Below are 56,102 nucleotides of genomic sequence, written 5' to 3' on the forward strand. Positions count from 1 at the left end.
GCTGTGCGCTGGATCACGCGGAGCAGATGCGCGGCGGCCTGCGCAGGGCAGGGCTGGCGGCGGGTAGGCAGCAGCCGGCGGAAGCGGTGGAGCCTGCGCGGCAGATCAGGCGCGGTGGTCGGAGCGGCTAACAAAACATGGACGGGGCTCGCTGACGGCGAGCACAGTGGTTTTTTAGCTGTCTCTTAGTGGATGCAGTCAGAAGCCCAGGTCAAATACTGAGTCGGTCGAGGGCGCGGTGCCCTCACCGCTCGCGGGACACGCCGCAAGTACGTCCGTGTAGGCTCGGTGGCGGCATCCATGCCGCCACACGGTCCCGCAATCGGCGAGGGCACCGCACCANCGTTGTTGAAAGCCACGCCCACCGACCATCTCCACTGGTCCTTGCCCGCCCACCGTCGCGGGACCTTACGCGGCATGGATGCCGCGTAAGAGCCTACACGGACGTACTTGCGGCGTGTCCCGCGATGGTGAGCGGGCAAGGGCCCCGCAGCCAAGCCACAGAGTGAGCCACTTTTAGCCGTTCAAAAGAGAGTGCAGGGACGTACTTGCGACGTGTCCCGCGATGGTGAGCGGGCAAGGGCCCTGCAGCCAAGCCACAGAGTGAGCCACTTTTAGCCGTTCAAAAGAGAGTGCAGGGACGTACTTGCGACGTGTCCCGCGACGGTGGGCGGGCAAGCGCTCTGCAGCAAAGCCACAGAGTGAGCCACGTTTAGCCGTTCAGCCGCATCATCGAATTGGCCGATTGCGCGTTGTCGTCGCCGTTCTTGATGATCTTCACCTGCATTTCGAACTGACGTTGCAGCTGGATCATTTCCACCAGCGCGCCGGCGGCGTCCACGTTGCTGCCTTCCAGCATGCCGCTGTTGATGGTCTTGCCGGTGGCAATCTGGAACGCCTGCGCCGGGTCGGTGCTGGTGTTGCGCATCAGCCCGTCCGGGCGCCGCGTCAAACGGTCGGCGGGGGCATCGACCACCTTCATCTTGCCGACGATGGCCATGGTCTGCGGGCCTTCGCCCTGCGGAATGATCGAGATGCTGCCGTCGCTGCCGATTTCCATCGCCTGGTGCGGCGGAATCGTCATCGGGGCACCACCCTCATCCAGCACCGCATGGCCATTGGCAGTGACCAGCTGGCCATTGGCGGTAAGCGCCAACTCGCCGTTGCGGGTGTAGGCCTCGCTGCCGTCGGGCGACTGCACCGACAGCCAACGGTCCTGTTGCAGCGACACATCCAGCGGATTGCCGGTGACCTGTTGGTGGCCCTGGCTGCGATCGAAACCCTGGTCTACATGCAGCGCATCGATCCGCGACGGGTAGCCCTTGCCCTGGATCTTGAACGCCTCGGTGTTGGCCAACGCGGCCTTGAACCCTACCGTATCGACGTTGGCGAGATTGTGCGACACGGTGCCCTGCGCCTGCAGGGAGGCGCGGGCGCCGGTCATCGCAACGTAGAGAGCTTTGTCCATGGGGCACCGGGAATCGTGAATCGAGAATGGGGAATTGCAAAAGCGGAGTTGCAGGAAGCTGGGAGAGAAGGGGCAAGGCCGGCATCCGATACACGCAATGCCAGCTCTTACGATTCCCTATTCCCAACTCCCGATTCCCCGCCGTTAACGGATATTGATGATCGTCTGGGTGACCTGATCCTGGGTCGAGATCATCTGCGAGTTGGCCTGAAAGTTGCGCTGGGCCACGATCATGTTCACCAGCTGCTCGGTCAGATCCACCGTGGAGGCTTCCAGCGAGCCGGATTCGATCTGGCCCAGGTCCGAAGTGTCCGGTGCGCCGATGCGGGCGGCGCCGGAGGTGTAGCTTTCGGCCCACATGTTGTTGCCCTGCGACTGCAGGCCCTGCGGGTTGACGAAGCTGCTCAGCGCGACCTGGCCCAGCGCCTTGTCGGCACCGTTGGAGTAGCGCGCGAACACCACGCCGCTGGTATCGATGCTGATTTCGTTAAGCTTGCCGCTGGCGTAACCGTCCTGGCGGGTGTCGCGCAGTGCGAACGCCTCGCCGTACTGGGTGGAGCCAGTGACGTTGAGCTGCATGTTCAGCACGCCGGCGCCGGTGCTCGGGGTGAACGGGTCCATCGCGATGATGCCGTTGGCCGGGTTGGTCAACGCACCGGTGTCGGAGAACTGCAGCGCGGTCGGGGCACCGACCGCGGCGCCGTCCACGTAGTTGTGCACCTGCCATTCGTTCGGGTTGGCCGTCTTGACGAAGTAGGAGGTCTGCACATGGCTGACGCCCAGCGAATCGTAAACGTTGATGCCGCCGGTGGAATGGCTATAGGTCTTGTCGTCGGCCGGGTTGAACGGGGTGACCGTCGGTGCGGTGGCATTACCGGGCAGGGTGAAGGCCAGGTTGACCGTGGAGGTCGACTTGGGCGGGCTGTCGGTGGTCAGCAACTGCAGGTCCGACAAACGGCCCACGTCGAAGCCATTGCCGCTGGGATTGGGCGCGAACACCTGCAGGCGTGCGCCCTGTGGGTTGATCACATACCCGTTGGCATCGGTCTGGAAGTTGCCGGCGCGGGTGTACATCTTGGCGCCATTGGAAGACACGGCAAAGAAGCCTTCGCCGGAGATCGCCAGGTCCAGGCTGCGCCCGGTCGGGTCGATATTGCCCTGCGAAAACTGCTGCGCCACATTGCTGACGCGCACGCCCGAACCCACCGCATTGCGCGACAGACCATAGCTGGTGCTCTGGAACATGTCGGCAAACTCGGCGCGCGATTCCTTGAAACCAGTCGTGTTGACGTTGGCGATGTTGTTGGAAGTCACGTTCAGATCGGCATTGGCTGCGTTGATGCCGGACAACGAGGTATTGAAAGCCATGGATGAGGTCCTTTAAGTGTCGGTTGCCGGCTCAGCTGACGCGGAGCACGTTGGCGAGCGGGGAAGTGCCTAGCCCGGTCAGGTTGAGATACAGGCCGTCGGAGCCGATCGTGACGCTATCCACCGGTGCGTCCACGTAGGTGGCCAATTTGCTTTTGGCACCGGCGGTGTCGGTCTGGGTGGCGGTGACGCCGTACTTGCCGGCGACCATGCGGTTGCCGTTGGCATCGGTGCCGTCCCAGGCGAACGACACCTCACCGGCGGCACTGGACGGCACGCTGAGCTGTTTGACGAAGGTGCCGTTGGCGTCGGTGATTTCGAAGTTGACCGTGCCGGCCGCCGTTGCGGCGACCACGCCTTTGGCCGAATTGGTGGTGTCGATGGCGACCTGCGCAGAGGGCACCAGCACGTTGTGCCCGACCAGCGCGGCGCCCTTCAGCACCTGATCGCTGTTCATCGAGTCGGAGAAGTTGCCGACCTTGGTATTGAGGTCGCCAATGCCCTGCACGGTGGAGAACTGCGCCAACTGGCCCAGAAAGGCGCTGTTTTCCATCGGTTTGAGCGGGTCCTGGTGCTGCAGCTGCTCGGTCATCAACTTGAGGAAGTCCGCCTGGCCGAGCGATTCCTCCTTTTTCTTCGTCGAGGCGGCGCTGCTGGTGCTCAGCCCAAGGCTGGCGTAAAGGTCACTGCCGATTGTGCTCATTTGAAAGGGTCCGTAGGGTAAAGGTCAGCTAGAAAGGGTCAGCGACCCATCGTGATCGTCGCGAGCGCCAGTTCCTTGGCGGTATTGAGCATTTCCACGCCGGCCTGGTAGTTGCGCGAGGCCGAGATCATGTTGACCATCTGCGCCACCGGATCCACGTCGGGCGAGAACACGTAGCCGTCGGCATCGGCCAGCGGATGACCGGGCTCGTAGCGACGGATCGGCGGTGCGTTGGTGGTGGTGATCTCCTTGACGTTCACCGAAGTCAGGCTGGGATCCTGGCGGTTCTGCCGGGCCTGGAAGATCGGCTCGATCGGCTTGTAGGTCGCTTCGGCCGAGCCTGCGACAGAGTCCGCATTGGCCAAGTTGGAGGCGATCGTGCTCAGGCGCACCGACTGCGCATGCAGCGCAGAGCCGGCCACATCGAAGATGGGAAGATTGCTCATGACTTATTGGCCCGTGATCGCGGTGAGCATCGAGCGCACCTTGGATTCGAGGAAGCTCAGCGAGGCGCGGTATTCCAGCGCGGCGCGGCCGTAGGCAGCGCGTTCGGCGTCGGCATCGACGGTGTTGCCGTCGAGGCTGGGCTGATCGGATTCGCGGGTGATCTGGAACGGGTTGAGCCCGCCGCTGTTGCCGATCTCATAGTGCTTGGCGTCGGTGGTCTGCATCAGACTGCCGTCGCGCACGCCTTCGGCGGATTTCAGCGCGGCCTCGAAGTCCATGTCCTTGGCCTTGTAGCCAGGGGTGTCCACATTGCTCAGATTGCTGGCAATGAGCTTCATGCGCTGCTCGCGCAGCGGCAGAGCATCGCCGTGGATGCCTAGAAAGGACGAAATGGAGTTGGACACGGTGCTCTCCCGCGAAGTGTTACCAGGGAGAAAGCAAAGTTTGTGCCAATCGAGGAGGTACGGGCCGCAGAACGCGAAGAATGATCGGGGCTGCCGACGAACGGCGCCTTGGCCGTCCGCGAAACGCGATGGACCTGTGTCCGTCACGACGTTGGTTTAATCAAGCGCGTCAAGCCGGAGGTTCGGCATTACCCGAGGTGGTCTGGCGTCGGCAGGTGTCACTTCAAAACGCGTCGACGCACTGACCAATTTATATGACGCGGAGTCCTTGGCAGCCCGGCGCGACGCCTTGTTGCTGCTATCGGCTCCGATCCGGCAGCCGATCGACCTGATCAGGCCGCTTCGGCGACCACTTTCAGGCGCGCCAATACATAATCGGCCAATTCGTGGGCGCTGTACTTGGCCACGAAGGCATTGGCGCCGACTTGTTCGACCATGGCGTTGTTGAATACACCCGACAACGAGGTATGCAACAGCACGTACAGGCCTTGCAGCCCTGGCGTGCGCCGGATTTCTGTCGTCAGCGTGTAGCCATCCATCGCCGGCATTTCGATGTCGGAGATCACCATCGCGTAGCGATCGGCCGGATTCTCGCCTGACGCTGCCACCTGCAAGAGATGGTCCAGCGCCTGGCGGCCGTCCGACAACAAGGTTGCCGCGACGCCGAGCTGGTCGAGCACGCTGCGGATCTGCTGACGCGCCACCCGCGAGTCGTCCACCACCAGCACCTGGAACTGCCGGTCATAGGCGACCAGCTGTAGCGATGGATCCAGCTGCACGTCCTTGCTGACCTTGGCGATGTCGGCGAGCACGCTTTCCACGTCGATCACCTGGATCAACTCACCCTGGAAACGCGTCACTGCCGTCAAATAAGTGGCTTCGGCGCCCAGCTCCGGCGGCGGATGGATATCCTCCACCGCAATATTGACGATGCGCTCCACGCCGCTGACCAGAAATCCCTGGACCGAGCGGTTGAACTCGGCCACCACCAGATAGCCAGGGCCGTTTTCGGAAAGCGTGTCGCGCTCCGGGTGGCCGATGGCCAGGCCCAAGTCCAGCACCGGCACCGAGCGCCCGCGCACGTCGGCAACGCCGGCGAACTCGGTCGGCAGGCCGGGCACCTGAAACAGGTCCGGGCGGCGCAGCACTTCCTGCACCTTGAAGACGTTGACGCCAAAAAGCTGGCGCCCGCCCAGCCGGAACAGCAGCAGGGCCAGTCGATTGTGGCCAGCCAGACGGGTGCGCTGGTCGATGCGGTTGAGCAGATCGTGGGTCATGGGGCAGATATCGACAGGGTGGCCCAATAACTTGAGGGGGCTTTGCAGGCTGCGGAGTGCCACCGGGATTCGGGAATCGGGATTGGGGATTCGCTCAAGCGCCGGGATTGGGTGATTTGGGATTCGGGATTTGCTCAAAGGCTTGCACTAGCGAGTGGTCAGGCCGCTGCTGCTTCTGCGTCCTTGAAAGCTTAAGTGACAGTTGATCGGATAGAGGCACTGGGTGAAAGGGCCTTGGCAACGAGTAAACGAATCACCAGCAAAGCCGCTTTTGCGAATCCCCAATCCCGACTCTCCAATCCCCCGCAAAAAAACAGGCACACCTCTTGCACTGTCTGTTCCGTCTTCCTCCGGATCTGGTCCCATGCGCCTGCTACTGCTTGTCATTCTGTTGGCTGCCGCTCCAGCCTGGGCCCAGAGCTACCAGTCTGTCGATTCCATCCGTGCTGCCGCCCTGGCCACCGTCGGCCCCGATGCCGAGGCCGAGGCCACGCTCGATCCGGGTCTGCGCATGCCGGCGTGCCCGATTGCGCTGCAGGCGCAGCCCACCGGGACCAACACGGTCGAAGTGGCCTGCCCGCAGCCGGCCGGCTGGCGTCTGTTCGTGCCGCTCAAAGTGCGCCGCAATCAGGACGTACTGGTGTTGCGCCGGGGCATCAGCGCTGGAGAAACCATCTCGCTGGCCGATATCAGCATCGAGAAACGCGACGCCGCGCGCATTGTCGGTGCGGTACTGGCCGATCCGGTGGCTGCAGTGGGCAAGACCGCCCGGCGCATTCTGCCGGCCGGGTCGCTGCTGTCGTCGAACGATCTGGTCACGCAGCGGCTGGTGCGGCGCGGCGATACGGTGCCGCTGGTGTCGCGCAACGGTGGTCTGGAAGTACGCATGAGCGGTCGCGCCTTGTCGGACGCTGGCGAAAACGAGCGCGTCTCGGTGGAAAACTCGTCCTCGCGCCGGGTAGTGCAGGGGATCGTCGAAGCGAGCGGGACCGTTGTGGTTTCCAGATAAAAATTTTCTATAAAGTTTTTTTTCTGGGTGCCGTTATCCCCTACGACCTGTAGAGGAGTTCCTGACATGACCCAGAAAATCGAAGGCAATCTACCGACCGCCGCCACCCTTCGTACCGCCGCCACAAGCAGCAAGATCGCTTCGGCCGGTGAAGACCGCGCGTCCCCGATTGCAGCACTTCCGCCCACCGACAGCGTCAAGCTGACCGGCGAGGCCACCAACCTGCAGAACTTGCAGCGCACGCTTTCGCAGTCCTCGGCGATCGACACCGGTCGCGTCCAGGCAGTGAAGGAGTCGTTGCAGAACGGCAGCTACTCCATCAATCCGGATGCCATCGCCAGCCGCATGATGGATCTGAATCAGCAACTGGCGGGTTAATTCCCAGCCCAAAGGATGAACGTGAACGAGTTCCTGCAACGTCTCAGCGACGCGCTGGCCGGCGAGCGCCAGGCATTACTCGAGAACGACATCGATGGGTTGATGCGGCATACGCAAGACAAGCTCTCGGCACTGCGCGCGCTCGAAGCGCGAATGCCCGAAGGCGAAGAAGCGCGTCTGCGCGAACTGGCCGAAGCCAATCGTGCCAACGGCGCGCTGCTGGCACGCCGGCGTCGCGAAGTGAACTGGGCACTGCGTCACTTGGGCCGCACCGAGAGTGCGCCGTCCTATGACGCCAAGGGTCAATCGAGCGTACTGCGTGGCGGACGTTCGCTGGCAGTGGCTTGAGCGATTAACCTCGCGTAGAGCGTGTGTGCGCGTTGTCCAGCGCACATGCGTCGCGCAATCCGATCTGCCCGGCGTGCCAGATCGTGGCGTTGCGCAATACGGCGCGTAGGCGGTTGGGCGTATATTGACGCGTCTTCTACGCCGCCTCTTCCCGTGACTGCCAAGTTTTTTCTCAATCAGACCTTATTGCCGTCTTCGGACATGCTGCGCGCCTTCGGCGATCAGATGCTCGAGGGCGTATTGCTGTTCCGCGCAGACGGGCAGCTGATTCTGGCCAACGCCATCGCGCGCCAAAGCCTGTGCAAGGAAGACCCCGACGACGATCGCAATCTCGGCGAGCGGATCTCGCAGGTCTTGCCGTCCGATGCGCTCAATCAGGCGCGTAGCAAGGGCACCTGGACCGGCAGCCTGCCGGTCGGCGACCGCGTGGTCATTGCGCATCTGTACTACAACGAAGAGCAGGGCGTCGGGCACTTTCTGGCATTGTTCCACAACATCGAAGGCCAGCAGGATTACGAGCGCGAGCTGCAACAGCGCCACGCCGAATTGCGCCAGGCCTACCTGCGTTTGAATGGTGCACAGGACAAACTGCTGCAATCGGAAAAGATGGCCTCCATCGGCCAGCTCGCTGCGGGCGTGGCGCACGAAATCAATAATCCGATCGGTTACGTGCACTCCAACCTGGGCAGCCTGCAGGAATATCTGCGCAGCCTGTTCACGCTGATCGAAGCGTACGAGCGCGCGCTGCAGGCGCCGGATCCGAAGGCGCTGATCCCCGAAATCGACGAGATCCGCAACCGCGCCGATATCGACTTCATCAGCCGCGATCTGCCGCAGCTGATGGCCGAGTCGCGCGAAGGCATCGAACGGGTGACCCGCATCGTGCGCGACCTCAAGGACTTCTCGTATTCGGACCGTTCCGAGTCGTGGAAGATGGTGGACCTGCACGCCGGTCTCGAATCCACGATCAACATCATCTGGAACGAGCTCAAGTACAAGGTCACGTTGGAGCGCAATTACGCCGAGCTACCGCTGGTGGAATGCCTGCCGTCCGAGCTCAATCAGGTCTATATGAACATGCTGCTCAACGCCGGCCAGGCGATCGTCGAGCGCGGCACGATTACCGTCACCACCGGCCGCGAAAACGCCGATGGCACCGAGCAGGTCTGGATCCAGTTCCAGGACACCGGCGCCGGCATCGCCCCGGATCTGATGCAACGCATCTTCGACCCGTTCTTCACCACCAAACCGGTCGGCAGCGGCACTGGTCTGGGCCTGTCGATTTCCTACGGCATCATCAACAAGCACCACGGCCGTATCGACGTCGAAAGCACACCGGGGCAGGGCGCGAGTTTCCGCATCGTGTTGCCGGTGCGGCAGCCGCGGTAGCGCTTCGCGCTGGGAATGGGGAATCGGGAGTAGGGAATCGGTAGAGCGGCGTGCGCTGGTGCTTTGGTTTTGAGGCACGATTTGGCACGCGGAGAATCAGGCGGTAGAGATCTGCTCTACCGATTCTCCATTCCCGATTCCCTACTCCCGGCCGTTACGCAACTCATCGTGCGTGCGGAAGGCCTGACGAATGTGCTCGCGCAGTTCGTCGTCGTTCCAGGGTTTGGTCAGAAAGCGGTAGATCGCGCCGCGGTTGATCGCCTCGGTCACGGTGGCCAGATCTGTGTAGCCGGAGAGCACCAGGCGCACGGTGTCGGGGTAGAGCATCTTGACCCGGCCCAGGAACTCGGTGCCGCTCATGTCGCTCATGCGCTGGTCCGAGAGGATCACCTGCACGTCGTTGGTGGCGAGCAGGTCGAAGGCATCGCGCACATTGCCGGCGGCCAGGATCCGGTAGCCATCGCGGCGGAACAGGCGCACCAGCGAGCGCAACACGTTTTCTTCGTCGTCCAGCAGCAACAAGGTGCGATCCGGGCGGCTTTCGGCGAACGATTCCGGGCGCAGATAGCGGCGACGTAACGCCATGCCTGCCGACTCGGCCGACATCGGTTCGCCGAACAGATAACCCTGGAAGATGTCGCAATCGTTGCGACGCAGAAAGCCCAGCTGCGCCTGCGATTCCACACCGTTGGCGATCACCGTCATGCCGAGCTGGTGGCCCATCGCGATGATCGCGCGCGCAATGGCCGCCTCGCGGCTGCCGGCCGGTGCGCTCTTGATGAAGCTGCGATCGATCTTGAGCCGGTCCACCGGATACCGCACCAGCGCGCTCAGGCTGGAATCGCCGGTGCCGAAGTTGTCCAGACTCAGGCTGATGCCTTCGTTGCGCAGGTTGGCCATCGTCTCGTGGACGAAGTTGACGTTGTTGGTCAACGCGCTTTCGTTGATCTCCAGCGTGACGAATTGCGCCGGCACGCCGGCGGTCTGCAACATGCCCATGACTTCGTTGAAGAAGCCCGGACGCAGCAACTGCAGCGTGGACACATTCACCGCAATGCTGAAGTCGTCGAACCCCTGGTCGCGCCACAGACGCGCCTGGCGCACCGCGTTCTGCAGCACCCATTCGCCGATCTGCACGATCACGCCCAGGCGCTCGGCGGTGCGCATGAAACGCTCTGGCACCAGCATGCCCAGCGTCGGCGATTGCCAACGCAGCAAAGCCTCCATGCCCACGATGCGGCCGTCGCGTGCGCTCACCAGCGGCTGATAGCGCAGACGCAGCTCGCCATGCGGAATCGCATCCACGATCTGCCGCGCGATGATGCTTTCGCTATGCGCACTGGTGGTCGAGTTGCGCGTGTACAGCCGCACCGTGTTGCCGCCTTCGCGCGCGGCCTGGTAGCTGGCTTCCTCGGCGTAATCGAGCAGGATCGACAGCGAGCTCGAGTGTTCCGGGCATAGGCTGATGCCGACCTTGCCGGTCATGAACAAGGTGTACGGCAACACCGACAACGGCAATTCCAGCTGCTGGCGGATCTCTTCGGCAAAATCTTCCGGCAATGGCGTGTCTTCGCGACGCACCGCTACCACCACCATTTCATCGCTGCCGTGACGCCACAACTTGCCGCGCGCGCCCAGGAAATCCTGCAGCCGGCGCGCGACCAGCGTGAGCGCCTGATCGCCGACCTCGGCACTCATGTTCTCGTTGATCGAGGCAAAGTGATCGATATCGATATGGAACACCATCAATGGCGGGCCGCCGGATGCGGCAGCGTCCACCAGATGCAGCAGTTCGGGATTGCCTGCGCCTAAGCGCGTGGGTTTGACGATTTCCAATCCAGGCGGGATAACCGGGCTCCACATGACTCAACGTCCACCATCGTCGTGGACGGACTCGCCGACCGGGTGATAGGGCAGGCGCAACGTCACGCGCGTGCCTGCTCCGGGGGCTGATTCTATCGCGAGCGCGCCGCCGACGGTTTGCGCACGCTCACGCATCACGATCAGCCCGAGACCGCGCGGGCCTTCGGGTTCGAAGCCATCGCCGTCATCGCTCACTTCCAGGCGAAAGCTCTGGCTGTCGATCGTCTGCAGGCTCATGCGCACTTCGCCCGCGCACGCATGCCGCAACGCATTGGTCAGGCTTTCCTGCGCGATGCGAAAACACGCCTGTTCGATTTCGTTGCCGGGGCGTACGTCCAGGGCCTGGATATCCAGTTCCAGATGCACCTGCGAGGCGCGGAACAACATCGAGGCTTGCCAACGCAGCGCCGCTTCCAGACCCAGTGCATCGAGTTGTGGCGGGCGCAACAGCATCGACAGATTACGCAGCTTGGTCACCGTGCTGTCGGCCAGCGACACCACCTCGAGCAGATCCTCGCGACGCGCGGCCGGGTCCAGCTCGTCCAGCGCGGCATGTGCGGATAGCTTCATCGCGGTGATCGCCTGGCCGATATCGTCGTGCAGATCGCGCGAGATCGCGCGGCGCTCGTCTTCCTGCAACGAGAACAACCGCTTGGCCATCGCCTGCAGTTCGGCATTGCTTTCGGCCAGGGCGTCGCGCATACGCTCGGGCTCGCTCAAATCGCGCACCACCAGCAATTTGCAGGCGCGCCCGCCGTAGCGGATATCGCCAGCCGACAGGCCGGCATAAAAGGTGCTGCCATCGCGACGGCGCATCGCCCGTGCGCTGGACACCGGCTCGTTGCGGTCGCTGCCTGCGCGCAGATACTCGCGCACGATCGGCAGATCGTGCTCGCCGACCAGCGTCTGCAACGGTTCACCCAGAATGGTCTCGCCCTGGAAGCCGAACTGCGTCGAGCCTGCCGCATTGGCATACATCACGTGCTCGTCGGCCAGGATCAGCACACCATCGGGTAGCACACGCACCAGCTCGCGGAACTGCTCCTCGCGCTCGCGCAGCAGGCGCCGCGATTGTTCGCGCTCGCTCACATCCTGCAGCGTGCCGTGGATATGGCGTGCGCCGCTCGTCGTGGTGACGCTTTCGGCACGCAGGTGCACGGTGCGCGGCTGCGAGTCGCCGCCAGTGAGCGGTAGCAGCACATCGATCTGCACCTGCCCACCGGTGCACATGTCTTCGATCATCCGTTCGATGCGTGCCTGGGTGGCGGTATCCGAGGCGGTCAGCAATTCTTCCAGTCGATGTTCGCGGCGATGCATCGGCACGCTGCGGCCCAGCAACCGATACACCGCCGGCGAATAGCGGCCCAGGCCGGTGGCGCGATCCAGCTGCCACGAGCCCAGCCGCGCGATGCCTTGCGCTTCTTCCAGCCGCTCAAGCGCTTCGTCGCGCAGATGCTGCGCCTGGCGCTCCTCGCTGCGGTCCACGGTGACCACCAGGCGGGCAGGGCCGCTGGCCAGATGCAGCTGATTGCTGCGGATCTCGACATGGCGCGGGCCGCTGCGGGTCAGCAGATCCTCGTGCAGGGTGCAGGTGTCGTCGCCCTTGGCGCGGATCTGGGTGATGATTTCTTCCAGACGCACGCCGTCGGCATTGGGCCAGATCGCCTGCAACGTCTGCTGCAGAAACTCGTCGCGCTCCCAGCCGAAGAATTCCAGCGCTGCCGGGTTGGCATCCAGGATGCGCAGCGTGGCCAGGTCGTAGATCAGGGCGGGGCTGGGCAGGGCCAGGAACTTGGCCTGCAGCAGTGCCTCGGACTGCGCCAACTGGGCGTGCTCTTCCACGATCAGCGCGACAAAGCGGCGTAGCACCAGATGGATCACGATGCTCGACACCACCAGAAAGCTCGCATCCGACCAGCGCTCCGGCATGGCGGCGCCGGCCAGGTGCAGCAGCCGGTTGCCCAGCAGCAGCCACACCACACCAGTCAGCAGATACAGCCCTGTCAGCGTCCACAGACCCTGTTGCAGGCGTTCGGCTAAGCGAAGTCGGGAGACGGGGGCGGACGAAAACGCGGGCGCGGCAACGGGATCAGGCATGGGTCCGCGAACGACCTTTGGAGCGGGCGATGCAGCCATCTTAGCCGTAACTCGGCCCGGTTCGGTCGTGCCGCAAACAGGTACCTCAACTAATCGCCAAAACGGCCGTTATCCATTGCGACTCCGGGGCAGGGGTCGATTCTTCGGAGTGTTCCAGAGTGGACTCAGGCGTCATTGCAAGCATGCTGCAGCACCCGTTGACCTCAGCGGTGGTGTTGTTGGATGCGCATGGTCAGCCTCTGGCGGCCAACCGCGTTGCGCAGTCGCTTGGATTGCCGGCAACCCTTGGTGCCTATGCCGAAGTTCTGGAAAGCAGCCGAGCCCAGGTGGCCGATAACGGCGGCATGGCGGCCTGCGTGCTGCCGGGCACCGGCGGCGGGCGTCTGGAAGGTTGGTTGCGCGCAGTCTGCGACGAACACGGCCAGGTGATGGCCTTCACGCTGAGCATTCCCGAGCCGGTGGGCGCCGATGGCACCAGCCGTTGGGAAATGGGTCTGGACAGCGCCGATCACGGTTTGTGGGATTGGGATATTCCTGCCGACGTGGTGTACCGCTCGGAGCGCTGGACCCGCATGCTCGGTTACTTGGAGCAGCCGCTGCCGAACAATCTCACCGCCTTGTCCGGGTTGATTCATCCCGACGACCATGCGCTGGTCAGTGCCGCCGTACAGGCGCACCTGGATGGGCGCACCGATACCTATGTGGCCGAATTCCGCTTGCGTCAGAGCGATGGCCAGTGGCGCTGGATCCTCGATCGCGGCCGCGTGGTCTCGCGTACCGCCGACGGCCGCCCGCTGCGCATGGTCGGCACACATACCGACGTGCATCACCACAAATTGCTCGAGCAGCAGCTACGCGAGCAGCAGGCCCAGCTCGAAGATGCTCAGCGTATCGCCAGCATGGGCAGCTGGAGCTTGGACACGCTCAAAGACGCGTTGTGGGTCTCGCCCGATTTCCTGCAGCAGCTCGGCATGACCCAGATACGGCTGCAGAGCATTCGCGACATCCTGCGTCTGCTCGGCCGGCCCTCGATTGCGCAGCTGCGCAGCGCCTGGCGCAAGATCAAGCACGAAGGCATGCCGATGCATTTCGAGCTGGAAATCAACGGGCTTGCCGGCATCAACCCGCATCACCTGCGGGTATGGGCGCAGCCGGTCTTCGATGGCGACGGCACCATGGTGCGCCTGCTCGGCCAGCTGCAGAACGTCACCGAGCAACGCCAGACCGACGCGCTGATCCGCTGGCGCACCGAGTTGCTCAACCGCGTCTCCGCGCTGGGCAAGATCGGCGGCTGCGAGATCGAGGTCGACACCCGGCGCATGCAGTGGACCGAGGAGTGCTATCGCATCCATGGTCTGCGCAAGGAAAACATCACCCTGGAGCAGGCGCTGTCGCTGTACACCCAGGATTCGCGCGACGCCTTCGAAGCGGCGCTGCTGCGGATTTCCGATGGCGGCCTGCCCGAGCAGCTGGAGCTGTGTTTCTATCGCAACTCCGGCCAGCGTGTGTGGGTGCAGGTACTGATCGAACTGGACCGCCGCGAAGGCCTGCCGCCGCGTTTTGTCGCCTTGTTCCGCGATGTCACCCGCGAACGCGAAGCCAACGAGCGCATCGAGCTGCTGGCGCACTACGACCGTCTGACCGGCTTGCCGAACCGCTTTCTGTTGCGCGAGCAGGCAGAGAACGCGATTCGCGAAGCGCATGAGCGCGGTCAGGTGCTGGCGATGCTGCTGATCGATCTGGATGGCTTCAAGAGCATCAACGATTCGTTCGGCCATGCCACCGGCGACAATTTGCTCAAGCTTGCGTCTTCTCGCCTGCATCAGCATTTGCGCAACAGCGATCTGTTCGGTCGCTTCAGCGATGACGAATTCATCGTGCTGCTGCGCGATCTGGGCGAGCCGGAAGATGCCGGCCACGTTGCACGCAAGTTGATCAGCGCGCTGGGCGAGCCGCTGCGCAAGGACCACGTCACCCTCAAGCTCGGTGCCAGCATCGGGATTGCGCTGCAGGGCGATGGCCTGTCGGATTTCGATAGCCTGCTGCGCGCCGCCGATGCGGCGATGTACGCGGCCAAGGAATCCGGCCGCAACACCTTCCATTACTACAGCCAGGACGTGCTGCTGCGTGCGCAGCGCCGCCTGGAGCTGGAGCACGCGCTGCAGGGCGCGCTCGAGCGCGAAGAATTCACGCTGGTCTATCAGCCGCTGGTCAACACGGTCGGCGATACCTCGCCGGCGATCGAAGCGCTGATGCGCTGGAATCGTCCTGGTCATGGTCCTTGCAGCCCGGTCGAGTTCATTCCGATCGCCGAGGAATGCGGCGAAATCGTGCGTCTGGGCGAATGGGTCATCGGCGAAGCCTGCCGCCAGGCCGTTGTCTGGGACCGTGCCGGGCTCAATTTCAGCCGCATCGCGGTCAATGTGTCTGCGGTGCAGCTGCGCGAGCGCGGCTTTGCCGAGCGGGTGCTGGAAATCTGCCGCGACAACGGTTGGTCGCCGTCGCGGCTTGAGCTGGAACTGACCGAGTCCGCATTGATCCGCGATTCGGATTCGCTGCGCCGCTGCTTCGAGCTGTTCGAACAGAACGGCGTGCTGCTGGCGGTGGACGACTTCGGTACCGGCTTCTCGAATCTGCACTATCTCAACCGTTTCCCGGTGCAGCGCCTGAAGATCGACCGCAGCTTCGTGCAAGGCATGCTCGACGACGCCAACACCGCTGAAGTCACCCAGGCCATCGTGCATCTGGGCCATGCGCTGGGCATGCAGGTGGTCGCCGAAGGTGTTGAAACGGTGCAGGAAGACGCACTGCTGCGCCTGCAGGGCTGCGACGAGATCCAGGGTTACTTCTACTCACGCCCATTGTCGCCACGCGACATGGCGCAGTGGCTGCGCGAAGCCGAAGCCGGCATGCGCCTTGGCGCTCGTCTGGTCGTCGCCAACTGACGCAGTGTGTGGCATCGCCCGCATTCAGAGCGGCTGAAAAACTGCTGCGAAGTCGCCGGGCGGGTGCGGCCGGCATCTACCACTCGTGCATTCCGGGTCGTCCGCGCCTTCCACGCCCATTCTGATGACCGGTCGCTACATTTCGTTAGCCGCTGCTAGTCAATCAAGGGCGTGATGCCCTCACCAGCGCCAAGCAGCAAATCAGCCCTCTACAACTGATCTATCCGCGCAAACCAACCACTCTCCACGACAAGCGAGCTATCGAGTCGTAGCGTTGTTTGGCCAAGGTCAAAAGTTGAGTCAGTCGAGGGCGCGATGCCCTCACCGCTCGCGGGACACGCCGCAAGTACGTCCATGTAGGCTCGGTGGCGGCATCCATGCCGCCACACGGTCCCGCAAGCGGTGAGGACACCGCACCAGCGCGTTGATCGGTGGCCCAGGTAAAAGCATTCCCGATGCTCGACTTGCGTTGGGATGCTGATCGGACGAGCCGTTATCCGAACATTGCGCGCCGTGCATTGCTTGCAAACATGCACACCGACATTTTCGACTGGTCCTTGCCCGCCTACCGTCGCGGGACCTTACGCGGCATGGATGCCGCGTAAGAGCCTACACGGACGTACTTGCGGCGTGTCCCGCGATGGTAGGCGGGCAAGGGCCCTGCAACCAAGCCGCAGATCAGCCGCTCTGCAACACCACATTGCGAGCGTCTAATACCCCCAAGAAAGCCGAGATCTCACGGCTTTTTATCGCGAGCAAGCACCCAGCTCGCAAGCGCACTCGCGCAAGATGTCGCGCACTACAGCATTGCCATGACATCGCATCGATCGAAGCGTCAAGTTGTGTTGTGTCGCAGAAGTCGCAGAGCAGGCGGGAAGGGGAGACGTCACCCTGATGCTGCAATCGAAAGATGCTGCGTGGTTCAGAGCCAGGCTTGTCGGCACCGCCTAACCCATCATCGATAACTCAGGCAGTCATGACAACCAGCGGGGCGCCTGCCGAGGCACGCCCCGCCGTTTCGACATCAGCGTCCGGACACGCTGACCGCAGCACCGTCCAGGCCCAGATCCCACGCTACCGTTGCGAACAGCAATTCTTCTTCGCTGCTGCTACGGCGCGGATGGATCAATGCCTGCACCTCCGCACGTGCCGCACACTCCAGCCGTTCCAGCGCAGCCGGCATACGCACGCGTCGCGGCGTGGGCCGGGCAGCATCGCTCTGCGCGATGCGCTCGGCCTGTGCGGCCGCAACGACGGCTGATTCCAGCACGGCGGTGGGTCTATCGACGGTCGGGGCGAGAAGCGTCATGAGCGGAACACCAGGTCGTTGCGGAACGACAAATCCCCGGGGAGGCCGGGGAATGTCGGGGTCAGATGGTGCGTGGCATCGGTCTTAGAACAACTCGACCGTGCCGGCACCCATGCCTTGCTGCGCCACCGGCTTGTGCGGCGGGCGCTCCCATTCCACGCGCATATCGCGCAGGCGGGTGGACACCTTCTGCAGCGCGGCGACCAGATCGCTGTCGTACACGCCGCCATTGCGATGCAGCAGTTCCTGCAGCGCCACCGCTTCACGGTTGATCGCGGTGAGGCGATCGAGATGCGTGTGGATGCCGCTCAGCGTCTGCGTGGCGATGTCCTCGAACTGCAGGGCACGCACCGCTTCGGCCACGCTACCGTCTATGGAGCGAGCGCACTCGGAAATTTCGCGCATGCCATCGCCCAACGAGGCGTTGATCTGAGCGACATTCTCCAGCATCGCCGCCGATTCATGGCGGGCTTCGCGGGAACGATCCATGTGGCGCGAGGCCAGCTGCGAGACCGTTTCACGAACCTTGGCGATCGATTCCTTGGAGCTGTGCGCCAGCTTGCGGATCTGTTCGTTGAAGGTGGTGGAACGCTCGGACAGGTTGCGCACCTCGTCGGCGACCACTGCGAAGCCACGACCGGCTTCACCGGCACGTGCTGCTTCGATGGCGGCGTTCAAGGCCAGCAGGTTGGTCTGGTCGGCGATCGACTTGACGTCTTCCAGCAGCGCGAAGATGCCATCCAGGTGCTGCGCCATCTCATCGATGTGATGCACCGTGTTGGTACTTTGTCCGCTCACCTGTTCCAGCGCTTCCACCAACTGCTCCATGCGGGAGCTGGCGTGCTGGGCGAAGCGAGCGACGTCGACGCCGGCGCTGCCATCGTCACCGGCACGGTCGACGATGCGGGCCAGTGCCTGGCTTTGCTGACGCGACTTGCGGTTCATCGCTTCGAAGCTGCCACCAAGACCGGACACGGCCTGACGGATCAGTTCGCGGGCACGCTCGACTTCCGAGCGCGAACCGTCGACTTCGTTGCTGACGAACGTACGCAGTTCGTTGAGCAGTTGGTCCTGCTCGCGCAGGATGCGGGTCTGGTCCGGATTACGCCGGAACTGGGAATACGTCACCCAGGCAGCGAAAACCAACCAACTAAGGGTCATGGTCGCCAGGATCGCCCAGCGCACCGAAGCGGGCCAGTCGAATCCGACAGCGAAGGGAAACAGCAAGGTCAGAGCCAAAGGGGCGGCTAGACGGATCAGTGGACGTGAATACATGGGCGTTCTCGGCAGAGTCACGGTTGCTGTATCGGCCGTACCCCCTTTGTCTTTAGCGACGATCGCCACATCGTCTCGCCCATTCAACCGCTGTTGACGCGCGCCAGCGGCCGCTAGCGCATGCGTCAAAGCATGTTTGTCGCGGAACTCAACGCAGCGCGCGGTCCACCGCTTCGAGCATTGCGCGCTTGGCAAACAGAAAATCCCACAGGCTGCCACCCATCTGGCGCCACAACACCGCCGAGCGGACCGCTGCCAGCAGCAAGGCGCGGATTTCTGCGACTACGCCGGCCTGGCCCAGATAATGCGGGTTGCCTTGCACCATCACCTTGGGACGCAAGTGGCTGATGGTCTGCGCATACAGCGCGCCCAGCGCGCTCAGCACGTCGGGGTGGCCGCTGTCGCCCAGGGTCTGTGCCTGACGCGCCGCAGCCTCGATCCCGTTGGACACGCTGGTGACGGTGGCGGTGTCGCGCACGAAGCGGCGCTCCAGTTGCAGCACCGCCAGCGCCAGGCGCGGCAGCACCTCGTCCTTTCCCTGATTGCGGAAATAGTTATGCAGCAGCCGCAAGCCCGGTGCCAGATCGGTCGGCGAGCCGTACACGGCCTCCGGCGAGGAGGCATCCACCCGGAACACGCTGTCCATGGCGGTGCGCACCGTCGCAGCCTCCGAATGCCCGGTTTCGGCGATCCGCCGCACCTGCTGCAAGGCCTGGGCGACGCCGGCCAGCGCCAGCACGCGGTGATCCATGGAAGAACTCATCAAGCCACTACCTCGGGTAAAAAAGAAGATCCCGCCAATTGGCGTTCCATCGGTGCATCGGTGGCCGCAATGACTGCGCCCCCTAAACATTCTTCGCCGTCGTACAGCACCAGCGATTGCCCCGGCGTCACCGCACGCTGCGGCCGTTCGAAACGTACCTGCACGCTGCCATCGTCGCGCACCTCCACCGTGCACGGTTCATCGGGCTGCCGATAGCGCGTCTGTGCGGTGCAACTGAAGCTACGCGCCGGCGGCGCCCCGGTGACCCAATGGGCCTGCTCGGACTGCAGCCAGTGCGATTGCAGCAGCGGGCTGTCGCGGTCCTGGTCGACATACAGCACGTTGCTCGCCACATCCTTGCCCACCACATACCACGGCGCCGCAGCACGCCCACGCACGCCGCCGATGTTCAGGCCTTCGCGCTGACCCATGGTGAAATAGAACACCCCCGGATGTTCGGCGATACGTTGCCCCTGCGGGTCGCGGATCTCGCCGGTGCGCGCGGGCAGATAACGGCCCAGGAACTCGCGAAAGTCGCGCTCGCCGATGAAGCAGATGCCGGTGGAATCCTTCTTGGCATGCGTCGGCAGATTGGCGTCCTGGGCGATCCGGCGCAGCGTACTTTTTTCCAGATCGCCGATCGGGAACAACGTTGCCGCCAGCTGGGTCTGCCCCAGTTGGTGCAGGAAATAACTCTGATCCTTGCCGCGGTCGGCACCACGCAACAGGCGCCACCGCCCGCCGCTGTGCGCAACCCGCGCGTAGTGACCGGTGGCGATGCGTTCGGCGCCCAGCGCCTGGGCCGCATCCAGGAAATGCTTGAACTTCACTTCGCGGTTGCACAGCACGTCCGGGTTGGGCGTGCGTCCGGCGGCGTATTCGGCCAGAAAATGCTCGAACACGCCGCTCCAGTACTCGCTGGAAAAATCGCGGAAGTGAAACGGGATCCCCAGCACCCCGCAGACCGCCACCGCATCGCGACGATCATCTTCGGCGCGGCAATCGCCGCTGCCGTCGTCGGCCCAGTTCTGCATGAACAGCCCGGCGATCGACTCGCCTTGCTGGGCAAGCCGCCAGGCCGCCACCGACGAATCCACGCCCCCGGACACGCCAACGATGATGCGCGGCGTACTCATGCGACGTGCTGCACCAACGCCAACGGATAGCGCTGACCGGACAGATAATCTTTCACCACGTCCCACACCAGCGGACTGCGTAGCCGGCCGGCCGCGCTGCGCAGCTCTTCCGGGGTCATCCACAGTGCGCGTACCACCCCGGTATCCAGGCTGCGCTCGGGGTGGTGGGTCAGCGCTTCGGCGACGAAGGTAAAGCGCAGAAAACACTGGCCGCTTGGCGCCACCCACTGGTAGGTGCCGATGAACTGGGTCAGCTGCACATCCCAGCCGGTCTCTTCCAGGGTCTCGCGCACCGCTGCGTCCAGCAAACTTTCGTTCGGCTCCAGATGTCCGGCCGGCTGATTCAACAGCAGGCGGCCGCCGATGGTCTCCTCCACCTGCAGAAAGCGCCCGTCGCGCACCACCACAGTGGCGACGGTGACATCCGGGTGCCAGCGTTCTACGGGCGTGTTCATCGACATTGGCTCCGGCGGATGGAAAACCGGCGCGCAGCACCCGCACTCGCCACGATCACAACCCGTCTCACAGCTCGGCTCAAACGATCAGGCGTACCAAGCGGCGGCGCGGATCGTTGCGTAGTGGAGGCGCACGACGGTGCCAGTGGCAGCGCGGTCACGGAATCGGTCATCAAGGGCCAGCCAGGGAATCGGAGACAAATTGTGCGGGCCGCGGCGCAAATCGTCCAATGCGCGCAACGATGAACCGTATAATGGCCACATGCCCCGTAATACTACGCACGAACACGATCACGGCCTGATGGTCGAAGCCAGCAAGCCTGAAGTGGCGCCACCGCCGCGTTATCAGGTGCTTCTGCTGAACGATGACTACACCCCGATGGACTTCGTGGTGACCGTTCTGGAGCAGTTTTTCAACCTGAGCCTGGAGCAGGCGACCCAGGTCATGCTGCATGTCCATACCCGTGGGCGCGGTGTCTGCGGGGTCTACAGCCGCGAGGTCGCCGAGTCCAAGGTGGCGCAGGTCAACGAGTTTTCGCGGATGAACCAGCACCCGCTGCTGTGCACGATGGAGCAAACCTGAGTTCGGTCAGGGATCATTCCAGCAGTGCAACACTGTGGCTGCAATCACATGCTAACGCCGTCTGAACATACCTATCCGATAGGGTTGTGGTAAATCCCAACAAAAGCCGCATATTGTTGGCAACAGCCGTTCGGAGTTACCAATGTTCAGCAAAGACCTAGAGCAAACCATCGGCCAGTGCTACAAGCGAGCACGCGAGGCGCGTCATGAATTCATGACCGTCGAGCACCTGCTGCTCTCGCTGCTAGACAACCCTTCCGCCCAGGCCGTCCTCAAGGCCTGCGGTGCGGACCAGGTGCGCTTGCACAACGACCTGGAACAGGCGATCGAGGCCTCGGTCTCGCGCCTGGCAGAAGACGATGGCCGCGATACGCAACCAACCCTCGGCTTCCAGCGGGTGCTGCAGCGCGCGGTCTATCACGTGCAGTCCTCTGGCAAGAAGGAAGTCACCGGCGCCAATGTGCTGGTCGCGATCTTCGGCGAAAAAGACTCGCACGCGGTGTATTTCCTGAATCAGCAGGACATCACCCGCCTGGACATCGTCAATTACCTTTCGCACGGCATTGCCAAGCTCGGTGAAGACGGCGAGCAGCCGTCCGCGTCCGATGGCGAGCCCAAGAGCGAAGGTGGGGAAGGCGAGGCCAAGGGCGATGCGCTGGCCGAGTTCGCCACCAATCTCAATGAGCAGGCCCGAAACGGCAAGATCGACCCGTTGGTCGGCCGTGCCGACGAAATCGAGCGCACCATCCAGGTGCTGTGCCGCCGGCGCAAGAACAACCCGCTGTACGTGGGCGAGGCCGGCGTGGGCAAGACCGCGATCGCCGAAGGCCTGGCCAAGCGCATCGTCGACAACGACGTGCCCGAGGTGCTCGCCGAGGCGGTCATCTTCTCGCTCGACCTGGGCGCGCTGGTGGCCGGCACCAAGTACCGCGGCGACTTCGAAAAGCGCCTCAAGGGCGTGCTCGCGGCGCTGAAGAAGGTGCCGAATGCGGTGCTGTTCATCGACGAGATCCACACCATCATCGGTGCGGGTTCTGCGTCGGGCGGCACCATGGATGCGTCCAATCTGATCAAGCCGGCATTGTCGTCGGGCGAGTTGCGCTGCATCGGTTCGACCACGTTCCAGGAATATCGCGGCATCTTCGAAAAAGACCGTGCGCTGGCACGTCGCTTCCAGAAGATCGACATCGTCGAGCCGACCGTGGGCGAGACCTTTGAAATCCTGCAGGGCCTCAAACCCAAGTATGAAGCGCACCACGGCGTGACTTACGCCGACGACGCGCTGCAGGCCGCCGTGGATCTGTCGGTCAAGCACATCGGCGACCGCTTGCTGCCCGACAAGGCGATCGACGTGATCGATGAAGCCGGTGCCCGTCAGCGCCTGCTGCCGGAAGGCAAGCGCAAGGAGCTGATCGATATCGAAGAGATCGAGACCATCGTTGCCAAGATGGCGCGGATTCCGGCCAAGCAGGTCAGCGCGACCGACAAGGACGTGCTGCAGCATCTGGAGCGCAATCTGAAGATGGTGATCTTCGGCCAGAATCCGGCGATCGAGACGCTGGCCGGCTCGATCAAGCTCGCGCGTTCGGGTCTGGCCAATCCGGAAAAGCCGATCGGCAACTTCCTGTTTGCCGGCCCCACTGGTGTCGGCAAGACCGAGGTGACCAAGCAGCTCGCGCTGCAGTTGGGCATCGAGCTGGTGCGCTTCGATATGTCCGAGTACATGGAAGCGCATTCGATCAGCCGCCTGATCGGCGCGCCTCCGGGCTATGTCGGGTTCGATCAGGGCGGCCTGCTGACCGAGAAGGTGGTCAAGACGCCGCACTGCGTGCTGCTGCTGGACGAGGTGGAGAAGGCGCACCCGGACATCTTCAACATCCTGTTGCAGGTCATGGATCGCGGCATCCTCACCGACACCAACGGGCGCGAGGCGAACTTCAAGAACGTGATCCTGGTGATGACCACCAATGCCGGTGCCACGCAGGCGTCGCGGCGCTCGATCGGCTTTACCAAGCAGGATCATTCCACCGATGCGATGGAGTCGATCCGTCGTGGCTTTACGCCGGAGTTCCGCAACCGCCTGGATGCGATCGTGCAGTTCCAGCCGCTGGGCTTCGACCACATCCTGCGGGTGGTGGACAAGTTCATCATCGAGCTGGAAATGCTGTTGCAGGAAAAGCACGTCTCGCTGTCGGCCACCCCGACTGCGCGCGACTGGCTGGCCCAGCACGGCTTCGATCCGCTGATGGGTGCGCGCCCGATGTCGCGCGTGATCCAGGAGAAGATCAAGCGTCCGCTGGCCGACGAACTGTTGTTCGGCAAGCTGGTGGAAGGCGGCCGGGTCAATATCGACGTCAAGGATGGCGAGCTGGTGGTGGAAGCGCACCCGGAACCGGAGCGTCTGCTGCCGGCAACGGTCGACTGATCGCCTTGCGGTCCTGAAACGAAAAAACCGCTCGAAAGAGCGGTTTTTTTATGCCTCAGAACTTGTGGCCCGAGGGGGCGTAGAAGCGGAGTGGCGATGGCGGCTCGCGAGGAGCAGCGATAGCGCGCTTCCGTACCTTTGGCGATGTAGCGATCAGGCGCAAGCGCTGGAGGTGGAGACAGGATCAAGCCGACACCGCCCGATCACAGCTGCCACTTAGATGCGCAAATCTCGGCCACGACAAAAAGCGGCCAGTGGCCGCCTCGCGTCTCACACCAGAACCGCTTACTTCATGCGGTAGGTAATACGACCCTTGGTCAGGTCGTAAGGAGTCATCTCAACTTTGACCCGGTCGCCGGTCAGGATGCGGATGTAGTTCTTGCGCATACGGCCGGAGATATGGGCGATGATTTCATGCCCGTTTTCCAGCTTGACCCGGAACGTGGTGTTGGGGAGCGTCTCGCTGACGCTGCCTTCGAATTCAATGGAGTCGTCTTTCGACATGTAATCCTGTGCAATCACGGCTGGCCCGGGAGGGCCGTAAGGGACAGCATTTTACGCTCCATCTCCCCCCGGTGCAAATTTTATGTTAAGCGGACTTCAGCGAGCGCGCTGGCAGGCCGCTCGGCGTAGCCCTCGGACCAGTTGCCGGGCAGCGAGGGTTGGGTGACCTGTCGCCGCACCTGCTGCAGGAACTGCGCGCGTGGCAGGCGCTGCGCGCCCAGCCGCATCAGATGGGGGTTTTCCACCTGCGCATCGATCAGCGGCCATCCGCAGCCATGCAGATACTCAGCGAGCGCTGCCAGCGCCACCTTCGAGCCGCCGCTTTCGGCACTGAACATGCTTTCGCCGAAAAACATCTGGCCGATCGCCACACCGTAGATGCCGCCAACCAAGCGCGCACCATCGAACACTTCCAGCGAGTGCGCGTGGCCCAGGCGGTGCAGTTCGATGTAGGCCTGCTGCATCGGCGTGGTAATCCAGGTGCCGTGCTGGCCTGCGCGCGGTAGCGATGCGCAGGCGTCGATCACCTGCGCAAAGGCAGTGTCGGCACGCACGGTCCAGGTGCTGCTGCGTAGCTCGCGCCGAAAGCGCGAGGACAGATGCACGGCATCGGTGCGAAAGACCGTGCGCGGATCCGGGCTCCACCACAGGATCGGCTGGTCGTCGGAGAACCACGGGAATACGCCGTGCGCATACGCATTGAGCAACCGCTGCGGCGACAGATCGCCGCCGAGTGCGAGCAAGCCGTCCGGCTCGCGCAAGGCGTGTTCGACGGGCGGAAACGGCGCGGCAGGATCGGCGTCAAGCAGGTAGGGAAGGGGGCGCGACATGCGGAGAGTTTAGAGCCTGCCATGCGGTTCGCACTGAGGACGGCTGTCAATCGGCTGCACTCACCTGACGACATCGTCGTGTGTTGTCAGCGACTCTCGGCCCGAAGAGCGCTTTCGCAGCCATCAGGCACGCATGACGACTGCGTCCGTCGCGACGCGTTAGGCATGCGGGTCAACCGCGCGGCATTAATCACGGAATGGGCTGTGCTCGAACAGCTCACGCGCATGCTGGGCGACAGCCTCGCGCTCATCCGCGCACCATTGCGCCAGCGGTTCGCGAAAGGCAGGGTCGGCGATCCAGTGGCGGCTGCGCACCAGCGTCGGCAAAAAGCCCCGCGCGATCTTGTGTTGGCCCTGAGCGCCCGGTTCAAACCGGCTCAGGCCTTCGCGCAGGCAGTATTCGATGCCCTGGTAATAGCAGGTTTCGAAGTGTAGCCCCGGCAGCGCTTCGCCGCCCCAGTAGCGTCCGTACAGCGTGTCGTGGCCGCGCAGGCACAGTGCGCCGGCAATTGGGTGTCCGTCCAGTTCGGCCATGAACATCACCAGTTGACGTGGCAGGTGCTGGGCCAGGTGTTGCAGGAATTCCGGCGTCAAAGCCGGCGAGTTGCCGTACTCGTTGAAGGTCTTGAGGTAGAAACCGTACATCGCGTCCAGATCGGCAGCGCTGGCCTCGTCGCCGTGCACCACGCGCAACTGCACGCCGGCGCGCTGCACCTTGGCGCGCTCCTGGCGGATGTTCTTGCGCCGCTTGTGGTCCATCGCTGCCAGGAAGCTTTCGAAATCGCTCCAGCCGCTGGCGTTGTGCCAGTGGTATTGCAGATCGTTGCGCTCCAGCCAGTCGGCATCGAACGCGGCGTCTTCGTCGACTGGGTGGAAATTCACGTGCGCCGACGACAGCCCGCTGCGCTCCACCAGTTCACGCATCGCCGCGAGCAGCTGCGGCCGCCATTGCGCCGCGCCGAGCAGGCGCGGGCCGGTCACCGGCGAGTAGGGCACGCCGCACAGCCACTTGGGGAAGTACTCCTGCCCGTAGCGCGCATACGCATGCGCCCAGGCATGATCGAACACGAATTCGCCGTGCGAGTTGTTCTTCAAATATCCCGGTGCGGCGGCGACCAGCGTGTCGCCGTCCCACAGGGTCAGGTGCAACGGGTTCCAGCCCCAATCCGGGCGCAGGCAGCCCTCGCGTTCGAGACCTTGCAGGAAGGCATAGGACACGAAGGGATGCGTGCCGTCGTGCAGCGCATCCCAGGCGCCGGCCGGAAGTTCGTCCAGCCGGCGGCACCAGCGGGCCGTGACGCTCATGCGCACAGCTCGCTGGTGATGAGGCTACCCGCACGGCGCGGCCGGCGGTCAGCCACCTCAGGCGCTCTTGTCGAGATAACGCTCGGCATCCAGCGCGGCCATGCAGCCGAAACCGGCCGAGGTGATCGCCTGGCGGTAGTGCTGGTCGGCCACGTCGCCGGCAGCGAACACGCCGCTGACCGAGGTCTCGGTCGCCGCGCCGTTCAGGCCGGAGCGGATTTCCAGGTAGCCGTTGTTCATCGCCAGCTGGCCGTCGAACAGCTGCGTGTTGGGGTGATGGCCGATGGCGACGAAGAAGCCGTGTGCAACGATCTCGCGGGTGCTGCCGTCGAGGGTGGACTTGACCCGCACGCCGGTGACGCCGGCATCGTTGCCCAGCACTTCGTCGATGGCGTGGTGCCAGACGGTTTCGATCTTGCCGGCGGCGACCTTGGCGAACAGCTTGTCCTGCATGATCTTTTCGGCGCGCAGCGTGTCGCGGCGGTGCACCAGATAGACCTTGCGGGCGATGTTGGACAGGTACAGCGCTTCTTCGACTGCGGTATTGCCGCCGCCGACCACGACCACGTCCTGGTCCTTGTAGAAGAACCCGTCGCAGGTGGCGCAGGCGGAGACGCCGCGGCCCTTGAAGGCTTCTTCGCTGGGGATGCCCAGGTACTTGGCGGTGGCACCGGTGGCGATCACCAGCGCATCGCAGGTGTAATCGGCGCTGTCGCCGCTCAGCCGGAACGGGCGCTGCGAGAGATCGGCGGTGTGGATGTGATCGAAGATCACCTCGGTCTCGAAGCGCTCTGCATGCGCCTGCATGCGGCTCATCAGGTCCGGGCCCATCAGGCCATGGGGGTCGCCCGGCCAGTTGTCGACCTCGGTGGTGGTCATCAGCTGGCCGCCCTGCTGCAGGCCGGTGATCACCACCGGCTTGAGGTTGGCGCGCGCGGCATAGACCGCGGCGGTCCAGCCGGCCGGGCCGGAGCCCAGGATCAGCAGGCGGGAATGCTTGGCGGGACTGGCAGATGAGGCGCTCATGTATACTCGCGATCTAGGAAAAGGCAGGGCTGGCGCATGAATTCGCGCCCCTGTGGCGGCATAGAGTGGCGGTCCCCACCCGGTGAATCAAGGCGGCGCGATGGAACTGCATGAACCGCAGATGGCATGGTCCACCCAGTACGCGTAGTCGACGCCGCCTTGTGCGGCGTTTTTCGTTGACTGGCTGGTGCCAAGACAAGCGGTGAAGTTCAACAGCTGAAACTGTGGCGTCAGTCGTTTATTATCAATCACTAACAGCATATTTCTAAGGTCTGGCTACAGGTGGCAAAGCAGGTTCCCGAACGCAGCAAGCCCGCAGAGGGCAAACCGTCCTCGCGCAAGACGGCGGTGGCGGACAATCCGCGTCGGCAAAAGCTCTGGCGCGATCTGGCATTGATCGCGGTGGCGCCGTTGCTGCTGTATCTGCTGGCCAGCCTGTTCACCTATTCGGCGGCCGATCCGGGCTGGTCGCAGACCGGCAGCGTGGTCGCGCCGGTGCACAACATGGGCGGCCGGGTGGGTGCATGGACGGCCGACGTGCTACTGCAGCTGTTCGGTTATGTGGCCTTTCTGCTGCCGGTGGTGCTGGGCGCGGTGGCCTGGATCGCCTTGTTCGGCATGGACAAGGAAGGGCAGGCCGAGGCCGATCTGGGGCCGGCACTGCGCTTGGTCGGCATGGTGGGCTTCCTGATTTCTTCGACTGGCTTCCTGCATCTGCGCCTGTTCACCGGCGATGTGGCCGGGGCCGGCGGCATCCTTGGGCGGTTGGTCAGCAATTCGCTGAGCGCCGGGTTCGGTGCGCTGGGCGCGAACCTGTTCGTGATGGTGTTGTTGCTGGTGTCGATCACCCTGGCCACGGGGCTGTCGTGGTTTGCGCTGATGGAACGTATCGGTAAGGGCGTGCTGGCGTTGGGGCCGCTGATGCAGCGCAAGACCCACCAGGCCACCGAATGGCAGCAGACCCGCGTGATGCGCGAAGAGCGCGAGGAAGTGCGCAAGGTCGATGCGGTCAAGCAGGCCAAGCGCGAGCCGGTCAAGATCGAGCCGCCGCCGGCACCGGTGGTGGAAAAGAGCGAGCGCGCCAAGCGCGACACCCAGATTCCGATGTTCCAGGGCGTGAGCACCGATGGCTCCGATCTGCCGCCGCTTGCCCTGCTGGACGACCCCAAGCCGCAGGCCAAGGGGTATTCGGAAGAGACGCTGGAAACGTTGTCGCGGCAGATCGAGTTCAAGCTCAAGGACTTCCGCATCGAGGCGCAGGTGGTCGGCGCCTATCCGGGTCCGGTGATTACCCGCTTCGAGATCGAGCCGGCGCCGGGCATCAAGGTCAGCCAGATCAGCTCGCTGGACAAGGACATCGCGCGCGGGCTGTCGGTCAAGTCGGTGCGCGTGGTGGATGTGATTCCAGGCAAGTCAGTGGTGGGCCTGGAGATCCCCAACGTGACCCGCGAGATGATCTTCCTGTCCGAGCTGCTGCGCTCCAAGGAATACGACAAGTCGCCGAGCCCGTTGACGCTTGCGTTGGGCAAGGACATTGCCGGGCGCCCGACGGTGGCCGATCTGGCGCGCATGCCGCACTTGCTGGTGGCCGGTACCACCGGTTCGGGCAAGTCGGTGGCGGTCAATGCAATGGTGCTGAGCCTGCTGTTCAAGGCCTCGCACAAGGAACTGCGGATGCTGATGATCGACCCGAAGATGCTCGAACTAAGCGTCTATCAGGGCATCCCGCATCTGCTGGCACCGGTGGTCACCGACATGAAGGAGGCCGCCAACGGCCTGCGTTGGTGCGTGGCCGAGATGGAACGCCGCTACAAGCTGATGAGCGCGGTGGGCGTGCGCAACCTTGCCGGCTTCAACAAGAAGATCAAGGATGCCATCGACGCCGGCCAGCCGATGATGGACCCGCTGTTCAAGCCCAATCCGGAATTGGGTGAGGCGCCGCGGCCGCTGGAGTCGCTGCCGTTCATCGTGATCTTCATCGACGAATTTGCCGACATGATGATGATCGTCGGCAAGAAGGTCGAAGAGCTGATCGCGCGTCTGGCGCAGAAGGCGCGTGCGGCTGGTATCCATCTGATTCTGGCCACGCAGCGGCCGTCGGTGGACGTGATCACCGGCTTGATCAAGGCCAATATTCCGACCCGCGTGGCGTTCCAGGTCAGTTCCAAGATCGATTCGCGCACCATCCTGGATCAGTCCGGGGCCGAGGCGTTGCTGGGCAACGGCGACATGCTGTACCTGCCGCCGGGCACAGCGCTACCGGACCGCGTGCATGGTGCCTTCGTCAGCGACGAAGAAGTGCATCGCGTGGTCGAGCACCTCAAGGCCAGCGGGCCGGTGTCCTACGTCGAAGGCGTGCTGGACGAAGTGCAGACCATGGGCGACGGCACCGTGGTGGGTGCGACCGGCCTGCCCGAAAGCAGCGGCGGTGGCGGCGACGAGTCCGACCCCTTGTATGACGAAGCCCTGCGTATCGTCACCGAGACCCGGCGTGCCTCGATTTCCGGCGTGCAGCGGCGTTTGAAGATCGGCTACAACCGTGCCGCACGCTTGATCGAAGCGATGGAAGCGGCTGGCGTGGTCAGCCAGCCCGAGCACAACGGCGACCGCACCGTGCTGGCACCGCCGCCGCCCAAGTAATCGGCAACCGGCAACCGGCAACGCGGCGCGTGTCGGCTTACGCGTGGCGCCGCGTTCCGGGCTTAGGGGCGGCTAACAAACCGTGGCGAGAGGCCGCGTCCCGCAATCGGCATTGCGTACGCGTACCCGCAGCCACATGGATGCGGCGATGTTGGAGGCAGGTGCCTGACGCTGCCGCGTACACCGGCTACCCTGTTGAGCAAGGGCCGCTCCGGCCCGTCGTGATCGAGACCCATGCTGCGTCGTCCTGTGTTGCTGCTTCTGCTGCTGATCTCATTGCCGCTGCTGGCTCAGGCCCAGCAGCAGGCCGCGCCTGCCGCCGCTGCGGCACGCACGCAGGCCGACACCAACTACAGTTTCGTGCGCTATCGCGCCGACTACGAAGTGCGTGCCGACGCCAGCAGCGTGGAAACCGACGAATACGAGATCCTGCTCAAGACCAAATCGGCGGTGGAGCAGTTCAGCCAGGTGCGGCTGAGCTATAGCGAGAAGATGGAAACCCTGGAGGTGCTCCAGGCATACACCGTCACCGCCGAAGGGCTGCGCCAGGACGTGGCGGCCGACAAGATCTACACCCAGGAAAGCTATTCCAGCGCGGCAGCAGCGATGTACGCCGACCGCAAGGTCAAGGTGGTGGTGTTCCCGAATCTGGCGCCGGGTGCGCGCATCGTCTATCGCGTGCGGCGTGCGCAGAACACCCCGTACTTCCCCGGCTACTTCAGTCTGTGGGAAACCTTCAGCGTGTTCGCGCAGTACGACGATGCGGTGATCACGCTGGTGGCGCCGAAGGCCTTGCCGATGCATTTGTCGGTGCGCGGGCTGCAGGGCGGCACCAAGCCGGTGGTGCGCGGCGATCGGGCACGCTGGGAATGGCGCTACCAGCGTGCCACGCCGATGAAGAACCAGAACTGGAGCGCGGCGACCTGGGAGTTCAGCCCGACCTTGATGGCCAGCACCTTCGACAGCTGGTCGCAGATGGGCCTGGCCTACCACGTCAAAGGCGGCCGCGCTGCTGCGGTGACGCCAGCGATCCAGTCGCTGGCCGACGAGGTGACGCGTGGCATCGACGACCCGCGTGCGCAGGCGGCGGCGTTGTACGCCTGGGTGGCGCGCAATATTCGCTACGTGGCGGTGTACCTGGGCAACGGCGGGCTGGAACCCAACAGCGCCGACAGCATCCTGGCGAACCACTATGGCGACTGCAAGGATCACACCGTGATCCTGGAAGCCTTGCTGGCCGCCAAGGGCATTGCCAGTACGCCGGTGCTGATCGGCGCTGAGGGCGGGCCCACGTTGCCGCCGATTCCGGTGCTTGGTCGTTTCAATCACGCCATTACCTATATCCCGGCGTTCGATCTTTACGTGGATTCGACCAACCCTTACGCGCGCTTTGGCCAGCTGCCGGCCGGCGATCTCGGCGCGCCGGTGGTGCATACGGTGGACGGCAAGGTCACGCACACCCCGCCCAACGACCGCAAGGTCAACCGCTACGTCGCGCGCACCGAGTATCGCTTCACCCCGCAAGGCGGCCTGCAAGGCATGACCACGCTGGATAGCGGGCAGACCGGCGAGGTGGGCTTGCGCGCGATGTTCGTGCAACTCAACGCGCAGAACCGCAATCGCATCGAAGAATCGATCATTGCCCAGTCCGGCTTCGACGGCACCGGCGATCTGCTGATCCAGGGCGACCCGCTGGATCTGGATGCGCCATTCAATTACCGCTACACGTTCCAGGCCAACGATGCGGTGGATTTTTCGGTGGTCGGCGGCATGACCTTGCCCGACATGCCCGGTGCCGAATCGACACGCGGGATCTATACGACCACCTCGGCCGAAGACAATCTGACTCCGTTCTACTGCAACGACAGCGTGCGCGAAGAAACCTATGTGGTGAGCTTCCCGGCGACGGTGCCGATCATCGCGATCCCGCGCAGCAGCACCTTTCGCAATGCCGCCGGCGAGTACGCGGTCGACTGGACGCGCCAAGGGCAGACGGTGACCGCGGTGCATCGGCTGCAGCGTGCCGCAGTGCGTGGGCCGCAGGCGCTGTGTCAGCCGCAGGATTACCGCGCATTCCGCGAGCTCTATCAGCAGGTGCGGCGCGGGTTTCGCGGGCAGATCGTGTATGGCGATCTGTCCAGGGTGCAGACGGCGCAGTGAGATGGATTGGTTTGTCGCAACCGCGATCCGAGCGCGGCAGGCGACAGCGCTCGCCCATTCATCTATGAAGTATCAGAATCCACGCATTCCCTTTTGGAAGACCGCGATGCATCGCCAGCTCCGTTATGCCGTCCTCGCCACCGCCCTGTTCGCCAGCACCGCATTTGCCGGTGCACGTCAGGAACTGGATACGTTCACGCGCGGCCTCAAAGGGCTGGACGGGCAGTTCAGCCAGCAGGTCTCCGATGCCAATGGCCGGGTCAAGGAAAGCTCAAGCGGGCGGGTGGCATTGTCGGCGCCGCGCCAGTTCCGTTGGGAATACGCCAAGCCCTACAAGCAGCTGATCGTTGCCGACGGCAAGAAGGTGTGGGTGTTCGACCCGGACCTGGAGCAGGTCACCGTGCGCGCGCAGGGCAACGAAGAACAGAACAGCCCGTTGGTCGCCCTGATCGATCCGGCACGCCTGGACAAGCAATACGACGTCAGCGAAGAGGCTGCGCCGCGTGACGGGCTGCAGTGGTTGTCGCTGACGCCCAAGGTGGATACCGAAGCCAGCTTCCAGATGGCCTCGCTGGGATTCGGCAAGGAGGGTCTGGCCAAGATGGAGGTGGTGGATGCGGTCGGCCAGCGCACTGCGATCAGCTTCAGCGGCTGGAAGCGCAATCCGGCGTTCGCTGCAGACACCTTTCGCTACGCCCCGGGCAAGGGTGTGGACGTGGTCGGCGACGCGCAGTAAGCCCTCGTTCGACGCATCCGCACTGACAACGGCCTTCTTCGCAGAAGGCCGTTTGCTTACGCGATACAATGACGCGTGGCACGAACCAAGCTCCCCATCGCTCCCGAAGCCGATCTGCTCAGCGTAGACGGCGAGCATCTGCGCCCGCTGGCCGAGCGCATGCGTCCGCGCACCCTCGACGAGATGGTCGGGCAGAAACGCCTGCTGGCACCCGACAGCGCATTGCGGCGCGCGGTGGAATCCGGCCGCGTGCATTCGATGATCCTGTGGGGCCCGCCCGGTTGCGGCAAAACCACCCTGGCGCTGCTGCTGGCGCATTACTCGGATGCCGAATTCAAGGCGATCTCGGCGGTCTTGTCGGGATTGCCGGAAGTGCGCCAGGTATTGGCCGAGGCCGCGCAGCGCTTTGCCAGCGGCCGCCGCACGGTGTTGTTCGTCGATGAGGTGCATCGCTTCAACAAGGCGCAACAGGACGCGTTTTTGCCGCATATCGAGCGCGGCACGATTCTGTTCGTCGGTGCGACCACCGAAAATCCATCCTTCGAATTGAACTCCGCATTGCTATCGCGTTGCCGCGTACATGTGCTGGAAGGCGTCTCGCCGCAGGACATTGTCGAGGCCTTGCAGCGGGCCTTGCATGATTCGGAGCGCGGGCTGGGGCAGGAGACCATCCAGGTCACCGATGCCTCGCTGCTGGAAATCGCCAGCGCCGCCGATGGCGATGTACGCCGCGCACTGACGCTGCTGGAGATCGCTGCGGAACTGGCGACGGGCGAGGGCGGCGAGATCACCCCGCAGACGCTGCTGCAGGTGCTGGCCGACCGCACCCGTCGCTTCGACAAGAACGGCGAGCAGTTCTACGACCAGATCTCGGCGCTGCACAAATCGGTGCGTAGTTCCAATCCCGACGCCGCGCTGTATTGGCTGACCCGCATGCTCGATGGCGGCTGCGACCCGGCGTATCTGGCGCGGCGGCTGACCCGCATGGCGATCGAGGATATCGGCCTGGCCGACCCGCGTGCGCAGAGCATGGCGCTGGAAGCCTGGGACATCTACGAGCGCCTGGGCAGCCCGGAAGGCGAGCTGGCGTTCGCGCAACTGGTGCTGTATCTGGCCAGCACCGCCAAGTCCAATGCCGGCTACGCGGCCTTCAATCAGGCCAAGGCCGAAGTACGCGCCACCGGCACCCAAGAGGTGCCGCTGCATTTGCGCAATGCGCCGACCAAGCTGATGAAGACGCTCGGTTACGGGCAGGATTATCAATACGACCATGATGCCGAAGGCGGGATCGCGTTGGATCAGACCGGGTTCCCCGATGCGATGGGCGAGCGGGTCTTTTACAACCCGGTGCCGCGCGGGCTGGAGATCAAGCTCAAGGAAAAGCTCGATCGTTTGCGCGCGGCGCGCGAACAGGCCAGGGCTGAGAAGGCCCGCAAGCCGGCGGGATAAGTGGTGACAACGCTGGATAGCATCGCGCCCTGGAGCTGCACGCCGCCTGGACTAAAGGGATGTGTCTGCCAACCCTGCCGGCACGGCGTTCTGTGTCCAGCGAGTGTTTCTCGACTTGAAGCCAGCGAGAAAACGAACGCGTGGCCACTGAGCGGACGCGGCCGATGCTCGGTGCGGCGTCACCACTCGTACAATCCGGTTTGAGCGCGCCGTCGATGACCTGATGCGAGCTCGCCACGTTTTGTTCGCAGCTTTCAGGAATGACAATGCACGACACGCACTTGCACACGCAGCCAATCCATTGCGGAGCGCGCGCATGAACGCACCGGTGTGGTGGCAGCAATTGCTGCTGGCGATGACCGGCGGCGCGCTCGGATCGGGCCTACGCTTTGCCATTGGCGCGTCCTTGTTGCAGCGCTTCGGCACAGGATTTCCATGGGGCACCCTGACCGTGAACCTGGTCGGTTCGTTCGTCGCCGGTGTGTTGCTGGTGTGGCTGGATGCGCGCGGACCATCCAGCTGGCCGCTGCGGGCCTTGTTGATCGTCGGTGTGATCGGCGGGCTGACCACGTTCTCGTCGCTGATGATGGAATGCTTGGTGTTTGCGCGCACCGATCGCTCCGCGATGATCGGCGTGTATCTGGCAATCACGCTGGTGGCCGGCTTGGCCTTGGTGTTTTTGGGTGCACGCACCGGTCAATGGTTGGTGGCGCGCTGAAAGTAAAAGAGGGCGTGCTTTCGCACACCCTCTCGATCACTGCATATCCATGTAAAGCGAGATCGTGACCACATCCCGATCGCGCGGCAGGCAGCGGCTTACAACGCTTCGATAATGCCTGCCGCGCCCATGCCGGTGCCGATGCACATGGTGACCATGCCGTACTTCTGCTGCCGGCGACGCAGGCCGTGCACCAGGGTGGCGGCACGGATCGCGCCGGTCGCGCCCAGCGGGTGGCCCAGAGCGATCGCACCGCCCAGCGGGTTGACCTTTGATGGATCCAGTTCGCTGTCGCGGATCACCGCCAATGCCTGCGCGGCGAAGGCTTCGTTGAGCTCGATCCAGTCGATCTGGTCCTTGGTCAGGCCGGCCTGCTTGAGCGCCTTGCGAATCGCCGCGATCGGGCCGATGCCCATCACTTCCGGGCGCACGCCTGCCACCGAGAAGCTGACAAAACGGGCCAGCGGGGTCAGGCCGTAATCCTTGATCGCCTGCTCGGAGGCCAGCAGTACCGCACCGGCGCCATCGCTCATCTGCGAGGAGTTGCCGGCGGTGACGCTGCCGCCGAACTGGCCGTTACGGAACACCGGGCGCAGTTTGGCCAGGCCTTCGAGCGAGCTGTCCGGGCGCGGGCCTTCGTCGGTGTCGACCAGGCGCTTGCGCAGCGCGATGACATTGCCTTGCAGGTCAGGCTGGTGCGAGAGAATTTCGTACGGAGTGATCTCATCGCGAAACTCGCCTGCGGCAATCGCGGCAATGGCTTTTTGATGCGAGGCGAGCGCAAACGCGTCCTGATCCTCGCGCGAGACCTTCCATTCCTCGGCCACTTTCTCGGCGGTGATGCCCATGCCGTAGGCGATGGCGACATGGTCGTCGGCGAACACGTTCGGCGACATGGCGACCTTGTTGCCCATCATCGGCACCATCGACATCGACTCGGTACCGCCGGCCAGCATCAGGTCGGCGTTGCCCAGACGAATCTGGTCGGCCGCCATCGCCACGGCCTGGATGCCAGACGAACAGAAGCGGTTGATGGTCTGGCCGGCCACGGTATTGGGCAGGCCGGCCAACAGCACGCCGATGCGCGCCACGTTCATGCCTTGCTCGCCCTCGGGCATGGCGCAGCCGATGATGGCGTCGTCGATCCGCGACAGATCGATGCCCGGCGCCTGTGCCACCACCGCGCGCAACACGTGCGCCAGCATGTCGTCGGGACGGGTATTGCGGAACACGCCCTTGGGCGCCTTGCCGACCGGGGTACGGGTGGCGGCGACGATGTAGGCTTCTTGAATCTGCTTGCTCATGTGGCTTTCTCCGAAAGCCGGGAATGGGGAGTGGGGAATCGGGAATCGCTAGTGCGGATTCGCCTGAGTTCACCCTCGACATCCACCGGCAGAATAGTGGGAGGAGTAGGGAATCGATTTGGCTTTTCACCATTCCCGATTCCCCATTCCCGATTCTCAGTTCCTCAGCGGCTTACCCGTCTTGAGCATGTGCCCAATCCGCGCCTGGGTCTTTTCCTGCTGGGCCAGTTCGACGAAGTGCTTGCGCTCCAGCTTGAGCAGCCATTCTTCGTCGACCAGCGCGCCGCGATCGACTTCGCCGCCGCACATGACCGTGGCGATGCGGGTGGCGATTTCATAGTCGTATTCGCTGATGAAGCGGCCTTCCAGCATGTTGACCAGCAGCATCTTGAAGGTGGCGATGCCGACGTCGCCGGCGACCTGGATGCGGCGTGCCGGCAGCGGCGCGCGGTAGCCGCCTTCGGCCAGTGCGCGCGCTTCTGCCTTGGCGATGTGCAGCGCTTCGAAGCTGTTGAACACGATCTTGTCGGTACCGCGCAGCAGGCCCAGTTCCTGGGCATTGACCGCCGAGTTGGAGACCTTTGCCATGGCGATGGTTTCGAAGGTCTTCTTCAGCTCGGCGAACACATCGCCACCCGGGCCGGCGGCAATCGATGCGCGCACGGCGATTTCCTTCAGGCCGCCACCGGCCGGCAGCAGGCCGACGCCAGCCTCGACCAGACCGATGTAGCTTTCCAGCGAGGCCACCGTCTTGGCGCTGTGCATCTGGAACTCGCAACCGCCGCCCAATGCCAGGCCGCGTACGGCCGAAATCACCGGCACCTGCGCGTACTTGATGCGCTGGCTGGTGGCCTGGAAATTGGCGACCAATGCTTCGAACGCATCGACCTTGCCGGCCTGCAGCAGACCCAGTGCGCCGGCCAGATCGGCACCGGCGGAGAAGGGTTCCTTCTGCTGCCAGATCACCAGCCCGGCGAAGTCTTTCTCCGCGCGGCCAACCACTTCCTGCAAGCCGTTGAGCACGTGATCGGAGACGGTATTCATCTTGGTCTTGAAGCTGACCACGGCGATATCGTCGCCGTCATGCCACATGCGCACGCCGTCGTTTTCGAACACCGTCTCGCCCGGCGAGAACTGCTCGCCCAGCAGCGGATCCGGGAAGCGCTGGCGCTTGTACACCGGCAGCGCCGAACGCGGCAGCTTGGCATCGTGCGCCGGGCTGTAGGAGCCTTCGGCCGCATGCACGCCATCGCGGCCGTCGAACACCCAGTTCGGCAACGGTGCGCTGCTCATGCTCTTGCCGTTGGAGATGTCTTCGGCAATCCACTGCGCCACCTGCTTCCAGCCGGCGGCCTGCCAGGTTTCGAACGGGCCAAGCGACCAGCCGTAGCCCCAGCGGATCGCCAGATCCACGTCACGCGCAGTCTCGGCGATGTCGGCCAGGTGATAGGCGCTGTAGTGGAACAGGTCGCGGAAGCTGGCCCACAGGAACTGCGCCTGCGGGTGCTGGCTCTCACGCAGCTTGGCGAACTTTTCGGCCGGATTCTTGATCTTGAGGATCTCGATCACTTCCGGTGCGGCAGTGCGATCAGCGGCGCGGTAATCCTGCTTCTGCAGGTCCAGCACCACGATGTCCTTGCCGACCTTGCGGAAGATGCCGGCGCCGACCTTCTGGCCGAGCGCGCCCTTGGCGATCAGCGCGTCCAGCCACTTCGGCGACTTGAAATACGGGTGCCACGGATCCTCGGGCAGGGTGTCGCCCATGGTTTTGATCACGTGCGCCATGGTGTCCAGGCCGACCACGTCCGAGGTGCGGTAGGTCGCCGACTTCGGGCGCCCGACCAGCGGGCCGGTCAGGCCGTCCACTTCATCGAAACCCAGGCCGAATTCCTGCGTGTGATGGATGGTGGCCAGGATCGAGAACACGCCGATGCGGTTGCCGATGAAGTTCGGCGTGTCCTTGGCATACACCACGCCCTTGCCAAGCGTGGTGACCAGGAAGCTTTCCAGCCATTCCAGCACGGCCTTGTCGGTGCCCTTGGCCGGAATCAGCTCGGCCAGATGCATGTAACGCGGCGGGTTGAAGAAATGCACGCCGCAGAAGCGGTGGCGCAATTGCTCTGGCAGCACGTCGGAGAGCTTGTTGATGCCCAGACCGGAGGTGTTGGAGGCCAACACGGCGTGATCGGCAACGAACGGGGCGATCTTCTTGTACAGGTCCTGCTTCCAGTCCATGCGCTCGGCGATCGCCTCGATAATCAGATCGCAATCGCGCAGCTGTTCGAGACCACTCTCGTAGTTGGCCGGCGTGATCGCCTCGGCCAGCGCCTTGCTGGCCAGCGGGGCAGGGCTGAGCTTGCCGAGGTTGGCGATGGCCTTGAGTACGATGCCGTCGGCAGGACCCTCCTTGGCAGGCAGGTCGAACAGCACGGTGTCGACACCGGCATTGGTGAGGTGCGCGGCGATCTGCGCGCCCATGACGCCGGCACCGAGCACGGCGGCGCGACGGACTAGCAACGGATTGGACATAGCAATTAGCCTCTTGGTGGAACGTTTACAGTGTGGAATGAGCGCGGAAACCGGGTTCCGCGAAACGAATCAGTTCGCGCGCGGCGCGCGCACGGTGGTCGGCCTCGCTGACGCCGGCCGGGCGCTTGATCAGCCCGAAGTCGGCCATCGCATAGGTCAGCGCACCGGCCAGAAAATCCAGCCGCCAGTACAGCTCTTCCTTGCTCAGGCCCGGCACGCAGGCGGCGATGGCCTTGCCGAATTCGCGCAGCACATGGCCGTAGTGATCGGACAGGAACTTGCGCAGGTTGTCGTTCTTTTCGGCGTAGGCACGTGCGATCACGCGCACGAACGCGCCGCCACTCTGGCGGTCCTGCGCCATCGCCAGGGCAGGCTCGACGAAGGCTGCCAGCACTGCGGTGAGTTCGCCCGGATGTGCACGTTTGGCGGCTTCCAGCTGCTGCAGCCGCGCGGTGGTCATCTCGTCCATGCGGCGCCGGAATACCTCGTTGACCAGGTTTTCCTTGGAGCCGAAGTGGTAGTTGACCGCGGCGATATTGACGTCGGCCTGGGTGGTCAGCTGGCGCAGCGAGGTGCCGGCGAAGCCATGCTGTGCGAACAGCTCCTCGGCCGCGCCGAGAATGCGGTCCTTGGTGGAGAAGTGAGCGGGCTTGGGCATGCGCAGGGGTGGAACTCAATCAAACGATTGTTTGAGTCTACGGGCTGGAGACTGCGCCGGTCATGCGGCAATGCAGCACGATTCAGGGGGCGGTGTGCAAAGGTCTTCACTAAGAGATAGAATTGACCATCGCAAAGAAGCCTAAGCCCGCGTTTTGACGCGGGTTTTTTTCATGATAACCTCGGGTCTTCAAGTGGCCCGCCCAACGGAGATCTTCCCATGGCGCTGGAGCGCACCCTGTCCATCATCAAGCCCGATGCCGTCGCCAAGAACGTCATCGGCGAAATCTACAGCCGTTTCGAAAAGGCCGGCCTGAAGATCGTGGCCGCCAAGTACAAGCAGCTGTCGCGTCGCGAAGCCGAAGGCTTCTACGCCGTGCACCGCGAGCGTCCGTTCTTCAATGCGCTGGTCGAGTTCATGATCTCCGGCCCGGTGGTGATCCAGGCGCTGGAAGGCGAGAACGCCGTTGCTGCACACCGTGACCTGCTGGGCGCAACCAATCCCAAGGACGCTGCGCCGGGCACCATCCGCGCCGACTTCGCCGATTCGATCGATGCCAATGCCGCCCACGGCTCGGACTCGGTCGAGAACGCTGCCAACGAAGTCGCGTATTTCTTCGCCGCTACTGAAGTGGTCTCGCGCTGAGGCCGAGAGAGTCGAATCGTGAATGAGGTCGTGATCCCCTCCGTGCCGCAGGACGTCGCTGTCCGTACCCCGGAACTGCGCAAGCAGAACCTGCTCGACCTCGACCGCGAGGGACTGGAGCGCTTCTTCGCCGACACGCTCGGCGAAGCGCGTTACCGTGCCCATCAGGTGATGAAGTGGATTCACCATCGCTACGTCACCGACTTCGACCAGATGACGGACCTCGGCAAGGCGCTGCGTGCGAAATTGCACCAGCATGCCGAGGTTCTCGTCCCGACCGTCGTGTTCGACAAGCCTTCCACCGACGGCACCCACAAGTGGCTACTGGCCATGGGTACCGACGGCAAGAACGCGATCGAGACGGTGTATATCCCCGACAAGGGCCGCGGCACGCTGTGCGTGTCCTCCCAGGTCGGCTGCGGCTTGAACTGCACCTTCTGTTCGACCGCGACCCAGGGCTTCAACCGCAACCTCACCACTGCCGAGATCGTCGGGCAGGTGTGGGTGGCGGCGCGCCATCTGGGCAACGTGCCGCACCAGCAGCGCCGTCTCACCAACGTGGTGATGATGGGCATGGGCGAGCCGTTGATGAATTTCGACAACGTCGTGCGTGCGATGAGCGTGATGCGCGACGATCTGGGCTACGGCCTGGCCAGCAAGCGGGTGACGCTGTCGACCTCCGGCCTGGTGCCGATGATCGACCGGCTGTCGACCGAGAGCGATGTCTCGCTGGCCGTTTCGCTGCATGCCGCCAACGACGCGCTGCGCGAGAGCATGGTGCCATTGAACAAGAAGTACCCGATCGCCGAGCTGATGGAGTCGTGCGCGCGCTATCTGCGCGGCAACAAGAAGCGCGATTCGGTCACCTTCGAATACACCTTGATGAAGGGCATCAACGACCAGCCGGAACATGCGCGTCAGTTGGCTCGCTTGATGCGTCAGTTCGACAATGCGGTGCAATCCAAGGACGCTGGCAAGGTCAACCTGATTCCGTTCAATCCGTTCCCAGGCACGCGCTACGAGCGTTCTGGCGAGACGGAGATCCGCGCTTTCCAGAAGATCCTGCTCGATGCGCAAGTGCTGACGATGGTTCGCCGCACGCGTGGCGACGATATCGACGCGGCCTGCGGGCAGCTCAAGGGGCAGGTCATGGACCGTACCCGTCGCCAGGCAGATTTCCTGCGCACACTGGAAGGCCAGGCCGATCGCGATGCGGCAGCGTGATCTCGCGTTAATGGCGGCCGTGGCGATCGCGCTTGGCGCGGTCGGCTGCGGTGGTCGTAACGCCAAGGCCGGGTCGGTCAAGACCGTGGAAGAAGTCGCACCGGTGTATTCGTTCCGAGACAACACGGCGACCAAGAGCCGCCTGGCAGTGCAAGAAAAACTCGGACTGGCCAGCAACCGGCTGCAAACCGGTGACTATGCCGCTGCCGAAGAGCAGGTCCGCGCGGCGTTGAAAAAAGATTCGCAGTCGGTGGATGCCATCGGCATGTTGGCGCTGATCCAAGGCGCCAGAGGCGATGTGGCCGGCTCCGGTGCGTCGTATCGTCGCGCGGCAGAACTCGCCCCGCAGCGTGGCGATGTGTTGAACAACTACGGTGCGTGGTTGTGTGCGAATGGTTCGCCGGCCGAATCGCTGATCTGGTTCGACCGTGCATTGACCGACCGCACCTACGCATCTCCTGCTTCGGCACTGGGGAATGCAGGCGGTTGCGCACTCAAGGCCGGGCAGCCGGAGCGCGCTGTCAGCGATCTGCGCAAGGCCCTCGAACTGGATCCGGCTAATCCGTATGCACTCGAGTCGATGGCACGTTCCGAAGCGGGGCGTCGCAATTATTTCGAAGCCCGCGCGTTTATCGAAAGACGTCTTGCGGCTGCATCGGTCACTGCTTCCGTGTTACAACTCGCCATTCAGATTGAGCAAGGGCTCGGCGACAAGGTAGCCGCCGGCCGTTATCACCAGCGGTTGGTCAAGGACTTCCCTGACGCAGCGACCGCCAACCCCGGGGCCAATGCATTGTGATCAATGATTCCCATCCGAACCCTTTCGAGCAGGAAAAGGGCTGCGGACAGCATTTGCGCGAAGCGCGCGAAGCAGCAGGTCTGAGCGTGGAAGATGTCGCCGGCAAGCTGCGCATGCCGGCACACGTGGTGCGTTCGTTGGAGCAGGAAGAGTGGCAGCGTCTGGGCGCACCGGTCTTCGTGCGCGGTCAGCTGCGCAGTTATGCGCGTCTGCTGCATGTGGACCTGGAGCCGCTGTTGCTGCAGGCGACCATTGCGCCGGTCGAACCGGTCACCCTGGTCAGCCATACGCATACCCCGCGTGCGCGCCGCATTCTCGAAAGCACCGCGCGCAAGGCGATGTATGTCGTCATCACCGGTGTGTTTGCCGTACCGGTCTGGTATGCGACCCGCTCGCATCTGGATGGCAACGCGCCGAGTACGGTGTCGCTGGACAGCATGCCGGAAGCGGCAAACACCGGCACACCCGCTGCGGGTGCAACGCAGCCGGCCAATGCGCCACGCGAGCAACCCGCGCCGTACATCGCGTCGATGACGCCCGTGCCGCGGGCCACGCCCGACGTGGAGACGCCTGCAGCTGCGGCCGCCAGTGGCGGCAGTTTGTCGTTGAGTTTCAGTGGCGACAGCTGGGTGCAGATCCTGTCACCGGATGGCAGCGCGGTCGAAAAAGCGCTGGTCCGTGCCGGCGAACGTCGCAGCTATTCGCCGGGGCAGGTGGGTCGCATCGTGCTGGGCAATGCGTCGGCGGTAGAGGTTCAGCAAGGCGGCAGTATCGTCGATCTGAAACCGTTCCAGCGCGCTAACGTGGCCCGTTTTGCGGTATCCTCCGACGGCTCCGTGGTACCTGCTTCCGAGTGAAGCGGACTGCGGTTTTTCATTTTTCCCTATTGATGTTCCGCGCCTCCGGGACGACGGAGCGAGAGTACGCATGGCGATCGACGATCTGCTGGACGAACACGAACAAGGCGAACGCGTTCGTTCCTGGTTGAGAAAGAATGGCGCGGGTCTGGTGGGCGGCGTCGTGGTTGGCCTGGCCCTGATCCTGGGCTGGCAGTGGTGGCAGAAGCACACCAATACCCAATCGGTGGAAGCCAACACCCGTTACGAGGCGGTGGTGAAGTCGATCCAGGGCAAGGGCCTGGACAAGGCCGCCAAAGAGATCGTGGCGCTCGACGACGGCAAGGGCGGTATTTACGCCGAGCTGGCTGCGCTGCGTCTGGCCAAGGCCCAGGTGGATGCCGGCAAGCACGCCGAAGCGATCAAGACATTGCGCGACGTGCCCGCCGAAGGCGAGCTCAAGCAGATCGTGCAGCAGCGCCTTGCGCGCGTGCTGACCGAAAGCGGCAAGCCGGACGAAGCGATCAAGCTGCTGGCCGATGCGCAGGACCACACCAGTCTGGAGATCCGCGCCGATGCGCTGGTCGTGCAGGGCAAGCCGGATGAAGCGCGTGCGCTCTACGGCAAGGCCCTGACCACGGTGGATGTGGCCTCGCCGCAGCGCCGTTTGCTGGAAACCAAGCTGATGGATGTGGGCGGCAAAGTGCCCGATCCGGCGGAGCCGATTTGATGAAGCAGGTTGATATGTACAAGCGCATTGCATTGATCGCCCTGATGGGCGTGTCGTTGGCGGGTTGCAGCACGGTTAAGGGCTGGTTTGCCGGGAAGGATGCTGCTGCCAAGAAGGCGCAGGAACCTGCCGAACTGGTCAAGTTCGAGCCCTCGGTCAAGGTGGACAAGCTGTGGTCCACCGGCGTCGGCAAGGGCGAGGGCCATATCGGCGTGCGTCAGCGTCCGGCCGTGGCCGATGGCAAGGTGTACGCCTCGGCGATCACCGGTGGCGTGGAGGCATTGGACCTGCAGACCGGCAAGCGCGTGTGGGAATACAAGCCCAAGAAAGAAGAGCGCAACGATCGCAAGTTCAAGCAGCGCCTGTCCGGTGGCCCCGGCGTTGGCGAAGGTCTGGTGGTGATCGGTACGCTGTCTGGCGACGTGATTGCGTTGAACCAGGCTGATGGCACGGAAAAGTGGCGCGCCAAGGTACCGAACGAGGTCATCGCTGCACCGGCCATTGCGCAGGGTTTGGTGTTGGTGCGTAGCAACGACGGTCGCGTCAGCGCCTTCGACGCGACGACCGGCGAGCGCCGCTGGTTCCATGCCGAGGAAGGCCCGACCCTGTCGGTGCGCGGCAATGCACCGATCGTGACCGGCCCGGGCGTGGTGTTCGTCGGCAACGACAGCGGCACCTTGAGTGCGCTGGCGTTGCAGGACGGCCGCCCGTTGTGGGAACAGGCCATCGGCGTGCCGGAAGGCCGTACCGAGCTGGAGCGCATGTCCGACGTGGATGGCGCACCGGTACTCGACGGCACCACGCTGTACGCAACCAGCTTCAAGAACGAAACCCTCGCACTGGAAGGCCCGAGTGGCCGTCCGCTGTGGACGCGCGATCACGGCGGCGCCGGTGGCGTTGGCGTGTCGTCCAGCGTGGTGGTGGTGTCGGATAACGCAGGTTCGGTGTGGGGCCTGGACAAGAGCAGTGGAGCGGCGATGTGGTCGCAGGCTGCGCTTGCACGGCGCTCCCTGACCGGTGTTGCCATCCAGGGCGATTACGCCGTGGTTGGCGATTACAAAGGCTATCTGCACTGGCTGAAACTCAGCGACGGTGCACTGGCCGCGCGCGCTCGCGCTGGACGCGACACGCTGCTGGCGCAGCCGATCGTCGTGGATGGCATTCTGTTGGTACAAAACACCGATGGCGATATCACCGCCTTCCGGTTGGCACAATAAGGACTTTGCGATGCTGCCCCTGGTCGCCCTGGTTGGACGGCCCAATGTCGGCAAGTCCACCATTTTCAATGCGCTGACGCGCACCCGTGATGCCCTGGTCCACGACCAGCCCGGCGTCACCCGCGACCGTAACTACGGGGTCTGCCGTCTCGACGAGGAGCGCCCCTTCATCGTCGTCGATACCGGCGGTATCGCCGGCGATGAGGAAGGTCTTGCCGGCGCCACCGCGCGTCAGGCACGTGCCGCTGCCGGCGAAGCCGATCTGGTGCTGTTCGTGGTCGATGGCCGCGAAGGCGCCTCCTCGCTCGACGACGAGATCCTGGCCTGGCTGCGCAAGCTGGCACGCCCGACCGTGCTGGTCATCAACAAGATCGACGGCACCGACGAAGAAACCGTGCGCTCGGAGTTCGCGCGCTACGGGTTTTCCGATGTGGTGGCGCTGTCTGCCGCGCATCGGCAGGGCATCGACGAACTGCTCGAAGAAGTCGGTGCGCGCTTGCCAGCCGAAGGTGCCGGCGAATTGCTGGATACCGACCCGGCGCGCGTGCGCATCGCCTTTGTCGGCCGCCCGAATGTGGGCAAGTCGACGCTGGTCAATCGCCTGCTCGGCGAAGAACGCATGATCGCCTCGGAAGTGCCGGGCACCACGCGCGACTCGATCGCGGTGGACATGGATCGCGACGGGCGCCAATACCGCTTGATCGATACGGCCGGCCTGCGTCGCCGTGGCAAGGTCGAGGAGGCGGTGGAGAAGTTCAGCGCGTTCAAGACGCTGCAGGCAATCGAACAATGCCAGGTCGCGGTGCTGATGCTCGATGCCGGCGAAGGCGTCACTGATCAGGACGCGACCATTCTTGGCGCGATCCTGGACGCTGGCCGCGCGTTGGTGGTGGCGATCAATAAGTGGGACGGGCAGAGCGACTATCAGCGTGCGCAGGCCGAAGACCTGCTGTCGCGCAAGCTGGGCTTTGTCAGCTGGGCGGAGGCGGTGCGGATTTCCGCGTTGCACGGCTCGGGCATGCGCGAGCTGTTTCAGGCGATTCACCGCGCGCACGCCTCGGCCACGCACGAGTTCAGCACCAGCGAAGTCAACCAGGCGCTGGAAATCGCCTACGAGACCAATCCGCCGCCGAGCATCCGTGGTCACGTCTCCAAGCTGCGCTACGTGCATCCGGGTGGCGCAAATCCGCCGACCTTCATCGTGCATGGCACGCGTCTGAAAGTGTTGCCGGAGTCGTACAAACGCTATCTGGAAAACTTCTTCCGCAAGCGTTTCAAGCTGGTCGGCACGCCGGTGCGTTTCATCTTCCGTGAAGGCGCCAATCCGTACGAGGGCAAGAAGAACACGCTCACTGAGCGGCAGGTGGCGCGCAAGCGGCGCTTGATGAAGCACGTCAAGGGCAAGTAGGCAGGGCTGCCGCGCCGGGCGTGCCATCTTCGACGAGCTGGCATGCGTGGCGTGCTAGCTCCAGCTTGGGTTGAGTCACGCGCCTGGAAGTTGCCGTGTTTGCGCGATTCGTGCTGGCCGGCGTGCCGGCCATGCCCTCTGACGAACAGGTGATCGTTCTGTTCGCCGCTCTGAGCCGGCCTGGCGCACTGGTATCCTGCGCGCCATGACCGATTATCCCTCCCGCATTCCCTATGCGCAGGCGCTGCAGATTCTGCAGGCCGTTGCGGCCCAAAACCGCCCGCCCGATGAAAACATCGCCACCTCGCGTGCCGATGGGCGGATTTCCGCTGCCGATCTGATTGCACCGCTGCCACTACCGCCATTCGCCAACAGTGCGATGGATGGCTTTGCGTTGCGGCATGCCGATGTCGCTGGCGGCGATGCGTCGTTGCAACTGGTCGGCGAACAATTCGCTGGCGAGCGTTGGACCGGCACGCTCAGCGCGGGGCAATGTCTGCGTATCACCACCGGCGCGCCGCTGCCCGATGGCGCCGACACGGTGATCCCGAAGGAAGATGCGGATGAGCGCCATGGTGTAGTGCGCTTCCGCACGATGCCTGTATTGGGCGCGGCGGTGCGTCTGGCCGGCAGCGACGTGCGTGCGGGCGATCTGGTGATCCAGGCCGGACAGGTGTTGACGCCTGCCCGCATCGGGTTGGCGGCGGCGCTCGGTCTGTCGCGGCTTGCGGTGGCGCCGCGGCCGACCATTGCGGTGCTGGCCACCGGCGATGAACTGGTGGAGCCGGGCATGCCGTTGGGGCCGGGACAGATCTACAACAGCAACCGCGACATGCTGATGGCGCAGCTGCGCGCACTGGGCTACGCGCCGACCGCATGGCCGACCCTGCCGGACGATCCGCAACGCATCCGCACCATGCTGGAGGACGCGGCTGCGGCCTTCGATGTGGTGATCACCTGCGGCGGCGTCTCGGCGGGGGAAAAGGATTATCTGCCGCAGCTGATCGGCGAACTGGGCCGTATCCACTTCTGGCGCGTGCGCATGCGCCCGGGCATGCCGGCGGTGCTGGGGCAGATCGGCCGCTGTCTGGTGCTGGGTTTGCCGGGCAATCCGGTGTCGGTGCTGGCGACGCTGATCGCCTACGGTATGCCGCTGCTGGATGGCTTGCAGGGGCGTAGCGAACCGCGTCCGGTGTGGCATGCAGCGCTGGCAGGCCCGTGGGAAAAGCGTCACGAACGCCTGGAGTTTTTGCGCGGACGGCTGGAGTGCGGCGAGGACGGGCGGTTGACCGCGCTGCCGCATCGCGGCGATGCATCGCACCTGCTGCGTGGCGCGGCCGACAGCAATGCCTTGATCGTGTTGCCCGAGCAGGCACGACGCTTCGAGGCAGGCGAGATCGTGCGGGTGATTCCTTACGCGCTTTGATCGCTCACTGGATCAGTGGCGAACAACACGTGGCGATAGCTCTCACGCGCGCGTGCGGCAAGCGTGTAGGTGGCAGGTCGAAGCGCTGCGGCCGGGCGGTGCGCCATGACGCCCGCTCAGGCCTGGCTGACGCTACGCAGTCGATTTAAGTGCCGCTTTCAGCCGACTGCGCTGCCGCAGAACGCGGCGTAGTCGGCATAGCCGGGGAACGCGGTGCCAGGCGCGCAGACTGGGCAATGCGGATCGGGTGGCAGACGGATTTCGCGAAAGCGCATGGCCAAGGCATCGAAGCTGAGCAGGCGCCCGGCCAGGCTGTCGCCGATGCCCAGCAGCAACTTGATCGCTTCGCTGGCTTGCAGCAATCCGATGACGCCAGGCAGCACGCCGAGGACGCCGGCGTCGGCGCAGCTGGGGGCAAACTCCGGCGGTGGCGGTTCGGGGAACAGGCAGCGATAGCAAGGCGCATGACCGCGGTTGCGACCGGCATCGAACACACTCAATTGCCCTTCGAACTGCTGCACTGCACCGTAGACCAACGGTTTGCCGAGTTTGACGCAGGCATCGTTGAGCAGATACCGCGCAGGAAAATTGTCCGCACCGTCGATCACCACATCCACGTCCTGCAGCAATGCTTCGACATTGCTGGCGGTAACGCGTGTCTGCAGCGCGTCGACCTGCACGCGTGGGTTGAGTGCGGCGATGCGCTGCGCAGCCGAGGCGACCTTCGCGATCCCCACGCTGTCTTCGGTGTGCAGAATCTGGCGCTGCAGATTGCTGCGATCCACCACATCGTCGTCGGCGATGCGCAGATGGCCGACACCGGCAGCGGCAAGATAAAACGCAGCCGGCGAGCCAAGCCCGCCCGCGCCGACCAGCAATACGCGCGCGCGCGCCAGCCGCTGCTGGCCTTCCAGACCGACCTGCGGCAGGCGTAGATGGCGCGAATAGCGCTCTAGAAAATCCTGTTCGTCCGCCGGCAGCGCGGGGCGCACCAGCGGCAGGCCGTCGTTCGTCCACGCGGTGGTGCCGCCGAGTACCGAAGACACCGCTGTATAGCCGTGCGCACGCAGCACCTCGGCCGTCTGCGCCGAGCGCTTGCCGCTTTGGCAGATCACTACGATCTCGCGTGTGTGCTCGGGCAGATGCCGTGCGGGTGCAGTTTCCAGATCGCTCTGCACGATGGCCAGTGCGCCTTCGGCCTGGCCGCTGGCGCGTTCGTGCAGTTGCCGGATATCGATCAACAAGGCGCCCTGCATGGCACGAGCGCGGGCGTCGGCGGGAGTGATGTCGTGGCTGCTCATCCCGCTATTGTCGCGCAAACCCCGATACGGCGATGTGCTGGCTGGCGGCGTTGGCATCAGGCTCACCGAGGTCGCGGTAGCGTGGGTACAAAAGGAGACAGTCATGACACCCGAGATCGATGCGCAACTGAAACACCTCGCCGACGAATTGCCCGATATCCGACGCCAGCACCCGGATGATTTCTGGGATGTCTTCCATGCACGTGCGGAGACGATCACAGCGAAAGCCGATTCGACAGAACAAGCCGCACAGATCGTCAAGCGGATCGACGAGATGCTGGCGGCCCATCAGCTCGGGCCTGCGGACCCTGGAGCTTGACTAAGCGTTTCGCGCTGCAAGGCCGATAAAACTGGTTTGGCAGTGCTTGCTGCTTCGGCATTCACTGCTGAGCTAACTGTGCGGCATGGCCTTCACATGGGCGGGGTAAGCAGAGACTTCACCTCGCTTGAGCATCGGCTTCATGCGGCTGCAGCCATTGTCGTTACCTTACGCAAAGGGCCGCTCGCATTCCCATGTCAGCCACCACACGCAAGATCGCCACCTTCAACGTCAATGGCATCCATAGCCGGCTGCCGCATCTGCTGGAATGGCTGCAGCGCGAGCAACCGGATATCGTCGGCTTGCAGGAGCTCAAAGCCACGCAGGAGGCGTTTCCGGAACAGGCGATCCGTGACGCCGGCTATGGGGTGATCTGGCAGGGCGAGAAGTCGTGGAACGGTGTGGCCCTGCTTGCACGTGGCGCAGACCCGGTGGAGATTCGTCGCGGCCTGCCGTGGGACCCAGGCGATAGGCAAAGCCGCTATCTGGAAGCTGCGATTCATGGCGTGGTGGTGGCCTGCCTGTATCTGCCCAACGGCAATCCGCAGCCGGGGCCGAAGTTCGATTACAAGCTCGCCTGGTTTCAGCGCTTGATCCGCCATGCCAAGACCTTGGTCGAGTTGCCGCATCCGGTGGCCTTGATCGGCGATTTCAACGTGGTACCGACCGATGCGGATATCTACGACCCCAAGGGCTGGCGCAAGGATGCGTTGCTGCAGCCCGAAAGTCGCCAGGCATATGCAGCGCTGTTGCAGCAAGGCTGGACCGACAGCTTGCTGGCCGTGCATGGCGATACACCTATCTACACGTTCTGGGATTATTTTCGCCAGCACTTTGCGCGTGACCGCGGCTTGCGTATTGATCATCTACTGCTCAATTGCACGCTGGCGCCCGGCTTGCAGGATGCAGGCGTGGACAAGTGGGTGCGCGCCCTGGAGAAGGCCAGCGACCATGCGCCGACCTGGATCAGCGTGCGTGTGCCGGATGCAGTTGCAGAGGCAGTGGTGGATACCGAGGCTGCGTCGAAGCCGCGCAAGCGTGCGGCTGTGAAAAAGACGCCTGCGCGCAAGAAGGACAACAAGACCGCATCGAAGGCAGTCGCGAAAACGACCACAGCAAAAAAACCGACGCCCCGCACTGCCAAGCCGCGCAAGGCAGCCAAGCGCGTCAGCTGATTCCACGCAGCTGGCGATGCTTGATCCGTTGCAGCACATAGCCGGTGATGGCGGTCAGCAGGATCAGTGCATTGCTGACGATAAACACCGCGTTGCCGACCAGGTAGCTGTAAACGATAAACAACACCGAGGCGCTGATCTGACCGACAAACAACCAGCGCGAGACACCCTGTGCCGCAGGCGACTGCCATTGCTTGTAAATCTGGCGGATCAAGGTGGCGATCAGAACGGCGCTGGCGAGCCAGCCAACAAGGTCGACGAATTGCATGGTGTGCAAAGATGAAAAAACTACCTGCAAGTGTGCGGCGCAGCGTGTTGACGATGCGTTCGAGCAGCGTCGAGCGCTGGGGTGATCGCGTGATCGGTCACTGGTGCATTCGCCGTCGTAACGCCGTCGCGGCATGCCTGTACCAGCCGCGCTGGAGGCCGGTATCCTAGCCAGGTCATCCATCGGTCGGCCGTCGCCTTGCTCATGATCAGCTACGCCGAAGCCCTTGCACTGATCCATCAGCAGGTCGCCACGCTTGCCAGCGAGTGGGTGGACAGTGCGGATGCGCAAGGTCGCGTGCTTGCGCAGGCATTGTCGAGCCCGGCCGAGCTGCCGGCTTTCGACAACAGTGCGATGGATGGATTTGCGTTGGTCACCGATGGCCGTGGCGCAATGACCGCAAGTGAGCACGCGGTCGGTGGCACCGTTGCCGCAGGCGAAGATGCCGGTGGCATTACGGCAGGCGCGGCCTGGGAAATCATGACCGGTGCCGGCTTGCCGGCAGGTGCGGATGCCGTGGTGCCGATCGAACAGGTGGAGCTGCTGGCGCATGACGGCGCACGCCCCAGCCGCATCCGGCTGCGCGCCGATGTACGTGCCGGCCAGCACATTCGCCGACGGGGAGAAGACGTGGCCTTGCACGATCGCGTGATCGAGGCCGGCACGGTGCTGCGCGGTGCGCATCTGATGCTGCTGGCCGGGCTGGGCTGCGCGCGCGTGCAGGTGGTGCGGCGCCCGCGTGTGGCCTTGATCGCGACCGGCCGCGAATTGGTTGGCGATCCTGCGCAGCCGCTGCAGCCCGGCCAGATCCGCGATGGCACCAGCAGCTATCTGCTCAGTCAGTTGCAGGCTGCGGGTGCGGAGCTGGTATGGCGCGGTCAGGTGGGTGATGACGCTGCCGCCTTCGATGCGGCGCTCGCGCAAGCGCGTCATGCGGGAGCCGATGTCATCTTGAGCACCGGTGCGGTGTCGCGTGGTCGCTACGATTTCGTGCCGGATGCGTTGGCGCGACATGGGGCGGCGTTGCTATTTCATAAGGTGGCGGTGCGGCCAGGCAAGCCGGTGTTGTTGGCGCGCTTTGCGGACGGCGCGCTGTATTTCGGTTTGCCGGGCAATCCGATGGCCAGCGCTGCCGGGCTACGTTTTTTTGTCGAGCCGGCCTTGCGTGGTTTGCTGGGCATGCCTGCGGAGCGCGGTTTGCGTGTTGCGCTGCACACACCGATGCATGCACGACCGCTCTGGCGGCAGCACCTGCGCGCGCGTTTGAACTGCAGCGATGCCGGTGTGCTGTGCGTGCAGATCTTGCCGCAGCAAGAGTCGTTTCGCGTGGCGCCGTTGTTGCAGGCCAATGTGTGGGCGGTGCTGGAGCCGCAGGACGATGGTGCCGCGCCCAGTACGACGGCGCAGGTGTTCGGCCTGGGGCATCTGCAGCCGGCTGCGCCGGCGATCGCGCCATGAGCGTGCGTCGGCACGCAGCGCGACGCAGTGCCTGCGGGCAGGCAGCATGACCGCCACACACCCGTGGATCGGTGTGGTGCTGGCCGGCGGCCGTTCCTCGCGCATGGGCCATGACAAGGCGCTGCTGCCGTGGCGCGGGCGTCCGTTGGTTGCGCACATGCAGGCGTTGCTGCGCGATGCCGGCGCGCTGGATGTAGTGATCAGCGGTGATCGTCCGGGCTATGCCGGGATTGCCGATGCGCAGCCGGATCTGGGGCCGCTGGGCGGCCTGGCCAGTGTGATCGATCATGTGGCCGATGCAACGACACTTGTGGTGGTACCGGTCGACATGCCGCTGCTGTCCAGGCCATTGCTGGAGCGACTGCTGGCGCCACCACCGCAGCGCTGCGCCGCTTTCGAAGACGAGATGTTGCCGATGCGTCTGTGCGTGGATGGCGTTGTGCGTGAGGCGCTCTCGGTGTTGATGGCAGGCGCTGCATCGTCACGCTCGCTGCGCGCCTTGCAGCGTTCACTGCAGTGCCATCGCGTGGCTGTCACCGCCAGCGAACGCGGCGCGTTCGTCAATTGCAATACTCCCGAGCAGTGGAGTCAGCTCAGTCATGAAAATCCAGATTGAAGGTCAGCAGCTGCGCTTTCGCATCGACGAAGCTGAATTGGCCGAGTTGCTTGCCGGGCGCACGGTCGATAACGAAAGCCGCTTGCCGAGCGGGCAGGGCGCGCGATTGGTGCGCCACAGCGTGAGCCTGACCGGTGGTCACGCGGCCTGCAACTGCGCCACCGATCATTGGCAGTTGTCGGTGCCGCGCGATGCGCTGGAGGAGCATGCACGGCAGTTGCCCAGCCGCGACGGGCTGAGTTTCAGCTTCGATGCCGGGGCTGGCCATGCCGAACACACGGCGTTGCGCGTGACCTTCGATATCGACGTGCGCGACAGTGCGCGCAAGCGGTTTCCGAAAGCGTGATCCAGCTGCGGCCGCAGGTGCGTGCCGCTTATGCGTTGGCGTGCATGTGCATGGCAATGCCGGGCACACGATCACACGCCAGGCCCCGCGCATGCAGCGCTGCTTCAATCGCAGCAGCATCGGCATCGCTGTAGCCGGCGCCGCTGCGCAACGCGACCACGTGCAGGCCTTCTGTCGCCAGTTCCAGCAACAGATGCCGTTGTGCATCGGCATCGCGCGGCAAGGCGCGGCGTGAGGCATCGCGACGCGCCAGTTCCAGCACTGCATCGGGGATGTCGTCGCCGATCAGCAGCACGTCGGCCAGATTCATCGCGCGTAGCGCTTTCAAGGTGAGCAGGCCGGGATCGCCCGGGCCGGTGCCGACCAGTTGCACGCTGCCACGCGCCGGCACCGCGCCGGCATCGTCCAGTGCCGCGGTGAACGCGGTTTCGGCGGCGTCATCGTTGCCGGCCTGCAGCAGCAGCGGCACTTCGCCATCGATGACGCGATCGAACCAGCGCCTGCGCCGATTCATATCGGGGAACTGGCTGCGGATGCGCTCGCGGTGACGCGCAAATAGTCCAGCGAAGCGGCCGACCGAGGCATCCAGCTCGCGCTCCAGCCGTTCGCGCAGACGCCGTGCCAGCATCGGGGCAGCGCCTGCGGAGGAGATGGCGATGACCAGCGGGTCGCGGTCCACGATCGCCGGCACCTGGTAGGTCGACAGCTCTGCATCGTCCACCACATTGACCAGGCGCTGACGCGCGCCGGCGGCAGTGGCGACACGTTGATTCAAGTCCGCATCGTCGGTGGCGGCGACCACCAGCCACACATCGTCGATCCAGGCTGGATCGAACTCGCCGCCCAACTGTTCGAAGCGACCGGCTTGCATCAACACATCGAGTTCGGGCGAGAGCGCATGCGAATACAGACGGATCTGCGCGCCGGCCTTGAGCAGGGCCAGCACCTTGCGTGTGGCGACCTCGCCACCGCCGATCACCAACACGGGGCGCGCTTGCAGGTTTGCGAACAACGGGAACAACGGCATCAGACGGACTCCGAAAAGATGACTCGCACCGACAGCATGTTGCATGGCACCATCCAGCCACGTCCACGCCTCGCCGCCGCCAATGCGTGTTTTGCTGGTCAACGATACCGAAAAGCCGATTGGCGAACTGCGCCAGGCATTGACGCGCGCCGGTTATACGGTGCTCGACGATGTGGCCTCGGTCGGTGCGTTGCTGCATGCGGTGCAGAGCCAACAGCCGGATGTGGTGGTGATCGATGTGGACTCGCCTTCGCGCGATACCTTGGAGCAACTGTCGATGCTGCACGCCCATGCGCCGCGCCCGGTGGTGATGTTTTCCGGCGATGGCGACGATGCGTTGATCCATGCGGCCGTTGGCGCAGGCGTCACCGCGTACGTGGTCGATGGCCTGGCACCGGCGCGGCTGGCGCCGATCGTGCAGGTGGCGCTTGCCCGATTCGCGCAGGAAAGCAGCATGCGCAAACGTCTGGACGATGTGCAGCAGGCGCTGCAGGACCGCAAGCAGATCGACCGCGCCAAGGGCCTGCTGATGGAAAAACGTGGCCTGAGCGAGGCTGACGCCTACGCGGCGCTGCGCCAGCAAGCGATGAAGCAGGGAGTCAAACTGGCCGAAGTGGCGCGACGCATCGTGGCCGTGGCCGAGCTGTTGGGATGAACACATGAGCCAAGCCAACCTCCCCGTATTGCGCGTGGCCTACATGCCGCTGATCGATTGCGCACCGCTGATCGCGGCGCAACGGCTGGGCCTGGACCGCGCGCATGGCTTGCAATTGGAGCTGCAGCGTCAGGCGTCGTGGGCCGGCGTGCGCGACCGTCTGCTGGCCGGCGAGGTGGATGCGGCGCATGCCCTGGCCAGCCTGGTGTATGCGATCGATCTCGGCATTGCCGGGCCGCAATGCCCGATGGCGTTGTTGATGACGCTCAACCACAACGGCCAGGCGATCACGCTTGCGCCTGCGCTCGCGCAGGCCTTGGCCGATGGTCATGGGTTGCCGCAGGTGCTGACCGGTCTGGGCCGCCGTGCGGTGTTTGCGCAGACCTTTCCCACCGGTACGCATGCGTTGTGGCTGTATTACTGGCTGGCCGCATGCGGGGTGGACCCGATGCGCGATGTGGATGTGCTCAGTATTCCACCGCCGCAGATGCCCGAGGCCTTGGCTAGCGGGCTGGTCGATGGCTATTGCTCCGGCGAGCCGTGGGCCGCAGTGGCCGAGGCGCAGGGCAGCGGTCGCCGCGTGATCCGCAGCGGCGAGTTGTGGGCCGGCCATCCGGAAAAAGTGCTGGCCTGCCGGCGCGAGTTCGCCGCGCTGCAACCGGAGTTGACCGAGCGCCTGACCGCCTGCGTGCTGGAAGCCTGTCGCTGGCTGGATGCGGCGCCGGGCAATCGCACGCAGTGTGCGCAGTGGTTGGCCGAGCCGCAGCATATCGGTGTGTCTGCCGCGCATCTGGCGGCTTGTCTGGACGCCGATATCGAGATGCATGCGAACGATGCGACGGCGCTGGCTTTTCATCGCAATGGTGCGGTGAACATGCCGTGGCTGTCGGATGGCGAGTGGTTTCTGACCCAGTTTCAGCGCTGGGGCTGGCATGACATCCACGATGACGACATCGCGCGGCTGCGCGATATCCATCGATTGGACAACTATCGACGCGCGGCAGCCAGCGTTGGTGTGGCTGTGCCGGACGACGATCACCGCAGCAATCGGTTGTTCGATGCGCTCTAGGGAAGGTCTGAACAACGCGGCCTGAGAGCGCGGAATGTCGCATCGTTCTGGAGAGTCGCGTTTGGATCTCTCCGGATTTTTG

Annotated in this window: 50 protein-coding genes and 1 other RNA gene; 28 read left to right on the forward strand and 23 right to left on the reverse strand. The window is 64.1% G+C overall.

Annotation, left to right across the window (positions count from 1 at the left end):
* Positions 1-712: 712 nt before the first annotated feature.
* The 6 genes from flgF to XcyCFBP4188_RS04425 all read right to left on the reverse strand — a co-directional run bounded on the left by flgF (position 713) and on the right by XcyCFBP4188_RS04425 (position 5,667).
* On the reverse strand, positions 713-1,468 hold the full coding sequence (gene flgF / locus XcyCFBP4188_RS04400; RefSeq protein WP_006450210.1) for a flagellar basal-body rod protein FlgF: 756 nt from the start codon (positions 1,466-1,468) through the stop codon (positions 713-715).
* A gap of 144 nt (positions 1,469-1,612) precedes the next feature.
* Positions 1,613-2,836 (reverse strand): flagellar hook protein FlgE, encoded by a 1,224-nt coding sequence (flgE, locus tag XcyCFBP4188_RS04405; RefSeq protein ID WP_006450209.1) that lies wholly within the window; start codon positions 2,834-2,836, stop codon positions 1,613-1,615.
* A gap of 31 nt (positions 2,837-2,867) precedes the next feature.
* Positions 2,868-3,539 (reverse strand): flagellar hook assembly protein FlgD, encoded by a 672-nt coding sequence (locus tag XcyCFBP4188_RS04410; protein ID WP_006450208.1) that lies wholly within the window; start codon positions 3,537-3,539, stop codon positions 2,868-2,870.
* Between the two features lie 38 nt (positions 3,540-3,577).
* On the reverse strand, positions 3,578-3,985 hold the full coding sequence (gene flgC / locus XcyCFBP4188_RS04415) for a flagellar basal body rod protein FlgC (RefSeq protein ID WP_006450207.1): 408 nt from the start codon (positions 3,983-3,985) through the stop codon (positions 3,578-3,580).
* 3 nt (positions 3,986-3,988) lie between these two features.
* A complete protein-coding gene (gene flgB / locus XcyCFBP4188_RS04420) occupies positions 3,989-4,390 on the reverse strand; it encodes a flagellar basal body rod protein FlgB (protein ID WP_043908456.1) in 402 nt (133 codons plus the stop codon).
* A gap of 332 nt (positions 4,391-4,722) precedes the next feature.
* Positions 4,723-5,667, reverse strand: coding sequence for a chemotaxis protein (locus tag XcyCFBP4188_RS04425; protein ID WP_006450205.1), 945 nt, complete (start codon positions 5,665-5,667; stop codon positions 4,723-4,725).
* A 364-nt stretch (positions 5,668-6,031) separates the two neighbouring features.
* On the opposite strand from XcyCFBP4188_RS04425, the gene flgA reads away from it, so the two are divergent.
* The 4 genes from flgA to XcyCFBP4188_RS04445 all read left to right on the forward strand — a co-directional run bounded on the left by flgA (position 6,032) and on the right by XcyCFBP4188_RS04445 (position 8,791).
* Positions 6,032-6,676 carry a flagellar basal body P-ring formation chaperone FlgA gene (flgA, locus tag XcyCFBP4188_RS04430; RefSeq protein WP_006450204.1) on the forward strand — a complete coding sequence of 215 codons (645 nt, stop codon included), beginning with the start codon at positions 6,032-6,034 and terminating at the stop codon, positions 6,674-6,676.
* Positions 6,677-6,742: 66 nt separating this feature from the next.
* Positions 6,743-7,054: a flagellar biosynthesis anti-sigma factor FlgM gene (flgM, locus tag XcyCFBP4188_RS04435; RefSeq protein WP_006450203.1), complete on the forward strand. Its 312-nt coding sequence runs from the start codon at positions 6,743-6,745 to the stop codon at positions 7,052-7,054.
* Between the two features lie 15 nt (positions 7,055-7,069).
* Complete coding sequence (locus XcyCFBP4188_RS04440; protein ID WP_006450202.1) at positions 7,070-7,402, forward strand: flagellar protein FlgN; 333 nt, start codon at positions 7,070-7,072, stop codon at positions 7,400-7,402.
* Positions 7,403-7,555: 153 nt separating this feature from the next.
* On the forward strand, positions 7,556-8,791 hold the full coding sequence (locus XcyCFBP4188_RS04445) for an ATP-binding protein (RefSeq protein WP_043908453.1): 1,236 nt from the start codon (positions 7,556-7,558) through the stop codon (positions 8,789-8,791).
* Between the two features lie 141 nt (positions 8,792-8,932).
* On the opposite strand, the gene XcyCFBP4188_RS04450 is transcribed toward XcyCFBP4188_RS04445, so the two are convergent.
* Complete coding sequence (locus XcyCFBP4188_RS04450; protein WP_006450200.1) at positions 8,933-10,654, reverse strand: EAL domain-containing protein; 1,722 nt, start codon at positions 10,652-10,654, stop codon at positions 8,933-8,935.
* Positions 10,655-10,657: 3 nt separating this feature from the next.
* Complete coding sequence (locus tag XcyCFBP4188_RS04455; protein WP_080949677.1) at positions 10,658-12,790, reverse strand: sensor histidine kinase; 2,133 nt, start codon at positions 12,788-12,790, stop codon at positions 10,658-10,660.
* 119 nt (positions 12,791-12,909) lie between these two features.
* Between XcyCFBP4188_RS04455 and XcyCFBP4188_RS04460 the strand changes: the two genes are divergently transcribed.
* Positions 12,910-15,696, forward strand: a complete 2,787-nt coding sequence (locus XcyCFBP4188_RS04460) for a bifunctional diguanylate cyclase/phosphodiesterase (protein ID WP_174705827.1) — start codon at positions 12,910-12,912, stop codon at positions 15,694-15,696.
* A 74-nt stretch (positions 15,697-15,770) separates the two neighbouring features.
* A non-coding RNA gene (locus tag XcyCFBP4188_RS04465) (sX9 sRNA) lies at positions 15,771-15,847 on the forward strand.
* Positions 15,848-16,720: 873 nt separating this feature from the next.
* Here the strand turns inward: XcyCFBP4188_RS04465 and XcyCFBP4188_RS04470 are convergent.
* From XcyCFBP4188_RS04470 to XcyCFBP4188_RS04490, 5 genes are all read right to left on the reverse strand, one after another.
* Positions 16,721-17,005 carry a hypothetical protein gene (locus tag XcyCFBP4188_RS04470; protein ID WP_006448839.1) on the reverse strand — a complete coding sequence of 95 codons (285 nt, stop codon included), beginning with the start codon at positions 17,003-17,005 and terminating at the stop codon, positions 16,721-16,723.
* A gap of 84 nt (positions 17,006-17,089) precedes the next feature.
* Positions 17,090-18,367: a methyl-accepting chemotaxis protein gene (locus XcyCFBP4188_RS04475; RefSeq protein ID WP_172839307.1), complete on the reverse strand. Its 1,278-nt coding sequence runs from the start codon at positions 18,365-18,367 to the stop codon at positions 17,090-17,092.
* A 61-nt stretch (positions 18,368-18,428) separates the two neighbouring features.
* The gene (gene hflD / locus XcyCFBP4188_RS04480; RefSeq protein ID WP_104591699.1) at positions 18,429-19,043 is read right to left on the reverse strand and encodes a high frequency lysogenization protein HflD; all 615 of its coding nucleotides are present in this window, start codon (positions 19,041-19,043) and stop codon (positions 18,429-18,431) included.
* On the reverse strand, positions 19,043-20,179 hold the full coding sequence (mnmA, locus tag XcyCFBP4188_RS04485) for a tRNA 2-thiouridine(34) synthase MnmA (protein ID WP_104591700.1): 1,137 nt from the start codon (positions 20,177-20,179) through the stop codon (positions 19,043-19,045). Before mnmA ends, hflD begins: the two co-directional genes overlap by 1 nt.
* Positions 20,176-20,634 carry an NUDIX hydrolase gene (locus XcyCFBP4188_RS04490; protein ID WP_104591701.1) on the reverse strand — a complete coding sequence of 153 codons (459 nt, stop codon included), beginning with the start codon at positions 20,632-20,634 and terminating at the stop codon, positions 20,176-20,178. Before XcyCFBP4188_RS04490 ends, mnmA begins: the two co-directional genes overlap by 4 nt.
* Before the next feature lie 262 nt (positions 20,635-20,896).
* Between XcyCFBP4188_RS04490 and clpS the strand changes: the two genes are divergently transcribed.
* Both clpS and clpA read left to right on the forward strand, forming a co-directional pair.
* The gene (gene clpS, locus XcyCFBP4188_RS04495; RefSeq protein WP_043889778.1) at positions 20,897-21,217 is read left to right on the forward strand and encodes an ATP-dependent Clp protease adapter ClpS; all 321 of its coding nucleotides are present in this window, start codon (positions 20,897-20,899) and stop codon (positions 21,215-21,217) included.
* 142 nt (positions 21,218-21,359) lie between these two features.
* A complete protein-coding gene (clpA, locus tag XcyCFBP4188_RS04500) occupies positions 21,360-23,642 on the forward strand; it encodes an ATP-dependent Clp protease ATP-binding subunit ClpA (RefSeq protein ID WP_074057509.1) in 2,283 nt (760 codons plus the stop codon).
* A 285-nt stretch (positions 23,643-23,927) separates the two neighbouring features.
* Here the strand turns inward: clpA and infA are convergent, their stop codons facing one another.
* The 4 genes from infA to trxB all read right to left on the reverse strand — a co-directional run bounded on the left by infA (position 23,928) and on the right by trxB (position 27,307).
* Positions 23,928-24,146 (reverse strand): translation initiation factor IF-1, encoded by a 219-nt coding sequence (infA, locus tag XcyCFBP4188_RS04505; RefSeq protein WP_002813418.1) that lies wholly within the window; start codon positions 24,144-24,146, stop codon positions 23,928-23,930.
* Between the two features lie 80 nt (positions 24,147-24,226).
* The gene (gene aat, locus XcyCFBP4188_RS04510) at positions 24,227-24,976 is read right to left on the reverse strand and encodes a leucyl/phenylalanyl-tRNA--protein transferase (protein WP_104591702.1); all 750 of its coding nucleotides are present in this window, start codon (positions 24,974-24,976) and stop codon (positions 24,227-24,229) included.
* 186 nt (positions 24,977-25,162) lie between these two features.
* Positions 25,163-26,281: a GNAT family N-acetyltransferase gene (locus tag XcyCFBP4188_RS04515; RefSeq protein ID WP_006448847.1), complete on the reverse strand. Its 1,119-nt coding sequence runs from the start codon at positions 26,279-26,281 to the stop codon at positions 25,163-25,165.
* Positions 26,282-26,338: 57 nt separating this feature from the next.
* Positions 26,339-27,307 carry a thioredoxin-disulfide reductase gene (gene trxB / locus XcyCFBP4188_RS04520; RefSeq protein ID WP_006448848.1) on the reverse strand — a complete coding sequence of 323 codons (969 nt, stop codon included), beginning with the start codon at positions 27,305-27,307 and terminating at the stop codon, positions 26,339-26,341.
* Positions 27,308-27,589: 282 nt separating this feature from the next.
* On the opposite strand from trxB, the gene XcyCFBP4188_RS04525 reads away from it, so the two are divergent.
* From XcyCFBP4188_RS04525 to crcB, 5 genes are all read left to right on the forward strand, one after another.
* Positions 27,590-29,947: a DNA translocase FtsK gene (locus XcyCFBP4188_RS04525; RefSeq protein WP_006448849.1), complete on the forward strand. Its 2,358-nt coding sequence runs from the start codon at positions 27,590-27,592 to the stop codon at positions 29,945-29,947.
* A 234-nt stretch (positions 29,948-30,181) separates the two neighbouring features.
* Entirely contained in the window at positions 30,182-32,107 is a 1,926-nt protein-coding gene (locus XcyCFBP4188_RS04530) for a DUF3857 domain-containing transglutaminase family protein (protein WP_046931992.1), read from the forward strand.
* A 64-nt stretch (positions 32,108-32,171) separates the two neighbouring features.
* Positions 32,172-32,843: an outer membrane lipoprotein periplasmic chaperone LolA gene (gene lolA / locus XcyCFBP4188_RS04535; protein WP_046931994.1), complete on the forward strand. Its 672-nt coding sequence runs from the start codon at positions 32,172-32,174 to the stop codon at positions 32,841-32,843.
* A gap of 159 nt (positions 32,844-33,002) precedes the next feature.
* Positions 33,003-34,292 carry a replication-associated recombination protein A gene (locus XcyCFBP4188_RS04540; RefSeq protein WP_180337233.1) on the forward strand — a complete coding sequence of 430 codons (1,290 nt, stop codon included), beginning with the start codon at positions 33,003-33,005 and terminating at the stop codon, positions 34,290-34,292.
* 316 nt (positions 34,293-34,608) lie between these two features.
* Positions 34,609-35,010: a fluoride efflux transporter CrcB gene (gene crcB / locus XcyCFBP4188_RS04545; RefSeq protein ID WP_006448736.1), complete on the forward strand. Its 402-nt coding sequence runs from the start codon at positions 34,609-34,611 to the stop codon at positions 35,008-35,010.
* 98 nt (positions 35,011-35,108) lie between these two features.
* On the opposite strand, the gene XcyCFBP4188_RS04550 is transcribed toward crcB, so the two are convergent.
* From XcyCFBP4188_RS04550 to XcyCFBP4188_RS04560, 3 genes are all read right to left on the reverse strand, one after another.
* On the reverse strand, positions 35,109-36,314 hold the full coding sequence (locus tag XcyCFBP4188_RS04550) for an acetyl-CoA C-acyltransferase (RefSeq protein WP_006448735.1): 1,206 nt from the start codon (positions 36,312-36,314) through the stop codon (positions 35,109-35,111).
* Positions 36,315-36,470: 156 nt separating this feature from the next.
* Entirely contained in the window at positions 36,471-38,843 is a 2,373-nt protein-coding gene (locus tag XcyCFBP4188_RS04555) for a 3-hydroxyacyl-CoA dehydrogenase/enoyl-CoA hydratase family protein (RefSeq protein WP_104591703.1), read from the reverse strand.
* A gap of 25 nt (positions 38,844-38,868) precedes the next feature.
* The gene (locus XcyCFBP4188_RS04560) at positions 38,869-39,501 is read right to left on the reverse strand and encodes a TetR/AcrR family transcriptional regulator (protein ID WP_104591704.1); all 633 of its coding nucleotides are present in this window, start codon (positions 39,499-39,501) and stop codon (positions 38,869-38,871) included.
* 219 nt (positions 39,502-39,720) lie between these two features.
* Here XcyCFBP4188_RS04560 and ndk point away from each other — a divergent pair, with 219 nt between their 5' ends.
* From ndk to XcyCFBP4188_RS04600, 8 genes are all read left to right on the forward strand, one after another.
* Complete coding sequence (gene ndk, locus XcyCFBP4188_RS04565) at positions 39,721-40,146, forward strand: nucleoside-diphosphate kinase (protein WP_006448732.1); 426 nt, start codon at positions 39,721-39,723, stop codon at positions 40,144-40,146.
* 18 nt (positions 40,147-40,164) lie between these two features.
* Positions 40,165-41,370: a dual-specificity RNA methyltransferase RlmN gene (gene rlmN, locus XcyCFBP4188_RS04570; protein ID WP_104591705.1), complete on the forward strand. Its 1,206-nt coding sequence runs from the start codon at positions 40,165-40,167 to the stop codon at positions 41,368-41,370.
* A gap of 10 nt (positions 41,371-41,380) precedes the next feature.
* On the forward strand, positions 41,381-42,169 hold the full coding sequence (gene pilW / locus XcyCFBP4188_RS04575; RefSeq protein ID WP_043907243.1) for a type IV pilus biogenesis/stability protein PilW: 789 nt from the start codon (positions 41,381-41,383) through the stop codon (positions 42,167-42,169).
* Complete coding sequence (locus XcyCFBP4188_RS04580) at positions 42,166-43,026, forward strand: helix-turn-helix domain-containing protein (protein ID WP_006448729.1); 861 nt, start codon at positions 42,166-42,168, stop codon at positions 43,024-43,026. Before pilW ends, XcyCFBP4188_RS04580 begins: the two co-directional genes overlap by 4 nt.
* 70 nt (positions 43,027-43,096) lie before the next feature.
* Complete coding sequence (locus tag XcyCFBP4188_RS04585; RefSeq protein ID WP_006448728.1) at positions 43,097-43,735, forward strand: YfgM family protein; 639 nt, start codon at positions 43,097-43,099, stop codon at positions 43,733-43,735.
* The gene (bamB, locus tag XcyCFBP4188_RS04590; protein ID WP_074057500.1) at positions 43,735-44,952 is read left to right on the forward strand and encodes an outer membrane protein assembly factor BamB; all 1,218 of its coding nucleotides are present in this window, start codon (positions 43,735-43,737) and stop codon (positions 44,950-44,952) included. The genes XcyCFBP4188_RS04585 and bamB overlap by 1 nt, the downstream gene beginning before the upstream one ends.
* 10 nt (positions 44,953-44,962) lie before the next feature.
* Positions 44,963-46,360 carry a ribosome biogenesis GTPase Der gene (gene der / locus XcyCFBP4188_RS04595; RefSeq protein ID WP_006448726.1) on the forward strand — a complete coding sequence of 466 codons (1,398 nt, stop codon included), beginning with the start codon at positions 44,963-44,965 and terminating at the stop codon, positions 46,358-46,360.
* A 205-nt stretch (positions 46,361-46,565) separates the two neighbouring features.
* On the forward strand, positions 46,566-47,786 hold the full coding sequence (locus tag XcyCFBP4188_RS04600; protein ID WP_046931998.1) for a molybdopterin molybdotransferase MoeA: 1,221 nt from the start codon (positions 46,566-46,568) through the stop codon (positions 47,784-47,786).
* Between the two features lie 158 nt (positions 47,787-47,944).
* On the opposite strand, the gene moeB is transcribed toward XcyCFBP4188_RS04600, so the two are convergent.
* Entirely contained in the window at positions 47,945-49,144 is a 1,200-nt protein-coding gene (moeB, locus tag XcyCFBP4188_RS04605) for a molybdopterin-synthase adenylyltransferase MoeB (RefSeq protein WP_046933720.1), read from the reverse strand.
* Between the two features lie 46 nt (positions 49,145-49,190).
* Here moeB and XcyCFBP4188_RS04610 point away from each other — a divergent pair, with 46 nt between their 5' ends.
* Together XcyCFBP4188_RS04610 and xth are read left to right on the forward strand one after the other, a co-directional pair.
* Positions 49,191-49,406: a hypothetical protein gene (locus XcyCFBP4188_RS04610; protein ID WP_043889779.1), complete on the forward strand. Its 216-nt coding sequence runs from the start codon at positions 49,191-49,193 to the stop codon at positions 49,404-49,406.
* 194 nt (positions 49,407-49,600) lie between these two features.
* Positions 49,601-50,581, forward strand: a complete 981-nt coding sequence (gene xth, locus XcyCFBP4188_RS04615) for an exodeoxyribonuclease III (protein ID WP_006448721.1) — start codon at positions 49,601-49,603, stop codon at positions 50,579-50,581.
* Here the strand turns inward: xth and XcyCFBP4188_RS04620 are convergent.
* Positions 50,574-50,849, reverse strand: coding sequence for a hypothetical protein (locus XcyCFBP4188_RS04620; protein ID WP_006448719.1), 276 nt, complete (start codon positions 50,847-50,849; stop codon positions 50,574-50,576). The two genes, xth and XcyCFBP4188_RS04620, sit on opposite strands and share 8 nt — an antisense overlap.
* Positions 50,850-51,053: 204 nt before the next feature.
* Here XcyCFBP4188_RS04620 and XcyCFBP4188_RS04625 point away from each other — a divergent pair, with 204 nt between their 5' ends.
* The 3 genes from XcyCFBP4188_RS04625 to XcyCFBP4188_RS04635 are packed head-to-tail and all read left to right on the forward strand — an operon-like array spanning position 51,054 to position 53,269.
* Positions 51,054-52,307 carry a molybdopterin molybdotransferase MoeA gene (locus XcyCFBP4188_RS04625; protein ID WP_006448718.1) on the forward strand — a complete coding sequence of 418 codons (1,254 nt, stop codon included), beginning with the start codon at positions 51,054-51,056 and terminating at the stop codon, positions 52,305-52,307.
* Positions 52,308-52,353: 46 nt separating this feature from the next.
* The gene (locus XcyCFBP4188_RS04630; protein ID WP_006448717.1) at positions 52,354-52,923 is read left to right on the forward strand and encodes a molybdenum cofactor guanylyltransferase; all 570 of its coding nucleotides are present in this window, start codon (positions 52,354-52,356) and stop codon (positions 52,921-52,923) included.
* On the forward strand, positions 52,907-53,269 hold the full coding sequence (locus XcyCFBP4188_RS04635) for a hypothetical protein (RefSeq protein ID WP_006448716.1): 363 nt from the start codon (positions 52,907-52,909) through the stop codon (positions 53,267-53,269). The genes XcyCFBP4188_RS04630 and XcyCFBP4188_RS04635 overlap by 17 nt, the downstream gene beginning before the upstream one ends.
* A gap of 28 nt (positions 53,270-53,297) precedes the next feature.
* Here the strand turns inward: XcyCFBP4188_RS04635 and XcyCFBP4188_RS04640 are convergent, their stop codons facing one another.
* Positions 53,298-54,296 (reverse strand): NAD(P)-dependent oxidoreductase, encoded by a 999-nt coding sequence (locus XcyCFBP4188_RS04640; protein WP_104591706.1) that lies wholly within the window; start codon positions 54,294-54,296, stop codon positions 53,298-53,300.
* 82 nt (positions 54,297-54,378) lie between these two features.
* Here XcyCFBP4188_RS04640 and XcyCFBP4188_RS04645 point away from each other — a divergent pair, with 82 nt between their 5' ends.
* Together XcyCFBP4188_RS04645 and XcyCFBP4188_RS04650 are read left to right on the forward strand one after the other, a co-directional pair.
* Complete coding sequence (locus tag XcyCFBP4188_RS04645) at positions 54,379-54,951, forward strand: ANTAR domain-containing response regulator (protein ID WP_006448714.1); 573 nt, start codon at positions 54,379-54,381, stop codon at positions 54,949-54,951.
* Positions 54,952-54,955: 4 nt separating this feature from the next.
* Positions 54,956-56,020: a CmpA/NrtA family ABC transporter substrate-binding protein gene (locus XcyCFBP4188_RS04650; RefSeq protein WP_006448713.1), complete on the forward strand. Its 1,065-nt coding sequence runs from the start codon at positions 54,956-54,958 to the stop codon at positions 56,018-56,020.
* Positions 56,021-56,102: the final 82 nt, after the last annotated feature.

It is taken from the genome of Xanthomonas hortorum pv. cynarae (assembly GCF_002939985.1).
Classification (GTDB): domain Bacteria; phylum Pseudomonadota; class Gammaproteobacteria; order Xanthomonadales; family Xanthomonadaceae; genus Xanthomonas; species Xanthomonas hortorum_D.

Excerpts from the sequence above, each read along its gene's own strand:
- flgF (WP_006450210.1), bottom strand. The coding sequence starts at position 1,468 with ATGGACAAAGCTCTCTACGTTGCGATGACCGGCGCCCGCGCCTCCCTG.
- flgE (WP_006450209.1), bottom strand. The coding sequence starts at position 2,836 with ATGGCTTTCAATACCTCGTTGTCCGGCATCAACGCAGCCAATGCCGAT.
- XcyCFBP4188_RS04410 (WP_006450208.1), bottom strand. The coding sequence starts at position 3,539 with ATGAGCACAATCGGCAGTGACCTTTACGCCAGCCTTGGGCTGAGCACC.
- flgC (WP_006450207.1), bottom strand. The coding sequence starts at position 3,985 with ATGAGCAATCTTCCCATCTTCGATGTGGCCGGCTCTGCGCTGCATGCG.
- XcyCFBP4188_RS04425 (WP_006450205.1), bottom strand. The coding sequence starts at position 5,667 with ATGACCCACGATCTGCTCAACCGCATCGACCAGCGCACCCGTCTGGCT.
- flgA (WP_006450204.1), top strand. The coding sequence starts at position 6,032 with ATGCGCCTGCTACTGCTTGTCATTCTGTTGGCTGCCGCTCCAGCCTGG.
- flgM (WP_006450203.1), top strand. The coding sequence starts at position 6,743 with ATGACCCAGAAAATCGAAGGCAATCTACCGACCGCCGCCACCCTTCGT.
- XcyCFBP4188_RS04440 (WP_006450202.1), top strand. The coding sequence starts at position 7,070 with ATGAACGTGAACGAGTTCCTGCAACGTCTCAGCGACGCGCTGGCCGGC.
- XcyCFBP4188_RS04450 (WP_006450200.1), bottom strand. The coding sequence starts at position 10,654 with ATGTGGAGCCCGGTTATCCCGCCTGGATTGGAAATCGTCAAACCCACG.
- XcyCFBP4188_RS04455 (WP_080949677.1), bottom strand. The coding sequence starts at position 12,790 with ATGGCTGCATCGCCCGCTCCAAAGGTCGTTCGCGGACCCATGCCTGAT.
- XcyCFBP4188_RS04470 (WP_006448839.1), bottom strand. The coding sequence starts at position 17,005 with ATGACGCTTCTCGCCCCGACCGTCGATAGACCCACCGCCGTGCTGGAA.
- hflD (WP_104591699.1), bottom strand. The coding sequence starts at position 19,043 with ATGAGTTCTTCCATGGATCACCGCGTGCTGGCGCTGGCCGGCGTCGCC.
- mnmA (WP_104591700.1), bottom strand. The coding sequence starts at position 20,179 with ATGAGTACGCCGCGCATCATCGTTGGCGTGTCCGGGGGCGTGGATTCG.
- XcyCFBP4188_RS04490 (WP_104591701.1), bottom strand. The coding sequence starts at position 20,634 with ATGAACACGCCCGTAGAACGCTGGCACCCGGATGTCACCGTCGCCACT.
- clpS (WP_043889778.1), top strand. The coding sequence starts at position 20,897 with ATGCCCCGTAATACTACGCACGAACACGATCACGGCCTGATGGTCGAA.
- clpA (WP_074057509.1), top strand. The coding sequence starts at position 21,360 with ATGTTCAGCAAAGACCTAGAGCAAACCATCGGCCAGTGCTACAAGCGA.
- infA (WP_002813418.1), bottom strand. The coding sequence starts at position 24,146 with ATGTCGAAAGACGACTCCATTGAATTCGAAGGCAGCGTCAGCGAGACG.
- aat (WP_104591702.1), bottom strand. The coding sequence starts at position 24,976 with ATGTCGCGCCCCCTTCCCTACCTGCTTGACGCCGATCCTGCCGCGCCG.
- XcyCFBP4188_RS04515 (WP_006448847.1), bottom strand. The coding sequence starts at position 26,281 with ATGAGCGTCACGGCCCGCTGGTGCCGCCGGCTGGACGAACTTCCGGCC.
- trxB (WP_006448848.1), bottom strand. The coding sequence starts at position 27,307 with ATGAGCGCCTCATCTGCCAGTCCCGCCAAGCATTCCCGCCTGCTGATC.
- XcyCFBP4188_RS04530 (WP_046931992.1), top strand. The coding sequence starts at position 30,182 with ATGCTGCGTCGTCCTGTGTTGCTGCTTCTGCTGCTGATCTCATTGCCG.
- lolA (WP_046931994.1), top strand. The coding sequence starts at position 32,172 with ATGAAGTATCAGAATCCACGCATTCCCTTTTGGAAGACCGCGATGCAT.
- XcyCFBP4188_RS04540 (WP_180337233.1), top strand. The coding sequence starts at position 33,003 with ATGCGTCCGCGCACCCTCGACGAGATGGTCGGGCAGAAACGCCTGCTG.
- crcB (WP_006448736.1), top strand. The coding sequence starts at position 34,609 with ATGAACGCACCGGTGTGGTGGCAGCAATTGCTGCTGGCGATGACCGGC.
- XcyCFBP4188_RS04550 (WP_006448735.1), bottom strand. The coding sequence starts at position 36,314 with ATGAGCAAGCAGATTCAAGAAGCCTACATCGTCGCCGCCACCCGTACC.
- XcyCFBP4188_RS04555 (WP_104591703.1), bottom strand. The coding sequence starts at position 38,843 with ATGTCCAATCCGTTGCTAGTCCGTCGCGCCGCCGTGCTCGGTGCCGGC.
- XcyCFBP4188_RS04560 (WP_104591704.1), bottom strand. The coding sequence starts at position 39,501 with ATGCCCAAGCCCGCTCACTTCTCCACCAAGGACCGCATTCTCGGCGCG.
- ndk (WP_006448732.1), top strand. The coding sequence starts at position 39,721 with ATGGCGCTGGAGCGCACCCTGTCCATCATCAAGCCCGATGCCGTCGCC.
- pilW (WP_043907243.1), top strand. The coding sequence starts at position 41,381 with ATGGCGGCCGTGGCGATCGCGCTTGGCGCGGTCGGCTGCGGTGGTCGT.
- XcyCFBP4188_RS04585 (WP_006448728.1), top strand. The coding sequence starts at position 43,097 with ATGGCGATCGACGATCTGCTGGACGAACACGAACAAGGCGAACGCGTT.
- bamB (WP_074057500.1), top strand. The coding sequence starts at position 43,735 with ATGAAGCAGGTTGATATGTACAAGCGCATTGCATTGATCGCCCTGATG.
- der (WP_006448726.1), top strand. The coding sequence starts at position 44,963 with ATGCTGCCCCTGGTCGCCCTGGTTGGACGGCCCAATGTCGGCAAGTCC.
- XcyCFBP4188_RS04600 (WP_046931998.1), top strand. The coding sequence starts at position 46,566 with ATGACCGATTATCCCTCCCGCATTCCCTATGCGCAGGCGCTGCAGATT.
- moeB (WP_046933720.1), bottom strand. The coding sequence starts at position 49,144 with ATGCCAACGCCGCCAGCCAGCACATCGCCGTATCGGGGTTTGCGCGAC.
- XcyCFBP4188_RS04610 (WP_043889779.1), top strand. The coding sequence starts at position 49,191 with ATGACACCCGAGATCGATGCGCAACTGAAACACCTCGCCGACGAATTG.
- xth (WP_006448721.1), top strand. The coding sequence starts at position 49,601 with ATGTCAGCCACCACACGCAAGATCGCCACCTTCAACGTCAATGGCATC.
- XcyCFBP4188_RS04620 (WP_006448719.1), bottom strand. The coding sequence starts at position 50,849 with ATGCAATTCGTCGACCTTGTTGGCTGGCTCGCCAGCGCCGTTCTGATC.
- XcyCFBP4188_RS04625 (WP_006448718.1), top strand. The coding sequence starts at position 51,054 with ATGATCAGCTACGCCGAAGCCCTTGCACTGATCCATCAGCAGGTCGCC.
- XcyCFBP4188_RS04630 (WP_006448717.1), top strand. The coding sequence starts at position 52,354 with ATGACCGCCACACACCCGTGGATCGGTGTGGTGCTGGCCGGCGGCCGT.
- XcyCFBP4188_RS04635 (WP_006448716.1), top strand. The coding sequence starts at position 52,907 with ATGAAAATCCAGATTGAAGGTCAGCAGCTGCGCTTTCGCATCGACGAA.
- XcyCFBP4188_RS04640 (WP_104591706.1), bottom strand. The coding sequence starts at position 54,296 with ATGCCGTTGTTCCCGTTGTTCGCAAACCTGCAAGCGCGCCCCGTGTTG.
- XcyCFBP4188_RS04645 (WP_006448714.1), top strand. The coding sequence starts at position 54,379 with ATGCGTGTTTTGCTGGTCAACGATACCGAAAAGCCGATTGGCGAACTG.
- XcyCFBP4188_RS04650 (WP_006448713.1), top strand. The coding sequence starts at position 54,956 with ATGAGCCAAGCCAACCTCCCCGTATTGCGCGTGGCCTACATGCCGCTG.